Annotated in this window: 39 protein-coding genes and 1 riboswitch (1 of these 40 cut by a window edge); of the genes, 17 read left to right on the top strand and 22 right to left on the bottom strand. The window is 57.1% G+C overall.

The window, feature by feature from the left end:
• The first annotated feature begins 194 nt into the window (after positions 1 to 194).
• Positions 195 to 276: riboswitch (ZMP/ZTP riboswitch) on the top strand.
• 59 nt (positions 277 to 335) lie between these two features.
• Together AAC01S_RS05505 and AAC01S_RS05500 are read left to right on the top strand one after the other, a co-directional pair.
• Positions 336 to 1,193, top strand: coding sequence for a bifunctional 5,10-methylenetetrahydrofolate dehydrogenase/5,10-methenyltetrahydrofolate cyclohydrolase (locus tag AAC01S_RS05505; protein ID WP_067620063.1), 858 nt, complete (start codon positions 336 to 338; stop codon positions 1,191 to 1,193).
• Positions 1,194 to 1,195: 2 nt separating this feature from the next.
• Positions 1,196 to 2,068, top strand: a complete 873-nt coding sequence (locus AAC01S_RS05500) for an aminoglycoside phosphotransferase family protein (protein ID WP_245630094.1) — start codon at positions 1,196 to 1,198, stop codon at positions 2,066 to 2,068.
• Positions 2,069 to 2,806: 738 nt separating this feature from the next.
• Here the strand turns inward: AAC01S_RS05500 and AAC01S_RS05495 are convergent.
• Both AAC01S_RS05495 and AAC01S_RS05490 read right to left on the bottom strand, forming a co-directional pair.
• The gene (locus AAC01S_RS05495) at positions 2,807 to 3,559 is read right to left on the bottom strand and encodes an ABC transporter permease (protein WP_067620057.1); all 753 of its coding nucleotides are present in this window, start codon (positions 3,557 to 3,559) and stop codon (positions 2,807 to 2,809) included.
• Positions 3,556 to 4,284 (bottom strand): ABC transporter ATP-binding protein, encoded by a 729-nt coding sequence (locus AAC01S_RS05490; RefSeq protein WP_067620048.1) that lies wholly within the window; start codon positions 4,282 to 4,284, stop codon positions 3,556 to 3,558. Before AAC01S_RS05490 ends, AAC01S_RS05495 begins: the two co-directional genes overlap by 4 nt.
• A gap of 206 nt (positions 4,285 to 4,490) precedes the next feature.
• On the opposite strand from AAC01S_RS05490, the gene AAC01S_RS05485 reads away from it, so the two are divergent.
• Positions 4,491 to 5,495 carry an NADP-dependent oxidoreductase gene (locus AAC01S_RS05485; RefSeq protein ID WP_067620043.1) on the top strand — a complete coding sequence of 335 codons (1,005 nt, stop codon included), beginning with the start codon at positions 4,491 to 4,493 and terminating at the stop codon, positions 5,493 to 5,495.
• Positions 5,496 to 5,992: 497 nt separating this feature from the next.
• Here AAC01S_RS05485 and AAC01S_RS05480 read toward each other — a convergent pair whose 3' ends face one another.
• A complete protein-coding gene (locus AAC01S_RS05480) occupies positions 5,993 to 6,238 on the bottom strand; it encodes a hypothetical protein (protein ID WP_245630093.1) in 246 nt (81 codons plus the stop codon).
• 288 nt (positions 6,239 to 6,526) lie between these two features.
• On the opposite strand from AAC01S_RS05480, the gene AAC01S_RS05475 reads away from it, so the two are divergent.
• From AAC01S_RS05475 to AAC01S_RS05460, 4 genes are all read left to right on the top strand, one after another.
• Positions 6,527 to 7,525 carry a L,D-transpeptidase gene (locus AAC01S_RS05475; RefSeq protein ID WP_169794012.1) on the top strand — a complete coding sequence of 333 codons (999 nt, stop codon included), beginning with the start codon at positions 6,527 to 6,529 and terminating at the stop codon, positions 7,523 to 7,525.
• Between the two features lie 78 nt (positions 7,526 to 7,603).
• The gene (locus tag AAC01S_RS05470; RefSeq protein ID WP_067620036.1) at positions 7,604 to 7,939 is read left to right on the top strand and encodes a DNA-formamidopyrimidine glycosylase family protein; all 336 of its coding nucleotides are present in this window, start codon (positions 7,604 to 7,606) and stop codon (positions 7,937 to 7,939) included.
• On the top strand, positions 7,936 to 9,675 hold the full coding sequence (locus AAC01S_RS05465) for a PHP domain-containing protein (RefSeq protein WP_067620034.1): 1,740 nt from the start codon (positions 7,936 to 7,938) through the stop codon (positions 9,673 to 9,675). Before AAC01S_RS05470 ends, AAC01S_RS05465 begins: the two co-directional genes overlap by 4 nt.
• A 74-nt stretch (positions 9,676 to 9,749) precedes the next feature.
• Positions 9,750 to 10,040, top strand: a complete 291-nt coding sequence (locus AAC01S_RS05460) for a hypothetical protein (protein ID WP_067620032.1) — start codon at positions 9,750 to 9,752, stop codon at positions 10,038 to 10,040.
• 89 nt (positions 10,041 to 10,129) lie between these two features.
• Here AAC01S_RS05460 and AAC01S_RS05455 read toward each other — a convergent pair whose 3' ends face one another.
• The 6 genes from AAC01S_RS05455 to AAC01S_RS05430 all read right to left on the bottom strand — a co-directional run bounded on the left by AAC01S_RS05455 (position 10,130) and on the right by AAC01S_RS05430 (position 14,429).
• Positions 10,130 to 10,660, bottom strand: coding sequence for a spore coat protein (locus tag AAC01S_RS05455; protein WP_067620030.1), 531 nt, complete (start codon positions 10,658 to 10,660; stop codon positions 10,130 to 10,132).
• On the bottom strand, positions 10,657 to 10,929 hold the full coding sequence (locus tag AAC01S_RS19200; RefSeq protein ID WP_067620028.1) for a hypothetical protein: 273 nt from the start codon (positions 10,927 to 10,929) through the stop codon (positions 10,657 to 10,659). The genes AAC01S_RS05455 and AAC01S_RS19200 overlap by 4 nt, the downstream gene beginning before the upstream one ends.
• A gap of 83 nt (positions 10,930 to 11,012) precedes the next feature.
• Positions 11,013 to 11,450 carry a spore coat protein gene (locus AAC01S_RS05445; RefSeq protein ID WP_067620025.1) on the bottom strand — a complete coding sequence of 146 codons (438 nt, stop codon included), beginning with the start codon at positions 11,448 to 11,450 and terminating at the stop codon, positions 11,013 to 11,015.
• A 224-nt stretch (positions 11,451 to 11,674) separates the two neighbouring features.
• A complete protein-coding gene (locus tag AAC01S_RS05440) occupies positions 11,675 to 11,875 on the bottom strand; it encodes a hypothetical protein (protein WP_067620022.1) in 201 nt (66 codons plus the stop codon).
• A gap of 172 nt (positions 11,876 to 12,047) precedes the next feature.
• Complete coding sequence (locus tag AAC01S_RS05435; RefSeq protein ID WP_067620018.1) at positions 12,048 to 13,343, bottom strand: ABC transporter substrate-binding protein; 1,296 nt, start codon at positions 13,341 to 13,343, stop codon at positions 12,048 to 12,050.
• Positions 13,344 to 13,514: 171 nt separating this feature from the next.
• On the bottom strand, positions 13,515 to 14,429 hold the full coding sequence (locus AAC01S_RS05430) for a ketopantoate reductase family protein (RefSeq protein ID WP_067620015.1): 915 nt from the start codon (positions 14,427 to 14,429) through the stop codon (positions 13,515 to 13,517).
• An 88-nt stretch (positions 14,430 to 14,517) separates the two neighbouring features.
• Here AAC01S_RS05430 and AAC01S_RS20055 point away from each other — a divergent pair, with 88 nt between their 5' ends.
• The 4 genes from AAC01S_RS20055 to AAC01S_RS05415 all read left to right on the top strand — a co-directional run bounded on the left by AAC01S_RS20055 (position 14,518) and on the right by AAC01S_RS05415 (position 18,185).
• A complete protein-coding gene (locus tag AAC01S_RS20055) occupies positions 14,518 to 14,652 on the top strand; it encodes a hypothetical protein (protein ID WP_281178111.1) in 135 nt (44 codons plus the stop codon).
• A 266-nt stretch (positions 14,653 to 14,918) separates the two neighbouring features.
• Entirely contained in the window at positions 14,919 to 15,926 is a 1,008-nt protein-coding gene (locus AAC01S_RS05425) for an asparaginase (protein WP_157071062.1), read from the top strand.
• 133 nt (positions 15,927 to 16,059) lie between these two features.
• Positions 16,060 to 16,905 (top strand): SDR family oxidoreductase, encoded by an 846-nt coding sequence (locus AAC01S_RS05420; RefSeq protein WP_067620012.1) that lies wholly within the window; start codon positions 16,060 to 16,062, stop codon positions 16,903 to 16,905.
• Between the two features lie 167 nt (positions 16,906 to 17,072).
• Positions 17,073 to 18,185 (top strand): GGDEF domain-containing protein, encoded by a 1,113-nt coding sequence (locus tag AAC01S_RS05415; protein ID WP_067620009.1) that lies wholly within the window; start codon positions 17,073 to 17,075, stop codon positions 18,183 to 18,185.
• Between the two features lie 539 nt (positions 18,186 to 18,724).
• Here the strand turns inward: AAC01S_RS05415 and AAC01S_RS05410 are convergent.
• The 8 genes from AAC01S_RS05410 to AAC01S_RS05375 form a co-directional block, all read right to left on the bottom strand.
• Positions 18,725 to 21,070, bottom strand: coding sequence for a glycoside hydrolase family 31 protein (locus AAC01S_RS05410; protein ID WP_067620006.1), 2,346 nt, complete (start codon positions 21,068 to 21,070; stop codon positions 18,725 to 18,727).
• A gap of 68 nt (positions 21,071 to 21,138) precedes the next feature.
• A complete protein-coding gene (locus AAC01S_RS05405; protein WP_067620003.1) occupies positions 21,139 to 22,842 on the bottom strand; it encodes a glycoside hydrolase family 13 protein in 1,704 nt (567 codons plus the stop codon).
• A 20-nt stretch (positions 22,843 to 22,862) separates the two neighbouring features.
• Positions 22,863 to 23,891, bottom strand: a complete 1,029-nt coding sequence (locus AAC01S_RS05400) for a LacI family DNA-binding transcriptional regulator (RefSeq protein ID WP_067620000.1) — start codon at positions 23,889 to 23,891, stop codon at positions 22,863 to 22,865.
• Positions 23,892 to 23,920: 29 nt separating this feature from the next.
• Positions 23,921 to 24,817: a sugar ABC transporter permease gene (locus AAC01S_RS05395; RefSeq protein WP_067619997.1), complete on the bottom strand. Its 897-nt coding sequence runs from the start codon at positions 24,815 to 24,817 to the stop codon at positions 23,921 to 23,923.
• Complete coding sequence (locus tag AAC01S_RS05390; protein WP_245630092.1) at positions 24,817 to 25,797, bottom strand: carbohydrate ABC transporter permease; 981 nt, start codon at positions 25,795 to 25,797, stop codon at positions 24,817 to 24,819. Before AAC01S_RS05390 ends, AAC01S_RS05395 begins: the two co-directional genes overlap by 1 nt.
• 70 nt (positions 25,798 to 25,867) lie before the next feature.
• The gene (locus AAC01S_RS05385) at positions 25,868 to 27,118 is read right to left on the bottom strand and encodes a sugar ABC transporter substrate-binding protein (protein WP_067619994.1); all 1,251 of its coding nucleotides are present in this window, start codon (positions 27,116 to 27,118) and stop codon (positions 25,868 to 25,870) included.
• 198 nt (positions 27,119 to 27,316) lie between these two features.
• On the bottom strand, positions 27,317 to 27,949 hold the full coding sequence (locus AAC01S_RS05380; RefSeq protein WP_083511545.1) for an NUDIX hydrolase: 633 nt from the start codon (positions 27,947 to 27,949) through the stop codon (positions 27,317 to 27,319).
• A gap of 35 nt (positions 27,950 to 27,984) precedes the next feature.
• The gene (locus tag AAC01S_RS05375; protein WP_067619991.1) at positions 27,985 to 29,067 is read right to left on the bottom strand and encodes a PAS domain-containing protein; all 1,083 of its coding nucleotides are present in this window, start codon (positions 29,065 to 29,067) and stop codon (positions 27,985 to 27,987) included.
• An 896-nt stretch (positions 29,068 to 29,963) separates the two neighbouring features.
• Between AAC01S_RS05375 and AAC01S_RS05370 the strand changes: the two genes are divergently transcribed.
• Entirely contained in the window at positions 29,964 to 30,146 is a 183-nt protein-coding gene (locus AAC01S_RS05370; RefSeq protein ID WP_067619988.1) for a hypothetical protein, read from the top strand.
• Between the two features lie 201 nt (positions 30,147 to 30,347).
• Here the strand turns inward: AAC01S_RS05370 and AAC01S_RS05365 are convergent, their stop codons facing one another.
• From AAC01S_RS05365 to proB, 5 genes are all read right to left on the bottom strand, one after another.
• On the bottom strand, positions 30,348 to 31,706 hold the full coding sequence (locus AAC01S_RS05365) for a hypothetical protein (protein ID WP_067619986.1): 1,359 nt from the start codon (positions 31,704 to 31,706) through the stop codon (positions 30,348 to 30,350).
• Between the two features lie 179 nt (positions 31,707 to 31,885).
• The gene (locus AAC01S_RS05360) at positions 31,886 to 33,358 is read right to left on the bottom strand and encodes a PAS domain S-box protein (protein ID WP_067619983.1); all 1,473 of its coding nucleotides are present in this window, start codon (positions 33,356 to 33,358) and stop codon (positions 31,886 to 31,888) included.
• 145 nt (positions 33,359 to 33,503) lie between these two features.
• The gene (locus AAC01S_RS20050) at positions 33,504 to 33,629 is read right to left on the bottom strand and encodes a hypothetical protein (RefSeq protein ID WP_281178110.1); all 126 of its coding nucleotides are present in this window, start codon (positions 33,627 to 33,629) and stop codon (positions 33,504 to 33,506) included.
• Between the two features lie 103 nt (positions 33,630 to 33,732).
• Positions 33,733 to 35,049, bottom strand: a complete 1,317-nt coding sequence (locus AAC01S_RS05355) for a glutamate-5-semialdehyde dehydrogenase (protein ID WP_245630091.1) — start codon at positions 35,047 to 35,049, stop codon at positions 33,733 to 33,735.
• On the bottom strand, positions 35,049 to 36,164 hold the full coding sequence (proB, locus tag AAC01S_RS05350; protein WP_067619980.1) for a glutamate 5-kinase: 1,116 nt from the start codon (positions 36,162 to 36,164) through the stop codon (positions 35,049 to 35,051). Before proB ends, AAC01S_RS05355 begins: the two co-directional genes overlap by 1 nt.
• Positions 36,165 to 36,430: 266 nt before the next feature.
• On the opposite strand from proB, the gene AAC01S_RS05345 reads away from it, so the two are divergent.
• The 5 genes from AAC01S_RS05345 to AAC01S_RS05325 all read left to right on the top strand — a co-directional run.
• Positions 36,431 to 37,279: an alkaline phosphatase family protein gene (locus AAC01S_RS05345; RefSeq protein ID WP_067619977.1), complete on the top strand. Its 849-nt coding sequence runs from the start codon at positions 36,431 to 36,433 to the stop codon at positions 37,277 to 37,279.
• Between the two features lie 13 nt (positions 37,280 to 37,292).
• Positions 37,293 to 38,363: an ABC transporter substrate-binding protein gene (locus AAC01S_RS05340; protein WP_067619974.1), complete on the top strand. Its 1,071-nt coding sequence runs from the start codon at positions 37,293 to 37,295 to the stop codon at positions 38,361 to 38,363.
• A 124-nt stretch (positions 38,364 to 38,487) separates the two neighbouring features.
• Positions 38,488 to 39,351, top strand: a complete 864-nt coding sequence (locus AAC01S_RS05335) for an ABC transporter permease (RefSeq protein ID WP_067619971.1) — start codon at positions 38,488 to 38,490, stop codon at positions 39,349 to 39,351.
• The gene (locus tag AAC01S_RS05330; protein ID WP_067619968.1) at positions 39,344 to 40,111 is read left to right on the top strand and encodes an ABC transporter permease; all 768 of its coding nucleotides are present in this window, start codon (positions 39,344 to 39,346) and stop codon (positions 40,109 to 40,111) included. The genes AAC01S_RS05335 and AAC01S_RS05330 overlap by 8 nt, the downstream gene beginning before the upstream one ends.
• Positions 40,112 to 40,629, top strand: partial view of an ABC transporter ATP-binding protein gene (locus AAC01S_RS05325; protein ID WP_067619965.1) — the beginning only. Its footprint extends 538 nt past the window's final position; only the first 518 of its 1,056 coding nucleotides appear in the window; it begins with the start codon at positions 40,112 to 40,114; its stop codon lies beyond the right edge, outside the window. It begins immediately after the preceding gene.

The raw sequence follows: 40,629 nt of genomic DNA, 5'->3' as shown, positions 1-40,629 counted from the left end.
GCAGCCCCTGGCCGCTTCCCCCTCCAGCCCACCGGCTACCATCCCGCCCCTAGCCGCCTCGAGCCTTTCAAAACACCCACCATCTTGCAGAACGCCTGAATCGTTGATATATTCACGAAGGGAACGACCGTGCACCGCACGGCGAATGTATACGGTGAATGTGTACATGATAGAGCGACAACAACCATCATCATAAAGCGCTGTGCAACTGGCGGCTTAGCGTGGAGCACCACGAGGAAGCACAGCTGATCATCGTCGACCGCCTGGGCATATCACCCAGGGGGTCGTTTGCTATTTTTCGGGCAAGCGACACCCTGATCGGGAGGGCATTGTACATGGCGAAACGATTAGAGGGACGTCCTGTAGCCGACGCGCTTCGGCAGGACGTGGAACGAGACGTGCGAATGTGGACAGAACAGCAGATTCAGCCCCGACTTGTCACACTGCTGGCGGGGGACGATCACGCCTCAGAAGTGTATGCCGAGCAGAAGGGCCGATGGGCTGGGAGACTGGGCATCGAATTCGAGATGGTTCGCCTGCAGCCGACCTGCACGGAGGAGGATTTGATTGCGCGCATTGACCATCTCAACCGCGATTCATCCGTCCACGGCATCATGCTGGAAATGCCGCTGCCTCGCGGCATCGACGCGCAGCGAGTCGTCAGCGCGATCCACGCGTTCAAAGACGTCGACGGCATGTCGCCGTGCCATTCGTTTGCCAAGCCATCTCCGGAAGCAGCCTTGTACCCCGCCACACCGCTTGCATGCATACGCCTGCTGAAACACTACGGATATCAATTGCGCGGAGCCGATGTGACGTTGATTGGCTGCGGCCAGACCGTTGGCATGCCCTTGCTGCACCTGTTGATCGCGGAAGGTGCGACAGTTGCCGCGTGCCATGAGTGGACGAAGGATGTGGCGAGCCACCTGCAGCGCAGCGAGATCGCCATCGTCGCGGTCGGCAAAGCAGGCCTGTTGCAGGCTGACCTTGTCCATCCGCGGTTGACCGTCGTCGACGTGGGCATCTCCGAGGGGGACGAGGGCGAAGTCCTCGGCGATCTCTCCGCGGAAGCCGCGGCACAAACGGCCGCCTACACCCCGACACCTGGCGGAGTGGGCGCGGTCACCACCGTGCAAATCTTCGCGAACCTCATGCACGCCATGGCGTTGCAGCGGGAGGCAGGCCTTATTTGAAGGTGCATCCTTTCACCGACGTGATCGTCGAAGCGGAACTGCCGAAACAGCATCCTGGACAGGCCAATCGCATCTTCCGCGGCAAACGGAACGAAGTGCCGATCGCTCTGCGCGTCCCTCGGGATCGCGATCCCGACGCCGCCCCCTTCTACGACGGCGTCGGGCGACTCTTCGGCCTGTCGATCCTATCCCCCGCGCATTACCGCCAAACCCATCAGTGGCTGACGAAATTCTCGCCAATTTCGGCGCCGAGGCTGATCGACATCGGGCAAAGCGACGCTGGCATGGCGATCTTGCACGAGTGGATCGATGGCACGCCCGCGGCGGACTTCGGTCAATTATCGGAGGTCGGCGCAGCGCGATTCGGCAGCTATCTGGCCAATCTTCATCGGGCACCTGTGATGGGCTACGGATCGTGGAGGGACGCTCGACCGGCGAACGACTTTTGGGACGCCGCAGTGAAGACCATGCGATATCTCGCGGAGACGTACACATACAAATACGACGACGCGACGCGTCAGGTCCTGGCCACGATGGACAGGAGCCGGACGGCCATCCAAAGGCCGGAGATGGGTCTCATCATGCTGGACATCCATCCCTCGCAATTTTTCGTCGATCGCGGAGCATTCACCCGCGTGATCGACACGGAGTTCATCGTCCTCGGCCCGCCGGAAATGGAGCTTGTCGCACTGGAGCGGATGATCGACACGCGAACGGCGCAGGCCATCCGGGCCGGCTACGAAGCGGTTCGCCCATTCCCGAACTTGGCCCCGGTGCGCGATTTCTACCGGGCGCTCAATCGCGCGTTGTGGATTCACGGCGACGAGCCTGCCGACGTGTGGCGCAACGCTCCAGTGACGTTTGGCGAGGCGTGATGGGCCCCGAGGGATGGGGGCGGTGGAGGCGGAGGATGGCGGTGGAGGCGGAGGATGGCGGAGGCCCCAGTGCCGGGCGCCGGGCGCGAAGGCAAATAAGCCGCCGCAGACCGCTTAAGTGTGTCGAATCCGCGGAGTGGAGCCGAATAAGCGGTCGTGGGACGCTTATTCGGCCGAAACAGCCTCGTTTCGCCGCGGATGGAGGCAAATAAGCGGCCTCAGGCCGCCTATTTGCGGTGAATCCGGCCAATTCGTCGAAATAAGCGGCCCTGGGCCGCTTATTTTCCCCATTCCCCACTTCCCTCTCCGTCGCGCCTCTGGGCCGCCTCCGACTATCGCGCTCCTACTCCCGAAATGGAAGTTTCGCCCCAAACGCCGCCTTGGGTCCAAGGCCGCCATCGCGATCGCGCCCGCCGCCCGATTCCAGTCCGCGCGCGAAGGCAAATAAGCCGCCGCAGGCCGCTTAAGTGTGTCGAATCCGCGGAGTGGAGCCGAATAAGCGGTCGTGGGACGCTTATTCGGCCGAAACAGCCCCGTTTCGCCGCGGACGGAGGCAAATAAGCGGCCTCAGGCCGCCTATTTGCCATCAATCCAGCCAACTCGTCGAAATAAGCGGCCCTGGGCCGCTTATTTTCCCCATTCCCCATTCCCCACTTCCCTCTCCGCCGCACCCCCTCGCCCTCGCCCAAAGGTGCTTTCCCTGCAAGGCTCGGTCCATCTGCAAGCCGCGAAGCGTAATCATTTCGGCACAATCAGCTGCTGGTAGCTCGTGAACAGTCTCGGATAAGTGAGGAAGCCAATGACGATGCTCGTGATGGCAGAGCCCGCCAGGATGCAGAACAAAATCATCAACTGGTACCGGACCGCTTGGACCGGATCGGCTCCGGCGATGATCTGGCCGGTCATCATGCCTGGCAACTGCACGAGCCCTGTGGTCTTGGTTGAGTCGATGGTCGGGATCATGCCGGCTCGTATCGCCTGTTTGATGTGTGGATAGATGGCCTGCTTGGGCGTTCCGCCAAGCGCCAGCACCATTGTGATTTCCGCCTCTCCGTTGGTGACTTCGCGCTGCAGGCGGTTGAGCAGAAGTCCTGCGGCGACCATCGAATTGCCGACGATCATGCCGCTGATCGTGATGATGTAGCGCGCTTGGAACGGGATGACGCCGATGCCGAGAAGAACGGCTTGCGTCGCGATCTCGGTGGCGACCAAGCCAGCCAGGATGGGCCAGATCACACCTGGAATCGTTTTGGCGCGGGATCGGGCATTCCATGCCGCGACACCGACAATCAGGGCCACCATCGCCAAGATGAAGAGGACGGTGTGCGAGGCAAAGACAAACTTCAAGATGTAGCCGATGAGGAGCAATTGAATCACGGCGCGGACGCTGGCGATGACGAGATCGCGCTCAACGCCCAGCTTCAGCCACAACGACAGCACCATCGCGACCACGACGAACAGCAGCGTGAACGACAGGGAAAGAAACGTCACTTTGTCTCCTCCTCTTCCTCGCTCAAGAACGCCTTGAGCTCCGGCGTATTCGGATGTTCAAACAGACTTGTCGCGGGGCCCTGTTCAATCACGCTGCCCCCGGCCATAAACCATACCTCGTCAGCGACGCGACGGGCTTGATCCAGGTCATGCGTGACCCAAAACAGCGTCGTCTTGAACCGATCCCGAACATCGAGGATGGTTGTCTCGACGTCGTGTTTGGCGTGGATATCGAGCGCGGACGTCACTTCGTCCAGCAAGAGGATGTCCGGCCGCATCGCCAAGGTGCGCCCCAGCGCGACGCGCTGTTTTTGCCCGCCCGACAGCTCGGCTGCAGGCTTATGTAACAGATCGGTGGACAATCCCACGTTTTCGAGCAACGCTTCCGGATTTTGCAGGGATTGCCCGTGCAGGCGCAGTCCATACGCCAAATTGTCCTCGACCGTCCCAGGAAACATGGTCGCCGTCTGAAACACCATGCCAACCTTTTGTCTCAGGGCTTGCACGGGCCATTCCCGGACTTCCTTCTCTTCGACGTAGACGGACCCGGCCGAAGGCGTCCGCAACAGATTGCAAAGCGACAGCAGCGTGCTCTTGCCGGCTCCAGAAGGGCCAATCAGCGCAACGGTCCGCCCCTTGTGTACGGTGCCCGTCACGTCGGTCAAAAGCCGATTGCCCGCCACCGTGACGCCCACATTGTCAAATCGCATCGCGATTTGCTCCATGCAGCCCCTCCTCATCGAATACATATTTGAGCTATCGTACAGGTTAGGGTAATCTTTGAAACTGATCAAACACAATCCATTTACAATCCGTTCACGATCCATTCACTATCCATCACCCTGCACTTTGCACCATGAATGATGCGCTTGATACGTGATAGGCTTGATACACACACGGATTCCGAATCCGAATGACGGAGGTGCTTTTCATGAGTTCACAGACGGCACGGCGCATTGTACTCGCCAAACGCCCCACGGGAACACCTACAACTGATTGCTTCCGCGAAGAAACGTACACACTTCCGGAGGTCCATGACGGCGAAGCGTTGCTGCGCACGCTTTATATTTCCGTCGATCCGTACATGCGCGGTCGCATGAACGCCGGCAAATCCTACGTGCCCCCGTTTCAGCTCGACGAACCGATACTCGGCGGCGCAATTTGCGAAGTCGTCGAATCGAAGGCGCCAGACCTGAAACCAGGCGATCTCGTCCTCTCCCAAACCGGCTGGCAGACGCACGCGGTCAGCCCTGCCGCGAATCTTCGCAAACTCGAGGGCCTTCCCGGTCCAGTGACCATGGCGCTTGGAATCTTAGGGGCCACGGGTCTGACGGCCTATTTTGGCCTCTTTGACATTTGCCACCCAACGTCCGGGGAAACCGTCGTCGTTTCCGGCGCTGCCGGGGCAGTGGGTACCGTCGTCGGTCAACTCGCCAAACTGGTCGGCTGCCGCGTCGTCGGCATCGCAGGATCAGACAAGAAGGTCCAGTACCTCACCCAAACACTAGGCTTTGACGCCGCCATCAACTACCACACCGACGATATCGCCGCAGCGTTGGCCGACGCTTGCCCCAGCGGGATCGACATCTATTTCGACAACGTCGGCGGCCCCGTCTCGGACGCCGTACTCAGCCAAATCAACGACGGCGCCCGCATCGCCGTTTGCGGCCAAATTTCCTTGTACAACCTCGACAAACCCGATGTCGGACCACGCGTCATGCCCATGATCCTGACGCATCGAGCGCTCATGAAAGGGTTCATTATCGGCGATTACCGCGACAGATTCCCAGAAGGCGTCCGGGCTCTCGCGACATGGATCGCAGAAGGCAGGCTGAAATGGGAAGAGACGATTGTCGAGGGATTCGATCACACCGTCGACGCCTTCCTCGGACTGTTTCGCGGCGACAATCTCGGCAAGCAGTTGGTCAAGCTGTAAGGCTCGGCGGTAAGGTGGTAGAGCGGTAAGACACCTCCGCTTCGATCCCTTCCATGGCATGAGTGTGACTGTCAGTGTGACGGATGGCATAACGGATGGCGTGCCTATAGTTCCATCCATCACAGCCACTTCGGCACATGTTTCGGTACAGCTTCGAATGGAGCTGGATCGCAGGTTGGACAGGACGGATGTGTGCACAAACTGGCTATGAAGAAATCTCTATAGTGACGTCCTTGATACGTGCAGGAAACGACCAGGCCAGGAATGGTATAAACCCCCTGGTCTTTTCGACTTTACTGTGATAACAGCCTGACAGGCCTGTTTGCAAAAGGTTACACTGACAGGAAGGTTACTTATGCGGTGAGTGAAAGTCTGCTCTGCAACATGTAAAGGCCATAGCGGAACTTTCTTCCCCTATCGCACACCTTCGCCATCCCCCGCCGAGCACTCGTCCGCGGCCGGGCGAACATGCAAATGGCGGTTGAATTGAAGTCAATTCACCGCCACAAATATACGTGAAAAAATCGTTTGTACAGCCAAATCGTAAGCAGCGCCGCTAAAGCGCAGTGAAGGCCGAGGACGCCTGTTTCGCCGATGGAAGACGGTGCCGGGTAGAAATAACGAAAAGCCACGATGCCAACCAATTCATAGTTGAACACGAATAAGATTGCCACGGTCAGCAGTGTCAACAACGCCCTGGTCACGCGAGACAACACTCGAATGGCAGCTACCCCCTTACCCACTTCCGAGCCCTTCTACAGCAACATTTTCCAGTCTTCTTTGAATTCTCATTATAACACGCATCAGCCGAAGCGTCACTGAATAGAGATAAGCGACACGTGACAAAAACCGTCCCATTTCTCAAAATGTTGCCAGAAAATTTACCCAACATTCGCCAACATTCGACTTCTAGAAATTGCTAGGATCCAAGACGACGCCTTCATGATACGGAAGACACCTTCGGGGATGGACATAGACGTCACATCGTCAACGAGGTATCACCCAGAGGTGCGCAGGAGAGGTGCATGTTCGTGAAGTGGTTTGCGCGTAGTCTAGTGTTTGTCGTGTCGTTTCTGTGTCTCGTCGTGCCATTGACACTGTCACAACACGACTATTTGGCGGCAAAGTCCATAGGGACTGCAAGCACCACAAATACACCACACGCGAACAGCCCGCGTGATCAATCCGACAGCACGCGGGCTCAATCCGCCATTCACGCGAAACAAGTTCGGGTCGAATCTAGCATCCCTATGAAAATGCCGTCGCCAAAGCTCGTCGACAAAGAGCCAACTCCCCCTATGGTTGGACTTGGCGCGACCGGTCCCTCCGCCGAGTGGCTGAACGAGGCACTCGCCGTGTTGGGTTATCTGCCAGTCCGCTTTGTCGGAGACGATGGTGAGTCCAGCGCCTCCATGCGTGCCGATCTCGATGCCTCGCTCGCCTCGGGCGTCTTAACGCCGCTCTCTGGGACGTGGCAGTGGACGTTCAAATCGCCGCAATCGCTTGCGTCCCTGTGGAATCCGGCTGCGGCGAATCGAATCACGCAAGGGGCTGTCATGTCGTTCGAGGCGACGAATCATCTCGAGGTCGACGGGATCGCGGGGCCTCAGGTGTACGGCGCTTTGCGAAGCGCCTTGGCCGACGGCGCCGTCTCGCACCAGGTCTACACGTATGTGACGGTGACCAAGTCATCGCCGGAAGAGCTGCAGGTTTGGCAAAACGGCAAAGTCGTGCTGACATCGCTGGCGAATACGGGCATTGCGGCCTCGCCAACCCCGAACGGAACCTGGCCCGTATATGAACGACTGGTGTCGCAAGACATGCAGGGCACCAACCCAGACGGCACGCACTATAACGATCCCGGCGTTCCCTACGTCAGCTATTTCTACGAAGGGTGCGCCATCCACGGCTTCGAACGGGCTTCGTACGGTTCTCCGCAGAGTCTTGGCTGCGTCGAGCTGCCTGTACAGGAAGCCGCAAAAGTCTACTCGTTGCTGCAGTATGGGACGCTTGTCACCGTCCAGCCGTAGGCCCAACGGAGGGATTGCGCACCGTGTCCGATTGAAGAGCGGCGCCACCGGCCATCCTAACCCCAGGGAGGAATGCGGATGCCGAAACTGCCTGAAATGGAAACCTATCGCGCGCTCTTGTCCGAGCGGATCGTCAACCTCCAAGCGGAGGAGGTGCGGGTGGATTGTGAACGCAGCATCAATGTCGAGGCGAAGGTGTTCGCGAAGCGCGTGCGGGGGCAGCGTACGTCTTGGCGATCTCGACGTGAACCCGCTTCATCCGACGTGTACGTTGGCGGCATTCGAACGAAGCTTCAGTGGGACCCGTCGCCCATTGAAGCTTCACCTTGTGGATCAACACGCCATTGCAGGTATCGGCAACCGTTACTCGGACGAAATTCCCGCACCGATAGACAGCGCGAGGTGGACCCATGAAAAGCAAATGTGAACTGGTGCACGAACTGAGATGTATCGGTGTTCTATTCGAGATTGAAGAGGAACACAGACGAAAGGGCAAGGCTATCCGCGACGTTGCGGACGCCATTGCCAAGATGGACGAGCCGCTGCCCGACATCCTGGACAATCTCCATCAGATCCCCGGCGCGGGTCCGAAAGTGCGCGAGGTGATCGACAGGTTGGCGGCACAAGGCCTGGCGGAGACGGCTGCGGCGTACGACATTCGCACACCTGCGAGCGCGGCGGCGCTCATCGCTCTGCCAGGCGTTGGACCGAAAACCATCTCGACGCTCGTACATACGTACCACGTCCAGTCGCTCGACGATCTCGCCAAAGCGTTGGACGCGCACCGGATCACCGGCATCGCGGGCTTCAGCAAGGACAAGCTGCACCGCCTCGCCAGAGACGTTCAAGTGCTCATCGCGCGCCAGAGTCACTGGCCGATTGCCAAAGCTTGGCCGCATGCCCACGCCGTCGAGCGCGAACTGGCGCAGTTGCCCGGCGTTCACCGCGTCCAAGTCACGGGCACGGTGCGCCGACTTGCGGCGATGAATCCTGCTATCCAGCTGGTGATGGCCGTCGATGATCGGAGTGGATTCGACGCGTGGTGCGCATCGCACAGGGCGGTATCGAACCTGCAGCCGGACTGCGAAACGTGTATGGAAACGATCCGCCTGACGACGGGCGATCCGCCTGATACCTTGCCGCTGTACATCCATTTGTGTACTCCGGATGCGTTCGGCCTGGCGCTCATGGAGACCACGGGCGACGCTACGCACCGCGCCGTGATCGGCGGCATGTTGGCCAAAAAGGGACTCACGCCGTCATTCACGGGTTTGGCTCGATCCGGCCTTCCGACGATCGCTGTCCCGACGGAGGAAACGGTCTACGAAACACTGCGTCTGCCTTACCTTCCCCCGGAGCTTCGCGAAGGGGAAGGCATTTTGCAAGATCCACAGTCGCTCGTTTCGCTCGAGTCGATCCGCGGCGATCTCCACATGCACAGCACCTGGAGCGACGGATCCATGTCCATTGCCGAACTGGTCGAGCAAGCTGAACGGCTGGGCTACGAGTACATTGCCATCACTGATCATTCACAGTCCTTAACCATCGCCCGCGGCTTGACTCCGGAAGCCCTCCGGGCCCAGCGCGGGGAGATTGAAGAGATTCGCAAACGGACTCGGCTGCGCATTCTTCACGGTTCGGAGGTGGATATCCTCGCCGATGGATCGCTCGACTTTCCGGACGAAGTGCTGGAGGAATTGGACATTGTCGTCGCATCCGTCCACAGCGCGTTCCACCAGTCGCGCAGCGACATGACGAAGCGCATCCTGCGGGCAATCCGACACCCGAAGGTCCATATTCTCGGCCACATGCATGGGAGATTGATTGGGAAGAGGGCGGGCTATGACGTCGATACAGAGGCCGTCCTGCAGGAGGCAGCCGATCTCGGAGTGATGGTGGAACTCAACAGCAATCCCAATCGCCTGGACATTTGGGACGACTGGATTCGCCAGGCTGTCCAACTCGGCCTGTATGTTCCCATCGACACGGATGCCCACCATCCGGACGAACTCGGCAATATGCACTATGGAGTGAGCGAAGGAATCCGGGGCTGGTTGCCAAGGGCTCGCGTTCCAAACACGATGTCCTGCGACGACCTGATGCGGCACCTCAAAGAGCGCAGCAGAGGTCGCCGCGTCAAAAACGCTTGACCGCGTGATTCCCTGCTTCGGCTTTGCTAAACTAGCTGAGGGACGAGAAACTCAGTCGTTTGGAGGAAGCCAAGGTGAAAATCGTGTTCTGGGCAGTTTCCATCATTATCATTCTCGGTGGATGCCTTTGGCTTTATCGATATGTGCGCCGAACAGAAGAGGTTGAGACGGACTACTTTACCCTCCTCAAACAGCTTGCGGCCAATCCTCAGGATGACGCTGTCCGATCCGCCGTCTGGAAAGCCGGAAGAAAATTCTACAAGAACCGGATGAGCGGGATCGACGAGAGCATCGAGATCGATATCGAACAAGCTCTCCGCAACGGGGCCAAACCCGCTGCAGGCTCTGACGAACATTCCTCGTAACGGGCCTTCGTGAACCGCGGCGACACTCGGGCATCCGCGGGAACGCCCGAGATCGCCCAGTCCGCCAAAGGTGCGATGCCCGCACGATGTCAGGCGACTTCAAGCTGAGCTACGATGGTGGCCATCAATTGAAGCAAGAGTTGCAGGTTGAAAGCCAACTCGGTAGCCAGAACCCGGACGCGTACGTTGTACGAACCTTCGATGCGGATGACTCGCCGCAACAATTGCACCTCTTGAATTCGGCTGACGATGTCGTTGACTACGCGCGTGTACGTCGCGTCGTCGGCAATCGCCACGCTCAAAATCAACGCGAGCGCCAGTTGGAGGGTCAACTGCAGGGCAAGTGCCGCTTGAAAATCCGCAGTCTCGACCTGGACTTCGGCCGAGTCTTTAACGATCACGGTGACGTACGACGCCTGATCGTCATACACGGATTGTTCTGCCAATTCCACGATTTGGCTGCTGGCTTCCGATTCACTTGGGAATTTGTCGAGATCGTAGTCGTAATCCATCGTGCTCGTCGCGATGCGATTGCTCCGATGGCGGATCGCCGAACCCGTGTGTTTGCGGTTCAGTTTGCGCTTCGTCGCGATGTGGCGTGTGGGATATTTTCGACTCATAAGGTGTTTCCCTCCTTGTCTGCCTCGTCCGCTTCCGCAGCGTGCGGCTGTGCTGTGACGTCGTTCCCGCCAGAAGGCTTGCGCAATTGATGTGCCCATACAAGGCGTTTGCGCTTGATTGTTGTCGCGGTTTGTGGCTCCGAATCAAGAACCTCTGCGACGCCAAACTGCATGGGCTGATGCGAAGTCTGCCGGCTCGCCCGCTCGTACACTTCCTTGGTCAGCGCGTTCACTTTTTCCATCAAGGCGTCCAAAGCCTCAGATTTCATGTGCGCTTCTCCTCCTCTCCAGGAGATGGCCGCGGTGCCCGCGTCGGTAAAATCGCGCGGGCACCGTGTGTGGCCTACCCGACTTACAGAATCTCGAGCCGTGCGACAATCGCCAACAAGACTTGCAACAAAATTTGGAGATTGACGCTTGCTTCCGTAGCGGTTGTCGTAACCGTTACCGCGCGAGAGTTTTCAATGATGGTCTTTTGGTGAATATCCTGCCGGGAGCGCACACGTTGAATCAGTTCTTGCGTGATACTATCGGCGGTATTGCCGTCTGCGATAGAGATGCTGAGCACCAGTGCAATTGCAAGTTGAATAGCGACCTGCAGGTTCACAGCGACCTGAGTATCGGTGGTCGTCACGGTAATGTCGCACGAGTCCTTGATCAAAATATGTTCCTCGTTCGTTTGAACCGAGCGAATGCTTTCGGTCGCCTCCTGCGTTACACCGCTTGCAGTCGGGGCGCACGGATGCGCTGCTGCTGGATCCAACGCTCGCCACTTTGTTGCTTCTGCCAAATTACCTCACTCCTTGTCTTGTGATACCACACTGTATTGTCCATAGCTGCCAATTCGTAAGGACATCTCCCCTAGGACAACACCCTATTTTTCTGGATAAGCGGTGAAACGCCGCAGAAGTGAATAAAAATAGACTCCGCGTTTCAAACGCACCGTTGCGTTTGTCGCACGAAGCCCCAATTTGTCGATTCTACATCGCGATCGGTTCCATTCAACAGGGGTGATTAGTTGGATCGGGTCGTCTCGGATTGTGTGGAGAGGAACTGTTGCACCTGCTCTTCCAGACTCTTCACCAACTGCCGTAATTGCTCCTTCTGCTCCGGCGTGATTGGTCTCCGTTTTTCCGACGTGATGCGATGTTTTGCGAAGACATCCTGAATCAGCAGTTCCCCTAAGTTTTTGGTGACATCGTTGCGATCCGCCATCGATCTCTTCCTCCTTGGTCAGTCGAATATCACGATACCCTATGCTCGCAAGGGGACCGTGTCCAACGACAATGGCCTGGATTTCACGACAAAGAGACCGCCAGCCCACACTCGGTGAACCGACGGTCTCCAGATTTCATGCCTTATTCATTTTTCAGTCGCTCAACCGATGTCAGTTGCCGGCAAGCGCTTGGTTGACCTCGTTCGCCATGTTGGTCAACGTGGTGTTCACATCCTGCTTGCCTGCGATGTAGTTGCCAATTTGGGTGGTCTCTTCCGTTTCAGCGGAACCAAGCGACGCGATACGAGGCGAAACGTAGGCGTTCGTCAATTCCGATGGACCAGCCGCTTCGATTGGGTGCTTTTGAATGTACTTGTTCCACGCGGGATCTTTGATTGCACTCGTGCGCACCGGCAGATACCCTGTCGCTTCCGACCAGTTCACCGTGCTTGCGTCAGACAGCAGGAAGTTGAGATATTCACCCGCAGCCTGCTTTTGAGCGGCGGTCGCGCTGTTGAACACGACGATGTTGGTGCCAGCCGTGGGAACGGCCGCTTTAACACCCTTCGGCAGCGGAGCCGTCATGAAGTGGACATCTTTATTGGTGATGTACGACTCTGCGGCAACCGTGTCGATATCCATCGCGTATTCATTGGTGTTGAAACCGTCGGACAAGTACGCGTCGGCGTTGATGACCGTCGCAGCCTTGTCGGTGTTCGCCAGCTTGTACATGAATTCGAGCGCCTTTTTGCCAGCCGCGCTGTCAAATGCGGCCTTGGTATTGTTCTTGTTGAGAATTTGACCGCCTGCTTGCATCAACAACATCTCAAACGTGTAATAGTTCGCTTGCATGCCAAACGTCGGCTCGCCAGCCTTCTTCAATTTGATTGCGTCCTGTTCGAGCTCTGTCCACGTCTTCGGGGGAGTCGAAATTCCGGCCTTTTTCAGATCATCGATATTATAGAAGAGCACGTAGTCGGATTTGTTGAATGGAGCCGATACCAATGTGCCATTGTACGTGTTGTCGTTGCGCCAGACTGGCATCAAATCGTTGATGGTCGACTTCGAGAGGAGATTTTGCACTGGGTACAAAAGCTTGTCCTGATAGTAGGCGGTTTCCCACGTGTCTTCGACTTGGGCCAACGTCGGCGCGGTGTGCGCCGCAATCGCCGCGGTCAATTTTTCTTGCAGAGTCGTGTACGAACCTTCATAAACCAGGTTCACCTTGACGTTTGGATACTTCGCTTCAAATTCGTTGGTCAGTTTTTGAAGTTCCGTTCCGAGCGCACTGCCCATACCTTCATAGAAGGTGATGGTAACGGGCTGGCTCGACGCCGCGTCTCCTTGAGCCGTGTTGGTCGATGCGGTGGTCGCGGCATTGCCGTTGGTCAGAGCGGAACACCCTACAGCAAACACCGAACCAAGCACGACGACTGCAGACAGGTTGACCCAATTACTTTTGCGCACAGTAGCACTCCCTCTCCAAATTTAAACCCGCGTGTGTTGCGACGTGCTTCTCTGTCTACCATTTGCGAATTGCCAATCACAAGGTCCACATTATGATAATTCGACATAGAATGGCAAGTTAAGATTTTGCAAAGATCCCTTTTGAACGGTCGCATCGGCAGTTTCTGTCTATCATCCGTTTTCCATGGCTCGAATCGCGTGATAGACGAAATCGTTCACCGGTGTGGCAATCCCGTGCTCTTGCCCCAATCGTCGCACCATGCCAGCCAATTGCTCGATCTCGGTCCGCCTTCCCGCCTCCACGTCTTGCAGCATCGATGTCTTCCCGGCAGGTGACAATTGCTTCAACACGATGTCGAATTGGGTCAGCGCGTCTTCGCCGAGATCGACGCCAACCGCAGCGGAGAGAGCCAGCACCTCGCGCATGAGGCTTTGCATCACGCTGTGGGCGTGGCTGTCCGTCTGGAACTTGCCGTACGGCGCCCGCAGGATGGCGGATGCCTGATTGACACCGACGTTGATCATGAACTTCCACCACATCGTCCGCTGAATATCCTCATGGACCGCACAGGGAATGCCGGCCCTGTCGAACAAAGCCTTGACGGCCGCGACATCGTCGGTCAAATCGTGTGCTGTCGCGTTGCCAAAACAAATCTCGCCGATACCGCTGTATTGCACAGACGTCCCTTGGCGAACCGCGTCGATCCCGACGCAAACCGCATGCAACAGATGTCGATCCCCATACACCTGCGCGATATCGTCTTCGCTCGCGATGCCGTTCAACAGCGACATCAGGATCGTGTCGGGCCCGACGTGCCGCTTGACGGCTTGCAACGCTTGTTCGAGGCCGTCGTACTTGACGGCAATCACCACGAAATCCGCCGGATCGACCGGCTGGTCCGGTGTCACGTAGTGGAACGCCATCTGTTGCCCGTTGACGTCGATTCCACTCTGCTCATACCTCTGCAGCCTCTCGGTGTCCACCACCACGCGCAGATTCACGTCTTCGACCTGGTTGAGTCTGCTCCCGTAAGCGGCGCCGATGGCGCCAAGTCCGACAAGCGTTACGTTCCGTATCGTGCGCATCCGATTCATCCTCTCTGACCGAATATCCACAGTCGATAAATAAAATGGTCGATGATTGGGTATTGATTAAAGCAAAGGAGGTTTTGACATGACCGACGAAGATTACCCTAAGTTTACCATTGAACAGACCATTCAGCGGATCCAGGCAAAGGAGATCCAGACGAACGGCTTGTTCGAAACCTCCTCGCAAGAAGACGAAGACGAGCCTGGAGACGATGAGTGAGGCCAGGGGCTGTTCCTCAGCGATGAACTCGCTGAGAAACGGCCCCTCCGCCTTCTTGGGCAAGTTTTCCGACTGCCGCATTTACCTGCGCCCTGCGAAGGAATACACTGCTGTTAGGGCACATTTCGATACGACCAAACGAGCAAGCGAATCCGGCATGCGAATCCGGCGAAATCTCCTGGATCGGTGCTTCGTGTGTTCCTGGTAACGCACCGAGAAAATTTCGTAAAGTGTAAAGTATGGTTGAAAGCCAGAAAGAGAGCGTGATGGTGATGGCAATTCTAGCGCGAGTCACCCGTGGTTCCATCACGGAGAGCGTGCACGACGGCGTCATGGTCGTAACCGATAGTTCAGGCAAGCGCGTCGCTTCGTTTGGCGATGCGACGCTCACCACATTCGCGCGCAGTTCGTGCAAACCGATTCAAGCCATTGCCACCGTCGAAGCGGGTAGCCTTGAGGCGTTCGGACTGAGCGACGCCGATCTCGCCCTGTTTTGCGCCTCGCACAGCAGTGAAGAGATTCATGTCCGCCGCGTGCAGGACATTCTCAATCGAATCGGCCTCGACGCCTCGCTGCTCGTTTGCGGCGCTCATCCGCCGCACAACCGGGAGCGATACGAGGAAATCCTCCGGGCAGGCGGACAACTGACGGCGATTTACAGCAACTGTTCCGGCAAACATTCGGGGATGCTGGCGTACTGTGCCAAAACAGGGACGGATCCCGGCACATACGCACATCCGGAGCACCCTCTGCAGCTAGAGATCCTGCGGATACTGGCCGATCTCGCCGAAGTCGCCGTCGATGACATCGTCCTCGGCACGGATGGCTGCGGCGTGCCCGTCCACGCCATTTCGATGGAAGCGTGGGGCAAGGCGTTTGCGAAGTTCACAGCGCCGGAGACGTCCGATCATCGACAGGCGATGGAGCGGATTTCCCACGCAATGCGCACGTATCCAGAGTTGGTCGGCGGAACCACCGGCCGGTTTGACACCGACTTAATGAAAGCGACCAACGGCCGCATCATGGCCAAAGGCGGCGCGGAAGGATTCATGATGGTCTGCGTCATGGACGCGCGGCTGTCGCTGGTGATGAAGGTACTCGACGGCAACAGCAGGGCGATCGCGCCAGTGGTCATCCAGGCGTTGACGGATCTCGGCGTACTCACGGATACGGAACGCGCGGCCTTGTCCAACTGGGTGCAGCCAGCCATCCTCAACACGCGCAACGAGCAAGTCGGCGAAATCATTGCGGACTTCACACTGACTCAATCGTGACACGGCATACCCTCTCGTCAGCCGCAATAAGGTAATGATGGGCCTTTGGCTCATTTGGCTCCATACCTGCCTGCCTTTGCAAAGTCGCACCAATGGACGACAGAAGGCAGTTGATTGTCGAGGGGGTTTCGCTATGGGGTTTCCGCCGCAACACCAACCAAGACAGCCCGGCTTGGAGTCCGAAATGCGGCCGCGACCGGTGTTTGACAATCCAAACTACAAGCCAGCCGGCAAGCTTGCGGACAAAGTGGCCCTGATCACCGGAGGCGACAGCGGCATCGGCCGGGCCGTAGCCGTCGCGTTCGCGAAGGAGGGCGCCAACGTCGCCATCAGCTATTTGGACGAGCACGCCGACGCGGCCGAAACCCAGTCCTGCGTGCGACACTACGGCGGACAGTGTCTTTTGATTCCCGGCGATCTCGTCAACGACACCCATCGCCGCACCATCGTTCCACAGGTCATCCAGAAATTCGGCAAGCTCGACATTCTCATCAACAACGCGGGCGTCCAATTTCCTCAAAGACGGTTGCATGACATCTCATCCGGGCAACTGCGCACGACCTTTGACGTAAACATCTTCAGCCACTTCATTCTCGCTCGCGACGCCATCCGCCATATGTCACCGGGCAGCGCCATCGTCAATACCACGTCGATCACGGCTTACCAGGGCGAACCGGAACTCATCGACTACTCGGCATCCAAAGGCGCTATCGTGTCGTTTACGAGATCGCTCGCTGTCAGCCTCGCCAAACGAGGCATCCGCGTCAACGCGGTTGCGCCCGGCCCCATCTGGACGCCGCTGATTCCCGCGTCCTTTTCGTCGGATCGAGTGGCGGTATTTGGCGACGATGTACCGATGGGACGTGCCGGGCAGCCGTACGAACTCGCGCCGGCGTACGTCTTTCTTGCAAGCGACGACGCTTCGTACATCACCGGGCAAGTCATCCATGTGAACGGGGGCGGGATCGTCAACGGGTGAACACCCCGTCGACATGGATGAATATGGATCCGCAGTGTGCAAGACATTTGGCCAAACGATGGAGGATCGGGAAGAATTTTGTCGAATGGAATAGGGATGCATCATTTGTCGATGTGCAAACGATGCAACACGATTTCCATGAACGATCGCGCAAAGGTGCATGAGCCATGTGCAGACTACGGCCACAACAGTTCGTCGATCCATCCCAACGCTGGGAACACAAAATCATCAACGGCTACCGCGCCGTAGCGCTTTTCTACATCGCTGCGGGTCTGGCGCTCATTCCCGTCGCGGTTCCATCCGATCACAGAACCGTTGTCTCTTACGTCATCCATCATATCGTGTTGCCCGGCGTATGCCTCATCGGTGTCAATGCCGCAACCGAACTTCTCCACCGTTTGATCAAGCGGCGCCGGGAGTACATGTACATCGTCAGCGCGCTGCTCCAGTGCGTGGTTATGATCTATTTCAATCCGAATCTTCACGCAATTTCTTCCGTCCTGTTCCTGCCCATTCTCGTGTCGGTCTTATTTCTGGATAAACGCAAGGTGATTGTCGCTGGAGCGCTCGGTTGCATCGCGGAATGCGTCCTGTATTTTACGAGCCCGACCCACGGAAAACCTGAAGGCGACACGCTTCTTGATTTCCTCACCATTCTGCTTGTCCTTGCCGGAGGCACGTTCGCTTCGTTGAACATTATCGAGCGCGGCATCGAAATCTGGGAACAATTGCACGATCAAATGAACACCCACAAAGAATTGCTCGTCCGCAACGTGGTCGCCGAAAAAGACTCCAAAACAGATGAACTGACCGGACTGAATAATCGAAAATCTTTGAATGAGTACCTCGACTACGCCGTACGGGTCAGTCGAGAGACGCACACGCCGCTTTATCTCGCCGTGATCGACATCGATGACTTCAAGCAAGTCAACGATCAGTTCGGCCACCTGACAGGCGACAAGATTCTCCTGCGGACCGCGCAGGCCATCGAGGGCCTGCTCGAGCCGGGCGACTTTCTCGCACGCTACGGCGGCGAAGAATTCGCGTTGATCATCGCGGATAGACCGCACAGCCAAGTGATCGCCCAAATTGAGTCCATACGCGAGCGGATCGCGCAGATCAGCCACGTGGAGTTGAACGGAGGGAAAACGACCATCAGCGTCGGCATCGCGACGTTCCGATATGACGAAAGCCAAGAGGACCTCTTCCAGCGCGCCGACAAGTGCTTGTATCAAGCCAAGAACTCCGGCAAGAATCAGACGGTTTCCGCGGGAATCTGAGGGGACGGCGACGGGAAAGGAGCGGACCGGGGCGGCCGGAGCTGGGGTTGGGGCCGCGGCGGCGTGATCGCGAGGGCGGATGGCGGAAGGGAGTTGGCTGGCCGGGAGTTGGCTGGCCGGGAGGAGACTGGCCGGGAGGAGACTGGCCGGGGGGACTGGCCGGGGGGACTGGCCGGGGGGACTGGCCGGGGGGCGGCAAATAAGCGTCGCTCAGCCGCTTATTTCGGCGGAACGCCCGGAACCACAGAAAATAAGCGGCGCTGAGCCGCTTATTCGCCCCCGGCCCCCCGAAATGGGGCGATTGCAGCCATTTAAGCGTCTCTCGACCGCTTATTCTTCGTCATTCTGACGATTCGACAAACTTAAGCGTCTCTCGGCCGCTTATTTCGCATCGCGAACCGAAATCATCCCGCGTGATCGCCGCCGTTTCCGGATTCCCCCGGATTCCCCCCCGGCACGATCGCCACACCGGCCCGCCGCCCCCCGCTCCCGGAATCGCGCGCTGTACAATCGTTCGTGTGACGTTCTCGGACAACCTGTTAAAACGTCACTTGAAACTCCACGTCTGACACTTGAGCCGTCTCCATTGTTCCATCTGCCCGATGTAGACGCACCTGGAGGGAGTTGGCGGCAAATTTCGGATTTCCATTCAACAGCCGTGCTGAAACGGTCACGCCTGATGGATCGCGATCGATACCGAGTTGGCGCTCCACGAAGTCTCCCTCGGTATAGTGAAAGGAGTGGCCGTCGTCTTCATACAATACAAAGCGCCGTCTGTCTGTCGATCCGGTGTTCCCCAGATAGACGTCCATCGCAATAGACTCCCCATGTCGAGCATCCCCGTCCATGACTGCCAGCGGCAGGATGGCACCTGCACGCACGAAGAGCGGCAGAATGTCCAGAGGCGCATCTACCAGGATGGATCGTCCACCTTCGACGACCTCTTTCGTCCAGTAATTCACCCATTCACCCTGTGGAAGGTACACCTTGCGGCACGTCTCCCCTGGTTTACAAATGGGAGCGACGAGGACATCGGACCCAAGCAGGAATTGATCCGCCAAATCGTACGTAGCCGGATCGTCCGGATATTCCATCACAAGCGGTCGCATGACCGGTAGCCCTGTTATCGTCGATTCGCGAAACAACGAGTACAAGTACGGCATGAATTCATAGCGGAGACGAATGTACGTTGCGACGATGGATTCTGTCTCCGGACCGAACGACCATGGTTCCTGGCGAAGGGTGCCTATGGCGCTGTGATTGCGAAAAAATGGGAAGAACGCCCCCATCTGCGTCCAACGAACGAGCAACTCGGGGGTTGTATGATGTGCAAACCCGCCAACATCAGGGCCGCTGAACGCGATGCCGGAAAGCCCCATGTTGAGGACCATCGGGATCGCCATCGACATATGTTCCCAAAAGCTGCGGTTGTCACCGGTCCAGACGGCCGCGTAACGCTGAATTCCTGCGTAACCCGCTCGTGTGAGAACAAAGGGTCGCTCACCTGCGAGTTTGCGTTGCAATCCTTCATAAGTCGCCTTCGACATGAGCAATCCGTACAGGTTGTGAAGTTCTCGATGCGTCTTTGGTTTGCCATTGTTGCGGTGCATCACATGGGGTTCCATGGTCTTGATATCGTTGAATACAGCAGGCTCGTTCATGTCGTTCCAGATACCCTGTATCCCCAGATCCACATAGAAAGCGTGCTGATCCGCCCACCATGCCTTTGCCGTGTCGTCCGTAAAATCCGGAAATGCGCTCTTGCCCGGCCATACCTCACCAATGAACAGATCGCCTTCGAGAGACTTGCAAAAGACATCCTTTGCCACGCCGTCGCGATACACCGCGTACTCCGCGTCCTGTTTGACGCCGGGATCGACAATGGGCACGACTTTGACGCCCATCTCTGCCAATTGGGCGATCATCGCTTTGGGATCGGGGAACCTGCCGCTGTCGAATGTGAACACGCGATAGCCGTCCATGTAGTGAATGTCGAGATAAATCGCGTCAAGCGGAATTTGTTTTGTGCGAAACGCCTCGGCGAGCGCCAGAACTTCCTCCTGCGTTTCATAACTGTAGCGCGATTGGTGATACCCCAAGGCCCACTTGGGCGGAAGCGGCATGCGTCCAGTCAATTCCGTGTACTGTACGACCACATCTTTGACAGTTGAGCCAAACAGCACGTAGAGATCGAAACCGCCCGTATCCGCAGTGATTTCGTAATTGGGCGTGCGGGATCGAAAATCAAACCGGGACCTTCCTGGATTGTCGAGGAACAGGCCGGTCGCCTTGCCTTCATCAAACGGGATGACAAACGGGATCGAGACGTAGAGCGCCTCCATTTCGGGCACGTGCGGCGCATAGACGTCTGAATTCCACATGGTGTACGCGTCGTACCGCTTGTTGAGCTCGCCCGGCTTTTCGCCGAGTCCGTAGAAGCGCGTGGTTGGTTTTGCGTCGATCACGGCGCTGTAACCGCCGTCGTTCAAACGACGCAGTTCGAGATTCTCAAGCTTTGTCCCAAGTTCACAGTGATGCAGGCTGATGCCGCAGGTCGCCCTGTCGATTCGAGCTCGAATCACACCAAAGTCCGCGTGAACGCTGTCGATCTCGTCAACCACCGCCGGCTCCGGCTGTTGCCGCGAGCGTTCCGAGACATCCTGTATGGCGATCGCGATTGTTCCGTCCGGCCACGTCGCATCCGGTCCGCACAACACCACCCGCAGCATCGTCGAACTCAGTTGCAGCAAACCGAACGAACCTCGTTCCGCATGGACAATCAGCCGCCCAGGCTGCGCCTCTACACGCTGAACACTGCCAAGGCCCCGGTCCGACATCGATTTGGTTTGGACATTGTCTGGCTTGATGGATTCACTGGTCTCCATGAAGGGGCACCTCATCTCTCTATGTTCTCTCTATGCTCTCTCTACTCCCAATCCCAACGTGATTTTCATCAGCGGGATGCCCAAATGTACACGGCACATCTTGATTGGACAACGAAACTCAACAGCATATCTTCATCATCCGGAACGACAGCTTCATCTGGCCAGTTCCCGTCTTCATCGAGCCAAGCGAATTGAACACCGATAACTGCATGCGAATCTCGTGCCTTGCGCGTATATCGAAGACAAGATTCCGTTGCTATGGAGAAGTCGATCCGTTCTCCCTGCATCGCTTTGTTCTCTCGGCGCAAACGGGCCAACGCCGAAACGAGATCCTTGAGTCCCCGGCTGTCCTCCTCTAGGTCCCAGCGCATGCCGCCGCGGCACAGCGGATCCGGCCCACCCTCCATGCCAAGTTCGTCTCCGTAGTAGATCATCGGGATGCCTGGCAGTGTAAACTGGCAAACCAAGGCAAGCTTGACCGAATCAACGTCGCCGTCCGCCAAGGTCAGTACACGTTCTGTATCATGGCTGCCTAAGAGGTTGAACATGGCACGAGTCGCCTGCATCGGGTATTGAAATTGGAGCCGTGTTATACCTTCGGCAAACGACTTCGGCGTCGTGACGCGCCGGACGAATAGATCGAGGACGTGTTCACGCAGCGGGTAATTCATGACGCCGTCGAACTGATCGCCCCGCAGCCAAGGCAAGCTATAGTGCCAAACCTCTCCCACAATCAGCGCATCCGGTTTGATTGCTTTCACGGTATTGCGAAACCTGCGCCAAAACACGTGATCGATCTCGTTGGCCACATCGAGTCGCCAACCGTCGATGTCGAACCGTTTCAGCCAATACGCCGCGACGTTGAGGAAATACTGCTCGACTTCCGGATTCGCAAGGTTGAGTTTCGGCATATACCGGAGTTTCGTCGCGAACGTCTCATAGTTGACTTCGTCGATGTCCACTTCATCGCCGTCGATGAAAAACCAATCCCAGTAGGGAGACGACGTTCCGCGCCGGATGGCATCCTGAAACGGTTCAAACTGGAATCCGCAATGGTTGAACACCGCGTCCAGCACGACGCGAATACCGCGCGCATGAGCCTGTCCAACCAGTTCACGCAAGTCTTGATCCGTGCCGAATTGCGGATCGATCTCGAAGTAGTTTTCCGTGTCGTATTTGTGATTGGACCTCGCGCGAAAAATCGGCGTCAAGTAGATCACATTGACACCGAGGTTGGAAAGGTACTCCAGCCGCGACGTAATGCCTGGCAAATCGCCGCCATGCATACTGCTTGCGGTAGGTGCCTCCAGCCAGCCGACGGCACCGCTCGGCGTGAGCTCTGGATTGCCGTTGGCGAACCGCTCAGGGAAAATTTGATAACAGACGGCCTCGTCCACCCAGTCCGGAACTTGATACAGGTCCCGTCGGCACAGGTAAGGTTGGTAAAACGGCAACGCTCGTTCGCGCGAGTCGGCAAAGCCGGCCTCGCCATACCAAGACGTTTCTCCGGTATTGGCAACTGCGCGGAAGAGGTATTTCAAGCGCCTGGTTGGCACCGGAACATCGACTGTGTAGTAGACAAAATCGGCATCCGATCCGGCAACTGCAAGCTCCGCCCGATTTCGCAGTTCTTCGTCGTACTTGTCGCCGTAGACCACCGAGAGTTGCGCCAGCGATGAGTTGCCGGAAGCCCGGACCATCAAGCGGACGCAGTCCTCGGAGATTGCGTAGGAGTCCGGAAAGTCGGATTGATGCGACAGGCGAAATCCCACAGCCTTCTCACCTCACTCGGTTACACCAGGTTCTGCGACGGCGTATTGGCGCCGCAGGAATTCCTAACGATCAATTCAGTCTCGATGATTTCCGACTTCGTGTGCGTGCGCCCGGTTTCGATTTGTTCAATCAACAATTCGGCCGCCCGAACTCCCAATCGATGCATGTGCACACGCACACTGGTTAGTGACGGATTCGCCAACTCGGCCAGACGAATGTCGTTAAAACCGACGATGGCGAGTTCCTCTGGCATCCGGAAACCTAATTCCGCAGCGGCTCGCATGCCGCCAAATGCGAGAATGTCGTCGGAGGCCAGCACGGCCGTAGGTCGTTCAGGCATTGCCAACAACCGCATCATCCCGAGATACCCGCCCTGTTCCAGAAAGAACGAAGACACTTCCATGCGTGGGTCAGGCGCAATGTCCGCTTCGACGAGGGCGCTCCGATACCCATTGACGCGATCGATGGTGACAACGAGTTCCGACGCGCCGCCGAGAAATCCGATCCGCCGGTGACCGAGTCGTATCAGGTGCTGCGTAGCCCTGTAGGCCGCCTCGACATTGTCGTTGTTCACATAACTGATGGGCACGGGGTCTGCCGGGCGGCCCAACAGGACAGCCGGAAACTGACGTTCCGCGACCAACCGCAAGACCCTGTCGCCAGGGCGAGTCTCGAGCAGGAGAATACCGTCGACCCTTCGGCCGCGAACCATCCTATCCACCACTTCTTCCTCATCCCTCGCCGAAGTGGACAACACCGTATCAAAGCCATGTTCGCGCGCCACTTCAGAGACACCGCTCATCCACTCCGCGAAGAACGGATTGACGAAGAACTCGTTCATCGAGGGTGGAATGAGAATGCCGATTGCACCGGTTGTATTCGTGACTAAACCACGGGCAAAGGCATTCGGGTGATAGTCGAGTTGATGAAGCGCCTCGCGCACTCTGCGCTTGGTCTCCTCAGAAATTCGTGACGAATTCGCCAACACCCTCGACACCGTCGACGGGGATACCTGAGCTAATCGTGCGACGTCTTTGATGGTGGCCATCGCCGAATCTCCCTTCGAAATGAACTGCCTTATCCTTTGACCGATCCCGCCACCAGGCCAGAAGCAAGGTATTTCTGCGCAAACGCGAAGATGATCGCCAGCGGCACAGCCGAGAGGAGGGCGGCGGCGGCAAACTCTCCCCAATTTTTCGCGAACTGGCCGCTGATCATGTCGTACATGCCAACGCCGAGCGTATAGTTCTGAGGTGATTGAAGGATAACGCCAGAGAAAATGTACTCCCCAAAGGAGCCAACCAACGTCAACAGAAAAATAACGACCAGCATCGGCGCTGAAAGAGGCAGTTGGATGCGAATGAACCGATGCCACGTATTGGCGCCATCGATCAGCGCCGCTTCATCCAACTCCTTCGGAATCGAGTCCATGAAACCCTTCAACAACCAGACGTTGAACGCGCTCGCGCCCAACAAGACCAGAATGTATGAACCAAGATAATCAATCATGTTCAGTTTTGCCAAAACCGTATAAAACGCAGACAACGACAGGAAATTTGGGAACATTTGAAGGAGCAGCAGCGTCATCAGGCCGTACTTTCGCCCATAAAAGCGCAGTTTTGAAAAGGCGAACGAGGAAATGGCCGTGATGAACACCTGGGCAATACCCAGCACCAAGCCGACAATCAGACTGTTGCGCAGCCAAATCACAAACTGCCCGCCGGCGAAGAGCGCGCGATAGTTGGCGAAGGTGGCGTGCGCCGGGAAGAACGAAACAGAGATATACGAGTTGGACGGGTCAAACGACGCTGTGAAGACGAACCACATCGGGATCAACACAATCGCGATCACGCACCAGATAATCACCCGCGAGACCCATAGTACAGTTGCTTCCCCAGGGCGCAGACGGGTCCGTTTGGTGCGCGTGACCACCTTCTGGGTTGCGGGACTGTTCCATTGGCTTGCCATCGACATTACGCGTCCACCTCCTTGAAAGCGCCTGTATAACGCATCTGCAGCCAACTGATGAAAGCGACCAAGATAAACAGGAGAACCGCGATGGCGGAGCCGAGATCGTACCGATTAAAGCTGATGGTCATTTTATAGGCCGCCGACGCGAGGATATCGGTGGTGCCGAGGAACGGGTTGTTCGAATTCGGCGGCCCGCCGCCTGTCAGCAGATAACTGCCGTTGAAATTGTTGAAGTTGAACGCGAACGACGGAATCAACAACGGCAACGAAATTCGCCACACGGAAGGCATGGTCACAAAACGGAACAATTGTGTCCACGAAGCCCCATCAATTGCGGCGGCTTCGTACTGATCCGTCGGGATCGACTGCAGAGCGCCGAGACAAACGACCATCATGTACGGAAAGCCGGCCCAGACATTGGCTGTGACAATGCCCACTTTGGCCCAAATCGGGTTCGTGAGCCATGGAATCCTCGGCAAGCCGAGGACACCATGCAACAGACCGTTGATCTGCCCGTATTGATCATTGAGCAGCCCTTGCCACGCGAGCATCGTGATGAGCGTAGGAACCGCCCAGGGCACAATCAACAGCGTTCGATAGACGGTCGCCTCGCGCATGTTTTTGTTGTTGAGCAGGACCGCGATCACAAGTCCTACCATGTAGCTGAGCCCCGTGGTACAGAGCGCATAAATCACCGTCCAGATGAGCGTCGGAATAAACAAATCCGACAACGGATCCTTCGGATTGAGCAATTCCAAATAGTTTTTCAGCCCGACGAATTGATAGGACGTGAAGTGCATTTGATCAAAATTCGTAAACGAAATATAGATGGTGTAGAAAATGGGAAGAATACTGAGAACACAGATTGTCACCAATGCGGGTGACAAGTATCCGTAGGCGATCCAGTCGATTTTCCGCCTGCGCTTCCTCCTCGGCTGCATGGTCTTCGAGTTTTCGCCAACGCCAACTTGCGCAACGCCCACGTCTCATCCACCTCCATATGAGAAGGGAGCCGGCCGTCGGCGACCGAACTCCCCTGACGAATCCCTTTTATCAGCCTTGGGCGAGGATGCCCTTTTGAATATTTTGGACGAAGTCCTTACCACCCTGCTCCGGCGAAACCTTGCCATCGATGATGTTCTTCAAAATCGTATCGGCGTTCCACACTGGTTGCATTTGCGGAATGTTCGGCATCGGGACCGAGTTTTTCAACGCTGCCGTGAATGCCTTGAAGGCAGGATTCTGTTGTATCGCCTTCGACTTCTGGACGCTGACCAGAGCTGGAATTTGTTGCGAATCGCTGAAATAGGTCCGTTGGGCTGACGCGTTGGACAGCGCTTCCACCAGACTCCAGTCCGCATCCTGGGTCTTGCTCTCCTTGTTCACGAACGCGGTGATTACGCCCAGGAACGGCGTCGCCGGTTTGCCGTTGGAAAGTTTCGGCCAGGGCGTGATACCGTAATCGATCTTCGCTTTCTCGATGTCGCCAGTGTCCCATGGACCACTCACATACATACCGATTTTCCCAGCCAGGAATTGAGACTTCGCGATGGAGCCGTCGACACTCGGCGTCATCCACTTGTATTTGCTGTCCATATCGTGCATCAACGCGTACGCCTTCACGGCTCCCGCGTTGTCCAAACCAATGTCGTTTGGATCGAGCGTTCCGTTGCTGTCTTTGAACACATATCCGCCAAATCCGCCAATCAGCGCGTAGTCATAATACAAATTCGCCTGGTCGTACATGAAGCCGTGCGCGTTGGCGTCTTGCACGAATTGGTTCCACGTTGTCGGGGGGGTCTTCACGAGTTTCTTGTTGTAGTAAAGCGCCGCCACCTGCACGGAAACCGGTACTGAATACATGGTGCCATTGACTTTCACCGCGTCGATCGTGTTGGCGGCGTATTGACTCGTGTTGATCACGCCACTGGGAACGGTCGAGATCAGACCCTCTTCGGCGAAGGTGCCGTTGTTGTCATGCGGCATACCAAACACGACGTCTGGCCCTTTCCCCGTGCGTGCAGCTGTTGCATAGAACTGGAATCCGTTGGGGTTCGCGCTCTCGTCGACGACCTTCACGGTATCTCCGTGCTGTTTCGCCCAAGCTGCCGCGATCTTCTTGACGTCGGTCAACTGCGGGCCGCCTGCCCATGACCAGACAGTAATGGTTTGACCCTTTGGCAAGGCGCTAGCGGCACCGACTTGCACGTTTGTGCTTCCGTTTGCACTAGCACATCCTTCTAAAATACCGCCAGCCAAGACAAATGTCGCAATTCCAGCCGCCACTACATGCTTCTTTTTCACTTGTAGCTCCCCCTCATCACAATGCTATCGTTTTGCAAACGTTTGCACAGAGTATAGCGCTTTCATACTTGCGAGGTCAATAGCCATTTATGGTCCTTTTTTACCTAGTTATTCGTCTGATAGTGAATATCGAGGCACAAACAAAGAACCGCCCGTTGCGCTTGTCAGTCGAGCCCCAGGCGGAACAATTGGCGATTTTCAGCCCTGCTTCAGGCAATTGAACAACAATTCGTAATAACCTGCGGGACGATGGACGAGATCGTCCAACCGAACATCGCGCTTCGAAGGCACGGGAGAACCGTCCTCGGAATAGATGCACCCACTGCATGCCGCCTGGTCGATTTCGCCCTTGCACAATTGCGCAAACGTTCGCACTGGGACGAGGTACAATCCACTGACCTCGTCAGGCGCAGGCCGATAACCGTGGAGAGACGTGTAATCTCGATGATGGTACACGTAGATGTGGCAATACTCGTTGTCGATCACGCCATCGGCACTCGACTGTTCGCGATAGGCACCGGCTTCCCGCAAATCCGCAAATTCGACCTCGAGACCGAGCTCTTCGCGCAGTTCCCGCGTTCCATCATCTGGACGCTCGCCCGCGCTGAGGTGACCGGCGCAACTCACGTCCAGCTTGCCTGGATTGGTATCTTTCGACGGATGACGCAGCTGAAGGACGAGATGAGCGACGCCATCCACTTGAACGCACACCCAGCAGTGAAACGTCTGATGCCAGTATCCCTCACGATGGACGTCAGCGCGCGAGGCCGTTCCCACCCATCGCATGTCGTGATCGAATATGTCGAGGATCTCTTCCCCTGGTGAAATCATGCTGTCATCTCCTATGGGCACCAGACGTGCCAAAACTAGATCATCTGCCCCCTTGTGTACTTCGTGATGCACTTTCCCGATACCCAGACCGATCCCGGCAACATGTCGATACCATAGGTGACTTGTCCACTATAGAGATCGATTTGCCTGGTCCCGTTGTATTGAGGGCGAGGATTGTTGATCTCGTTCACCTGCACCACACAGTCAAAGACGTTCAGTTCGACCGCGATACCAACGCGCGTAATGGCGGCGGAAATACCGTCGATCAGTTGAAAGAGACGCCACGCGGGAATCAACCTCCACGGAAAATCGCTTGGCAACTCAGTCTCTCGATGGTGATGGTATTTGATCAGCGTGACAGCGTCCTCTTCGACGTCGTAGTATCCCCGGGCCAACTCAGCCGAACGAGCAGCGTGGAGCTTGCCGTCTTCAAACAACAGTGCTGGATCCACTTCGTCCCCCACCTGCAAAATCGGTTGTGTCTTGCCTAAATCGTGAAAGATAAACGCTTGTGTCATCAACGTTTTATCGATACCAATGACTTTCGTGACACCCATGGAACGGAGAATGGAGAAAATCCTTAGGCAGTTGACGACATGGCGGTATCCGCCATCCAACATGCGGCCCGTGATGCGGATTTTTTGGGTATCTGGGTTAAATTCGTCTTGATACTCAATCGTGGTCTTCAGCTTGAATTCGATCTTGGTGTCAGGCAGAGTGAGAGAAAATGCGCGGTCCAATTCTTCCTGGATGTGAATATAGTCCGTGATGTCCGCCCCAACGATCAGAACACCAATGATATTGCTGCCTGCCTTCATCGGCGCAGCGTTGATCGAAAAATACCTCTCGTCCGGGGATTTGCGAATGAACTCTGCAGATGGCTCGCCCGATGTGAACACTTTGGATATGATTGTGGCATCCCTGTCGTTCGGAAGGATCAATGTTGACATGACATCAAAGTAGTCCTGGTTCACATAGTCCATTTCACCAATGTGCAAGGCGCTCTTTGCAGCATCATTGAGAAACTGAACACGCAATTGATCATCAAGAATCACCAGAATATTGTCAGTCGTACTTGAGAGACAACCCCATAGTTCTTCAACGGTCATGTCCCGCATGAACAGTTCACCTTGTTTGTCCTGCGATGCCGACTATGTACTATACCGGCTTGCGCAGGGAATATTCCCTCTTCCCCGTAGAATGCACACAAAGCCGTAACGACACCGATGACATGCATTAACCTCACTATATGCCATTTTTCTTCCCATTTACAAACATCTCGTTCTATTTCGACTTCACGTAAGGGAGTCGGGGGGGCACGGGGCACGGGGCACGGGGGCGAAATAAGCGCCCCGCGGCCGCTTAAGTGTGTCGAATCGTCTGACTCGCTCCGAATAAGCGGCGCACAGAGGCTTATTTGCCTGAAATCCCTCCATTTCGGGGGCAACGGAGGCAATTAAGCCACTTTGGGCCGCCTATTTGCCTTCGATCCCGCCACTTCACGGAGATAAGCGTCTGAGAGACGCCTATTTGCCACAAGCCTCGCACTTCTCACCTTCACCGACCCTCGCAGTGGTTTGATTTTCGAGAGAAGATTGAGAAGATCTCACATTCTGAGAAGCAATTTCGGCCTCACTAGGGACGAGAATTTTCTCCGTTAGCACTCCGAAATTTACCACAAGGCAGTTTCATGGCCAGGGGTTCTGCCTAGGTTCTTCTCCTTCTTATACAAAATAGTAAGCACTTCCTTCAAAATCTCGCTGACCAAACCAACGGGCAGTGACGCGCTCCATGAATCGACAGTCTCAAAACTGCCGCTACGCGGAGGCGAGCGCGTGCTTCCCCGCGATCGCGCCGCCTCAACGGACCTTTATCCCTTATGCAGGACAAAACGCTCCTGCCGCAACACCCGGCGTATCGTTGTCGCCGCATGAACCTTTGTCGCGAATGCCAGAATAACGGACGATGAATTTCGTTTAATTCGCGTCAACGACGACGATGGGAGCGGAGAGACATGGGTTTTTACAAAACCGACGAAGCGACGTTCGATATCCACGAAACAGACAACGGCAAATGCGCCGTGATTCTCGCTCCCGACTTGGACAATGCAATCGTTGGCACGGGCAAACCGCTTGCCACGTTCGACACGCCGGAGGAAGCCCGGCGCTTTTGCGACAACTGGAAGAAAGAACAGTGAACCGAGGCATTTCGCGCGCTAGGCGCGGCGCCCTTCCAGGAACCTATCACACAACCCGTTTCGTTTCATCCTGATGTACATGATGTGTGTACTCTAATCAGATCTATCAAGTGAAAAAAGGGCTCGTATAACCGCGATCGCGACGCCGCAGCGGCACTTTTGTCCCTGCTCCCTCCCCCAAACGGCTCATCGGGATTCGGTCTATGCCAGGGCGATCGCGACGATTGTCGCCGCAGCCAGGCCGCAGATGACGGGCAGGAAATTGCGTCTCGTCAAGGCTTCCGGATTGCAGCCGGTCACGCCGGCGATGTCGAGGACGCCCCAGGGAACGAGCGTGCCTCCGCCGCTCCAGACGGAGCCAATCTGGCCGAGCGCGGCCAAGACGGCGACGTTCGCGCCAATCGGCGTGCCCAGAGCTTGCGCCAAGGTACCGACCAGAACGAGCCCAGAAAAGCCGGAACCGTCAAGCCCTGCGATGACCCCGACGAGCACAATGATGATGGCGACAGGCGTCACGGACAAAGGAACGTGCGCGGACAGCGCCTTGCCGAGATCCAATAGGAATCCGGGTGCGCCCGTTCCGAGGATCTGCGGTGCGACGTCAGGCGAGCCCATGAAGAAGAAACCTGCAATCGGGATGACGGGCGCGAACACGCGGATGGAGAACACAAAACCGTCTGTCAGAAATCGCATGACTGCGCTGGGCGCCTGCCAGCCGTACTCCAGTACGGCGATGGCCAAGAACAACAGCGACGCGACGCCGCCGATGAAAGCCGTGGCGTCGTCGCCGCGCAAGGGAAGCGAGATCGTCGTGACAATGGTCGCGAGGAAGCTTAACGGAACCACGACGGCCGCAAATTTTGCGGCGATCCCGAACGATTCACGGGCCTTCGCCGAACCTGTCTCGGATGCGGTCAAAACGCCGCGCCTCATGTCGCGGCGCAGAAACATGTAGGCGAGGACCGTACTCACCAGGCCGGTTGTCAAAACCAAGGGAACACTCGCGTGGAGAATGGCGCCGACAGGCACACCGGCGGCTGAACTGGTCAGCTTCGGGGCGCCTTGAATGACGTAATCGCCCGACAACGCGATACCATGTCCAAACAGGTTCATCGTCATGGCGATGCCAATCAGCGGCAAGCCGGCGCGCAGGGCGATGGGCACCATCATGGGCCCTATCATCATCGTCGCTGGAGTCGGCCAGACGAACAGCGACACAACCCCTTTGATGAGGCCGGTCCCCCAGAAAGCGACGGCTGGGTTGCGCACGCGACTTTGGAATGGACGTAGCAGCAGTTGATCGGCACCGATGTGCTCCATCAACCGCAGCAGCGAAACCATCAAGCCAATGATCACGATGATGCTGAGCAGTGATGTGGCACTGGCCAAGTTCGCGTTGTAGAGTGTTTGAATGCCTTTGACGAAACTGTGGGTGTATACCCATCCGATCACGAACGTACCAAGTACGCAAGTTGGAATGACACCCTTTCGAAACGCCATCCCCAATATGACTAGAATGACGACCGCGAGATAGATCCAGTGCGACGGCGTAAGCACCATGGATGCCCCACCCCTTCTAGGCTGATGTTGAGGCATCATACGGCCTTGGAAGCAAGGTGGTTCCACCCGAGGCGATTTTCGCGGACCATCGCGTGCCGACGATCCGCCGGCGATATCTGGCGTCGATCTCGGCGAATCTCTGGAAGCAGGCGGATTGCCCTCGCTAGATCGCTAGATCGCTAGATCGCTGGATCGGGCGGATCAAGTTGGTAAGCGAGCGGCAGTCTCACTTCGACCGTCGTTCCGGCGTGGAGCTCGCTTGTGATGGTCATGGTCCCGCGGTGTAAATCGAGAATTCTCCGACAGACGATGAGGCCGAGACCGGTTCCGTGCTCTTTCGTTGTGTAAAACGGCTCGCCGATGGCCGCCATACGGGCTTCGTCCATTCCAGTACCTTCATCTCGAATGCGAACGGCGACAACGCCGTCGGACAAGCGCGACGCAATGGTGACGGTGCCGCCGTTCGGCATCGCTTCGACGGCGTTGAGCAGCAGGTTGATCCATACCTGTTTGATTTGATTTGGATCGCCAAGGACGAACCCGTTCAAAAACGACGAACAGACGAACGAAACGCCCGCCTTGAGCGCCTGCGGGTTCAGCAATTCAAGCGCTTCCATCAGGGACGACTTGACGTCGAACGTGGTGCGCGTACTCTTTTGCGGCTTCGCCAGCAGCAACAGTTGGCTCACAACGTCGTTGATGCGCGTCAATTCATGCAGTATGACGTCCGCATATCGCTGACTGCTCTTTGGAAGCTCCTCCTTCAGGAGCTGCGAGAAACCTTTGATGGCGGTCATCGGATTGCGGATCTCGTGCGCGATGCCTGCGGCCAATTGGCCTGCCACGGTAAGTTTTTCAGTTTCAATCAACAATTTTTCAAGATGCTTTTTGTCTGTAATGTCTTGTACGGTACCCACCGCTCTGATGGGACGCCCGTCTTCGAAGACGATGTCGCCTTGAAACGCGAGATACCGAATGCTTCCATCTGGGCGCACAATCCGCATTTCGCCTTCGTGCATGCCTGGCCCATACTCCAGTATCCGTTGCTTGAAGTCCATTCCTTGCCATTCTTCCGGCTGGATGAGCGACCACGCCATTTCCGGAGTGAGCCGTGTGTCTTTGTCCACGCCGCAAATTTCGTACAGCGTGTCTGACCAAAAGATTTTGTCCTCGCGAATATCCCATTCCCAGTGGGCGAGCTTGGCCAGTTTCATGGCGCAGTGGAGTTGGTTCGTCAGCTTCCGCTGCTCAGTCACGTCGCGCCAGATGCAGGCAATCGTCACGACGTTGCCTGTGGCATCGCGATCCACGCTGCACGTGCTCTCAATCCAGATGTAATGCCCGTGTTTGTGGCGTACCCGCTTTGTCATGGTGGAAATATCCTCACCGTTTGCCAGGCGTTTGCGGATAGTGTGAACATACTCGATGTCATCGGGATGGTAGTATCCATCAACGATCATGCCTATCCACTCGTCTGGGCTGTAGCCCAACATACTGCACAGCGCCGGCGAGACGTATTGAACGCAGCCATCTCCTCCCAAGAAAATGAGCACATCTCTCGTTTGCTTGGTCAACAACTTGAAATAATGGATGGTGGTCGACTCGTCCAACCCTGAGGATTGGGGTCCTGTACAACTGTCGTGTTCAGCCAACGATGCTGCCCTCCTCTGTCCGATACTCTATTTATAACAGAGGGAGTTACGGCAGAGGGAGATCTGCAGCCCAATCACAAAAAGAAGCCCTGCGGCGAAACCGCTGCCGCAGAGGCTCCTTCCTAGAAACTATCGACGGAACGGATTAGTAGACTCCGCCCGCAGCACAGCTGCCGCCGATTGCGCCGTACGCCGGTACCAACAAGAAGAACAGGACAAAGATAATCAGAAACACAACGGCCCAACGGGTGTATCCACCAAATGTACCCATGCTATCGCCTCCAAGCGTAGGAATGGTACAGATTACGTGGAACATTTGCTCCGCTCAACCGACAGGCGCCGTGTCAGGACGGCAAGTTGCTGGGCGTGGGCGATCAGCCGCGAATCTGCCCGTGGCCGTGAACGATGTACTTGTAGCTCGTGATCTCGCGCAGCCCCATCGGCCCGCGCGCGTGGAGTTTCTGAGTCGAAATGCCAATCTCCGCTCCGAAACCGAATTCGAATCCATCCGTAAAACGCGAAGAGGCGTTGTGGTAAACCACAGCCGCGTCGACCTGCTGAAGAAACGCCTCTGCAGTCGCGTCATCCTCCGTCACGATGACTTCGGAGTGGAACGTTCCGTACGTGTCGATATGCTGCATGGCCTCCGACAACGAGTCCACCACTTTGACGGCCAGGATCAAATCCGAGTACTCCGTCGACCAATCGTCCTCCGTGGCAGCGCGCACGCCGCCATCCAAGCCGCCGGATCGGAGAATGTCCAACGTGCGAGCACAGGCGCGAATCTCGACCGACAGTTCCTGCAAATGCGGGACGATGTCAGGCAGCCACACGTCCGCGATATCTCGGTGGACCAACAAAGTCTCCGCCGCGTTGCAGACGGACGGCCGCTGCGTCTTCGCGTTCACGATAATGCGGGCCGCCTTGGCCAGATCAGCCGCACGATCCACATACACGTGACAATTGCCGACGCCGGTTTCGATCACGGGCACTTGCGCGCCCTCGACCACGCGCCGGATGAGCGCCGCGCCACCGCGGGGAATGACGAGATCGACCAGGCCGCGGGCGGTGATAATCACATCCACCGATTCGTGCGCGACCTCTTCAATCAGGACCACGGCGTCGCGTGGCAAGCCAGCGGCTGCCAGACCGTCGTGCAGGGCCGCGACCAAGGCGCGATTGGTTCGCAAGGCTTCCCGGCCGCCGCGCAGGACGGCGGTGTTGCCCGTTTTGACGGTGAGTCCGGCCGCATCGACGGTGACGTTGGGCCGCGATTCGTAAATCATGGCGATCACGCCCATGGGCACGCGGACCTTCCGAATGTCGAGGCCATTTGGCCGCTCCGTCGATTCGATCTCTTCGCCGATGGGATCCCTCAGCAAGACCAGTTCGTGCAACCCTATCATCATGTCCTGGATGCGCCGCTCGTCAAGGCGCAGGCGATCCAGCTTGGCATCCGTTTGACCGGCCTGGCGCGCCGCCTCGATGTCCGCCCGATTCGCGTCGAGAATGCCTGCGCGATGCGTCCACAAGGATTCGGCCATGCGCTGCAAGGCTTCGTTCTTCTGCGAAGTCGCGGCCAAGGCCATTTGGTTTTTGCAGCCGCGCGATCTACGCAAATCCCGCAGCACCGCCTCGCGAATGGCCGCATGCTGCCCAGCCGTTGGCGCCATCACGTGATCACTCGACATTATCTCGCCGCCTCCTCAACCAGAACCATATCGTTTCGATGCACGACCTCGTGCACGTTGTACAGAGTCTCTCCCGCTTTTCGGCGATTCACCAATTCCACCAGGTCTCGCGCCGAGTAGTTGGCGATGCCTTTGCCGACGATTTGACCGTCTCGGGTGATGAGCGTGACCACGCCACCTTCGTGGAAATCGCCAACGACGTCGACAATCCCTGGAAGCAGTAGACTGCTGGACGACTGAAGCAACGCCTGTGCCGCGCCTTCGTCGATGGTGATGGAGCCGTCCGGTTTGGGTGCGTGCATCAGCCACATTTTGCGCATGCCCATCCGTTCCGGACTCGGCCGAAACCAAGTGCCAACCCGCTCGTCGTTGGCAATCCGCACGAGCACGTCAGGCACTTCGCCATTGGCAATCACGACCTCCACCCCAGCCTGGACAGCGACCTTCGCCGCCTCGATCTTCGTCCGCATGCCGCCTGTGCCCACGGAACTCCCTGGGCCGCCCGCTAGGGCCTCAATCGATTCGGTAATCGCCGCCACTTCCGAGATCAAGGTCGCGTCCGGATTCATGCGCGGATTGGCGGTGTACAGCCCATCGATGTCTGTCAGCAGGACCAGCCGATCCGCCTCCGACACGAGCGCTGTCAACCCCGCCAGGGCGTCGTTGTCCCCGAACCGAATCTCGTCCACCGCGACCGTGTCGTTTTCGTTGATAATCGGCACAATGCCATGCCGCAGCAAGGCGCCGACTGTGTTGCGAATATGGATGAACCGTTTCCGATCCTCCACGTCCGATCTCGTCAGCAACAACTGCGCAACGCTGCGCCCGCGCCGGCCAAAGAGCCGTTCGTAGGTCTCCATCAGCACGGTCTGTCCGACAGCAGCCGCGGCCTGTTTCTCCGGCATCGAAATATGCGCCCGCTGCCATCCCAACTGGCCCAGACCGGCCGCGATGGCGCCTGACGAAACAAGGACAGCCTGCCAGCGGCCATCCTGCTGCATGTCGACGATTTGGCCCACGAGCCTATCCATCTTCTGTTCTGAAAGCCGCCCCATGGCGTCTGTCAAAGAACTGGATCCTACTTTGACCACCATTCGCCGCTGGTGTTTTGACACGCCGATTCAGCCTTTCTGTCTGCTCTAAGATTTCTTCATTGTACATCAATTCTGTGAAATGCTGATGCCTATTCGCGAAGCTCGTATCGAACAGACGTAAATTACAGCTTTCCTACGAACTTTTCACCCAACCTTAACAAGAATGCAACGAAAACCATAGAATTCACTGATAAATTTCAAATCAAACAACAATAAACAACACGTTGCAAGCATCGGGGGTTGTTTGGAGCATCTCGAAGCAAACCAGCCGGGAGGTGACAGTGGGAGTGAGCGATCGATTGGTTTTGGTCATCGTCGACGGCATGTCCAACCAAGTCGCGCATGAACGCCTTGGTTTCGTGGAGTCGTTGGTCGAACGTGGTCAGGCTCTGCGAGCTACCGTACAAAGCGTCTTGCCGTCGCTGTCGAGAGTGTGCTACGAAGCGATCTTCACGGGTACCGAACCCATCGTTAACGGAATCCTGTCGAATGAGATCGTCCGCAGGTCGACGCAAGAGAGTCTGTTTGATCGAATCCGGGCTGCCGGCAAGACAAGCGCAGTCTTCGGATACCACTGGATCAGCGAGCTGTACCAGCAGGCGCCGTTCGATCACGTTCGAGATCGCAATCTCCACGACGCCGACCACGGCATTACGCACGGCCGGTTCTATTTCGAAGACCACTATCCGGACACGCATCTGTATGTGGAAGCCGAGGACCTGCGCAGGCGCGTTCAGCCAGACCTGCTTGTCGTCCACTCGATGAACGTGGATGACGCGGGCCACAAGCACGGCGGACTTTCCCCCGAGTACGCGGGCGCCGTCATCCGGATTGACACCCTGCTCGCCATGATGGTGCCGCAGTGGCTGTCCGACGGGTATCAGGTGGCGATCACCGCGGATCACGGCATGGACAGCGTCGGTTACCACGGCGGCACGCTGGATGAGCACCGGATCGTACCGTTCTATCTGCTCTCCAGTCAGCTCAAGAAGCTCGGCGACAGCGAGTCGACATTCTCGCAAGTGGAATTGGCGGATTTGATTTGCCAACTGATGCAGATCGCGCCTGCTCCGAGTATGACGAGATTTTCGCCAGATCGCCTAAGGCAATGGTTTCACTCAACAACCCAAGCATAAGGAGGATACCCCAATGAAACGCGTGACGTGGACAGTCAGCGCATTGGCAATCAGCGCAGCGGCGCTTGCAATCGGCACAGCCGCACCCATCTACGCCGCGGCAAACCTGCCGACGAGCAACGTATCGGTTCAACTGGCGAAGAAAGACGGCGAAGTACACGGATTTGGCATGCCCGCCAACTGGGCGAACCTCGGCGACATGTGGGCCAGTTTCGAAAAGAAATACGGCATCAAGACGGTGTATCAGGCTGAAGGCAACATGAGCTCCGCACAGGAACTGCAGGCGTTCCAGAAAGAAAAATCGCACCCTGTAGGCGACGTCGGCGACATCGGCATTTCGTTCGGACCGACGGCGGTCCAGATGGGTGTCGTGGCTCCGTACAAAAACAAATATTGGAACCAAATCCCGGCCGACTTGAAAGACAAGAACGGTTACTGGGCCGCTGCCTACTACGGCGTGATCGCGTTTGAGGTCAACACGAAAAAGGTGAAGGACGTTCCCACCACGTGGAAGGACCTGTTGAAGCCGGAGTACAAAGGCTTGATTGGTGTCGCCGATCCACGCCAAGCGGGCGAAGGTTTTGACGCGGTGGTCGCCGCCGCGTACGCGAACGGCGGCAGCGCAAGCAACATCCAGCCCGGGCTCGACTTCTTCAAAAAATTGAAGCAGAACGGCAACTGGAATGGATCGAACGTTGGAACCTCAGAGATGCAGACGGGTCAGAACGCGATTCAAATCGTCTGGAACTACCTCGGCGAATCCGACCAGCAACAACTGAAGAACGACGACATCAAAGTGGTCGTCCCGTCGGACGGCACAGTGGCTGGCCCGTACGTTGAAGTCATCAACAAGTACGCGCCGCATCCATACGCAGCCCGACTGTTGAACGAGTACCTGTTCTCAGACGCTGGTCAAATCTCCTACGCCGAAGGCGGCGCATATCCGGTCCGGCTCAAGTACATCAAATTGCCAAAGAGCGTTCATTTGCCGCCTCTGCCGAAGAAAGTGGAATTTCTGACGGGCGACCTCACCAAGGCGCAAAACACCGTCAACAGCGAATGGCAAAGCGAGGTCCTCGGCTAAGCCCTGGACAACACGTTCTTCCACTACCCCGACAACCTCGCGTGTCGATAGGCATGCGAGGTTGTCCTTTCTCGCGCGAGCGCGAGACGCTCGATATTCACCAAGGAAAGGAGCACACACCTGGATGAAATCCAAGTCCATGCTCTCCTTGTCAATCTTCATACCCATTTTCGCGTTTGTCGCCTTGTTCGCCATATACCCGGCAATCGGTATGGTCATTGGCAGCTTCTCAAATGGTTCGCACGCCACCCTCGCCAACTACAAAAGCGCGTTGCAAGGGCAGTATTTGTCGGCGTTCGCCACGACCAGCCTCCTGTCGCTGGAAGGCGCCTTGATTGGCATTGTCGGCGGAGGTCTCGTCACATGGGCGTTGACGCGATCCCGCCTCACCTGGCTGCAAAGCACCCTCACCGCCGTCTCCAGCGTCATGGCCAATTTCGCCGGGCTGCCGCTTGCCGTGGCGTTCATGGCCACGCTTGGCACGTCTGGCTTCGTGACCATCGTGTTCGAGTTCTTGTTCGGCAAAAATTTGACCGATCTCGGCTTCAACCTCGCCTCCGCCACGGGGCTGATGATCGTCTACGCCACCTTTCTCGTGCCGCTCGCGGTGATTCTTCTGTTACCTGCCGTGCACTCCATCCGCAGCGAATGGGAAGAAGCGGTGTACACACTCGGCGGATCGATCTGGCGTTACATCCGAGCGGTCGTTCTGCCCATTCTCACGCCGAGCCTCGTTGGGACGTTCGCCTTGCTGTTCGCCAACGCGTTTTCATCCTACGTGACGGCCTACGCCATCGCGGGCGGCAGCATCAATCTCATCCCCATTCAAATCGGTTATTTGATCGACGGCAACGTGACGATGAACCTGGGCCTGGGCGACGCCTTGGCCATGTTGGAAATGGTCGTGCTTGGACTCGCCGTCGTCGTTTTTCTGGCCATGCAGCGCATCGCCGGGCCGAACAAACGAGGGGGTGAAGGACGTGCATAAATGGTTCGTCCGGATCATCCTGACGCTGTTTATCCTGCAAATGGCCTTGCCTGTCTTTGGGCTCGTCCTGTTCACCTTCGAAGGCGGCGGCAACTTCTCTGTGTCGCCGTATACGCAGCTGTTCACGGACAGCGCCTTCTGGAGCGCCTGCCTGCAGTCATTGGTGATTTCGGTGCTGAGTGTGGCGTTGGCCATCGTCCTGATCACGCCGGCGATCTGGTATGGCTACATGTACTATCCGCAGATTTTGCGGGTCATTGAAGGGTTTTCGTTTATTTCGTTCGTCATTCCGGCCGTCGTGCTCGGTCTGGCCTATGTCCAATTTTTCAGCGGTCCGCCGCTTGCGCTCGCCGGCACGCCCGCCTTGCTCCCCTTCGCGTTCACGTTGCTCGGCATGCCGTACTACGTGCAGGCGATTCTCAATCGGCTTCGCCTTATGGACGCCAAGACGTATCACGATGCCGCGCGAAGCCTGGGCAGCTCGGCTTGGCGATCACTGCTGCAAATCCAGGCTCCCCTCCTGCGCACAGGCATTGTCAATGGTTCGATTCTCGTGTTCAGCATGGGGGCTGGCGAGTTCACCATCACCGACCTGACGACTGGCGGAAGTTATACGACGCTGCCCGTCTATATCCAAGTCGCATTCGGCAACACCCCGTTGGAAGGCTCCGCGATGGCCGTCTTCTCCATCGTGATTTCCGCACTCCTTGTGTTTCTCGCCATGGGTGCGTTCGGACGCAAGCGAAGGGAGTATCAGTAGATGTTGTCAGTCACGAACCTTTCCAAACATTTTGGCACGCACACGGCCGTCTCCGATTTCTCGCTCGATGTCGGCGAATCCGAGTTTGTCACACTGCTTGGCCCAAGCGGCAGCGGCAAGACGACCGTGCTGCGAATGATTGCGGGCCTGTTGGAACCATCCGCCGGGCAGATTCACATCGCGAGTCAGGATGTCACGTCGCTGCCTCCGCAGCACCGCAATATCGGGCTCGTGTTTCAGTCGTACGCGCTGTTCCCGAACATGACAGCGTGGGACAATATCGCGTTTCCGCTGCGCATTCGCCGGTGGCGCGCGGAAGCTATCCGCAAGCGCGTCGACAGCTTGCTGGAACTCGTCGGACTCTCGCATCGCGCCCGGTTTCACCCGGACAGCCTGAGCGGGGGCGAACGCCAACGAACGGCCTTGGCCCGCGCGCTTGCCTTCCATCCACCGCTCTTGCTGCTTGACGAACCGCTGTCCGCCCTCGACGCGAAGGTCCGCCAAGGGCTGCGCTCCTT

Source organism: Alicyclobacillus acidiphilus NBRC 100859 (genome assembly GCF_001544355.1).
GTDB lineage: Bacteria > Bacillota > Bacilli > Alicyclobacillales > Alicyclobacillaceae > Alicyclobacillus > Alicyclobacillus acidiphilus.
This window is presented reverse-complemented; position numbering and strand designations above follow the sequence as displayed.

Coding starts and splice junctions, on each gene's coding strand:
- AAC01S_RS05355 (WP_245630091.1), bottom strand. CDS start 35,049: ATGTCGAGTGATCACGTGATGGCGCCAACGGCTGGGCAGCATGCGGCC.
- AAC01S_RS05470 (WP_067620036.1), top strand. CDS start 7,604: ATGCCGAAACTGCCTGAAATGGAAACCTATCGCGCGCTCTTGTCCGAG.
- AAC01S_RS05425 (WP_157071062.1), top strand. CDS start 14,919: ATGGTGATGGCAATTCTAGCGCGAGTCACCCGTGGTTCCATCACGGAG.
- AAC01S_RS05465 (WP_067620034.1), top strand. CDS start 7,936: ATGAAAAGCAAATGTGAACTGGTGCACGAACTGAGATGTATCGGTGTT.
- AAC01S_RS05415 (WP_067620009.1), top strand. CDS start 17,073: ATGTGCAGACTACGGCCACAACAGTTCGTCGATCCATCCCAACGCTGG.
- AAC01S_RS05335 (WP_067619971.1), top strand. CDS start 38,488: ATGAAATCCAAGTCCATGCTCTCCTTGTCAATCTTCATACCCATTTTC.
- AAC01S_RS05410 (WP_067620006.1), bottom strand. CDS start 21,070: ATGGAGACCAGTGAATCCATCAAGCCAGACAATGTCCAAACCAAATCG.
- AAC01S_RS20050 (WP_281178110.1), bottom strand. CDS start 33,629: ATGGGTACATTTGGTGGATACACCCGTTGGGCCGTTGTGTTTCTGATT.
- AAC01S_RS05375 (WP_067619991.1), bottom strand. CDS start 29,067: ATGCGGGACATGACCGTTGAAGAACTATGGGGTTGTCTCTCAAGTACG.
- AAC01S_RS05370 (WP_067619988.1), top strand. CDS start 29,964: ATGGGTTTTTACAAAACCGACGAAGCGACGTTCGATATCCACGAAACA.
- AAC01S_RS05505 (WP_067620063.1), top strand. CDS start 336: ATGGCGAAACGATTAGAGGGACGTCCTGTAGCCGACGCGCTTCGGCAG.
- AAC01S_RS20055 (WP_281178111.1), top strand. CDS start 14,518: ATGACCGACGAAGATTACCCTAAGTTTACCATTGAACAGACCATTCAG.
- AAC01S_RS05430 (WP_067620015.1), bottom strand. CDS start 14,429: ATGCGCACGATACGGAACGTAACGCTTGTCGGACTTGGCGCCATCGGC.
- AAC01S_RS05420 (WP_067620012.1), top strand. CDS start 16,060: ATGGGGTTTCCGCCGCAACACCAACCAAGACAGCCCGGCTTGGAGTCC.
- AAC01S_RS05395 (WP_067619997.1), bottom strand. CDS start 24,817: ATGTCGATGGCAAGCCAATGGAACAGTCCCGCAACCCAGAAGGTGGTC.
- AAC01S_RS05490 (WP_067620048.1), bottom strand. CDS start 4,284: ATGGAGCAAATCGCGATGCGATTTGACAATGTGGGCGTCACGGTGGCG.
- AAC01S_RS05365 (WP_067619986.1), bottom strand. CDS start 31,706: ATGGTGCTTACGCCGTCGCACTGGATCTATCTCGCGGTCGTCATTCTA.
- AAC01S_RS05380 (WP_083511545.1), bottom strand. CDS start 27,949: ATGATTTCACCAGGGGAAGAGATCCTCGACATATTCGATCACGACATG.
- AAC01S_RS05455 (WP_067620030.1), bottom strand. CDS start 10,660: ATGAGTCGAAAATATCCCACACGCCACATCGCGACGAAGCGCAAACTG.
- AAC01S_RS19200 (WP_067620028.1), bottom strand. CDS start 10,929: ATGAAATCTGAGGCTTTGGACGCCTTGATGGAAAAAGTGAACGCGCTG.
- AAC01S_RS05485 (WP_067620043.1), top strand. CDS start 4,491: ATGAGTTCACAGACGGCACGGCGCATTGTACTCGCCAAACGCCCCACG.
- AAC01S_RS05440 (WP_067620022.1), bottom strand. CDS start 11,875: ATGGCGGATCGCAACGATGTCACCAAAAACTTAGGGGAACTGCTGATT.
- AAC01S_RS05400 (WP_067620000.1), bottom strand. CDS start 23,891: ATGGCCACCATCAAAGACGTCGCACGATTAGCTCAGGTATCCCCGTCG.
- AAC01S_RS05340 (WP_067619974.1), top strand. CDS start 37,293: ATGAAACGCGTGACGTGGACAGTCAGCGCATTGGCAATCAGCGCAGCG.